A 57,671-nucleotide genomic window follows, 5' to 3' on the forward strand; every position below is an offset into this window, starting at 1 on the left:
CGGATCGTTCACTTGCTCTGGATCGGATGGCGCTTCATGGCATCTTGGCGACCACGGTGCGCCAGATGCTGCTGGAATGGGCGGTATGTCTGCATGATCCGCTTTTGACGCAAAAAGTTCAGCAGCTTCTATCGTGATCTGGGTTGCCCCGGGGCGCCTTGAGACGTCCGGACGCAGGCTCGCGTGAAGCGAGCCCGCGCGGCATCGGCCTTGCGGCGTCGATCCTGACGCAGACATGGTACCTGGGGCTCCCTCAGAACGTCCCTTCAATCGGGATGATCGAAACCAGTTTCGGCAGCTTGCCTCTTAGCGCGCGCTCGATTTCGCCGCGGCCATCGCGTAATTCGGGTTCGATGAAGGGAAGGCCAAGAGCTCGGTAGATGTCCTCCTCCTTGGCGGCGATCACGGTTCGGCCTTTGTGGAGCCCGTGCACCTCAAGCCTCATGCCCTTCGTGTCGGCGAGAGACCGGAGCCCTTCCAAATGATCGGCCGATCCGGTGGCCTGGAGGAGCAGAGCGCCCAAGTGCTTGCGGTCGGCCACGTAAACCTTCAGGCCCGACGAATCCCGGATGGTCGGTTCTTTCCGAAACCGGCGTTTCTGCCACCAGGGCGAGCTCTCCGACGAGCTCGCAGCTCCGTCTCAAGTCGCCGGCTATAGTCACGTGCTTCAGTTCGGGTTGTGTCTTCTCGAGAGTTTTCTTCGAATGCTCGAGCAGGGCGGCGGCGCGATGCAGATGAAGCAGCCCCGCGCTGCCCTTTGCAGTTTCGAGATTGTGCAGGATCTTCGTCTGCACTGCCTCACCGAGCCCCTTGGCCTTCTTGATCCGGTCTTGCTTGGTAGTTGCTTTCAGTTCGTCAAGCGAGGTGATGCCAAGATCCTTGTAGAGGCGCAGGACCTTGTCCGGGCGCAGCCCCGCCATGGTAGCAATTCCAGGACCCCTGCGGGAATCTCCTCCCGGACCTTTCCCGCGCTGGTTTCTGTGCCCAGAGGGAGGACCTGCAATGAAGTGGTGTGCCCGCTGCGACAACTGTCATTGGGTGTGCGAGGAGCATCCGGACCAGCCGTGGTTAGGCGCGCGCGCCTGTACCTGTGGCGCTGCCGGAGCGGCATGCCCGGTCTGCAATCAATCCGATGAGTCCACCGCGCCGGATCTTCCCGAGGGATTTCAGGCGGATGTCGAAAGCTCTCAGCAGTTGCCGCGCTACACCGGCGTCGACATGGAGGATCCGAACCGGCCGGAGATCGAGCATTTCGGCAACTGCCCGGTTTGCGGCGCCCTGGTTGACATGCGCGACCTCGGCCAGGTGATGGCGCATATGCACGGCGAGCAGCCGCTCGATCTAACGGGTAAGCCAAAGTCAGATGAACAATAGATCGCGCGAAGCGCTGGTGGAAACTCAGCGCATCTCTCGTATGAGAGCGAAGGCGACCGCGGCAAGTACGACCAGGGCGGCAAAACCGGCGATCCAGTAGATGATATCCATGGCCCGAAACGCGCCGCCCTCGCCGAACGTTCCTCGTCAGACCGTCGATACGCGGACCTTTGCGGGTAGACAACATTGACCCAGGCGTGCTGGACTGCATGCGAGGCGGCCTGGCCTCTATGCCCCCAAAGCCCCGAAGGCAGGTCATCCTCCTTCCGTCGCCGGTCGCTCGCGCTGGGCGGCCGGCGCGGACTGGAGCTTCTGTCAGCGCGAAGCGCTCGCTACCCACAAACGGAATGGCCGCAGCTTGCTCTGTGGCTTACCGGTCAGATTATGCTTGTCCGTGCTGAAATGCTTCACCTCGGCTGCTGGCACCAGCAATAGCAAGCGGGCACTATTTCTGCTCCGGGAAATTACGGAGCGGCAGCGTCACAGGACCACAAGATCATGAACGCTGAAACGACGGCGAGCCACATCACCGCGGTGATGAAAATGGCGGCAACCCAACCAGGGCCTCGGCGCCGATACGTCATGCAAATGGCCAATCAAAAAGAGGCCAAGCGTGACTCGGAGTTTGCGTTTGTCAACCGAGCGACCTGACAGCCGGCGGGGCGGCGTCTCGGTTTGCTGCCCATGCCGAAACGATTATGTCGGGTATGTTGCAGACCCGACAAACAAACCAGATTAATTGTTGTGGCGGGAAAGGGGGCTTTCACCGGAGTCGCTCCCAGCCCCCTTCGGGGTTGGATATGCGTATGTTCCCGGAATCGATAAAACGTCCCGCTTGTAAGCGGTGCGGCACTCGAACCGCGCTCGTAACGCATCGAACCAGAGGGCACAGGGCTCGAAAGCCGGATATTTACGTGCCCGAACTGTGAGTCCACACCGGGCACGTTGTTGTTGACCCTATCGGGTTGGTGACATGGTGCACATCTCGCTATGTCATTGACAATCGAAGCTTCGTTGCCGCGGATCTTGTGATACTGCGCGACCATTCGTCACCGCATGACCGACTTCCTGCCGATTCAGGTCAATCTCCCGGATCACATACGGTGCGCCCACGCAACTCTGTTTTGCCGGCAAGACACCATCGTACCACAGTCATCTTGCTGAGGCCCAAACGGCTTGCTGCCTCATGCAGGATCAGATCCCCACGTTCGGCGCGTTCGCCATCTCGGTAAACAGGAATGTTGTGGTCGTTGCGGAAGACACAAACGCGCTGCTGGGTCCACGTGTTGCCTTTAGCCGTGCGTGTGCCAAGCCGATTGAGAACGGAGGCAATGCTCCCGTCCGGCAGCAAACGAGCCAGATCACGGATCAGCTGCTCAGTTGAAGCATTGGTCTTCCACCGATGCTGTTCGGCCCGGTTCTTCACAACTTCGAGCATAGTATGGTCGCCGCCCTTCCAGTGCAATTTGAGGTGCAATACTACTGGCTCGACGGTGACGATGATCTCTTCAAGAACCGCTCTCAATATCCGCTTTCGTGTCGCAACCGAGGCTGCCGGATGGCTCCACAGGCGCTCCACGTCTGTCCCTAGTCCAAAAATCTCAGCGCGTTCTGCGTCGGTTAGAGCGGGCGGCTGTTTGGCGTGGGCGATGCGAAGATCATCCTCGAGGCGCGCCACTTCCGCAAGCCGTTCATTCCACCGCCGTTCGAGATCTCCAGCGACCTGGCGGTTTTCTGGATCAACCGCATCATATTGTCGGTGCGCGCGAGCCGCTTCATAGCGTGCCTGCCCCAGCTCCAGCTCTATGTGCTGCAGCCGCTCCCCGCCGGCTCGCTCGCGGTCCGCGATTGCTTGCAGGGCAGCGTCAAGGCCGAGAGGTGCAAACGCCGATAATACCTCGGCCGACACAACTGCATCGATTCGCACATTGCCAAACTCAATGCACTTCGTCCGCCGTCCGTGATTAACGGTGGCGCCGTTGCAAAGGTAACGCGCAACACCCGCAGCCCATTATGGTGCACCTTGAGCTTGCGACCGCAACGTCCACAACGCAACAGGCCGACGAGCAATCCGCCACCATTGCGCACCGATCACGGCACCATCGCGCCCTTCATGTTCGCGTTCCCGTTGATGGTCCGTTGGTTGCTCTCGTAGTCCTGCCAGGAGATGTAGCCGTCGTGGTGATCACGAATCAGAACCTCCCAGTCCTTCTGCGATCGGCGCACATTACGGGTGACCAGCTTGCGGCCGGCTTCGATTCGCACCTGCGAACCGGTGCGACCAAATACGTACGCGCCAGCATAGGTCGGATTGGTCAGCAGCCGGTGAATCGTATTGTAGCGTGGCAGCCGCCACTCCACCATTCGGCCACGTGGACCATACACGACAATCGGCATCTTGATGCCGTTATCGCACAACCAAATCGCGACTTGGCGCACGCTGCCAAATTCCGCAAACTTGCGGAACGCTAGATGGAGCGACTTGCGCACCCGCCTGTCCGGATCCAACTCCAGCCTGTCGTCGCTGGTGCGCACGTAGCCGACGGCCACGGAGGTGTGGAGATCGCCACGCGCCGCCTTGAGGCGCAATGCTTCCTGTGAGCGCTGGCGCAAGATCGATAGTTCGAGCTCGCTGAACGTTCCCTTCATCCCTAGCAGAAGCCGGTCATTGGTGAGCTTTGGATCGCAAACGCCATCCTCGTCAATGATCAGGCTATTCACCAGCGTGCAGAACTCCAGAAGCGTGTGCCAGTCGCGGCCATTCCGGGCCAGGCGGGAAGCCTCAATGGCCAGCACAGCGCCGGCGCTTCCGGTGCAGATCGCGGCTAGCAAGCGCTCAAAGCCTGGACGCGCTGTGCCGCCCCCCCGAGCGACCAAGGTCGTCGTCGATGACGCTTTCCCAGCCAAGCAGCCGTGCGCGAGTTGCGAGCGCGTACTGACGCGGACGGCTCTCAGGATTATTGACGAGTTGGTCCGGGGTCGATTGCCGCACATAGACATAGGCGCTGCGTGACAAATGATCAGGCGTTATCTTATTCATTGTCCGCCTCCGGCACCTTTGGGCGGGCGGTGCTGCATGCGTCGAGAAGAAGTTTGAGCAGACTTGTGACTTCCAAACGAACCAGCGGATCGAGCCGCTGGTGCTGGACTGTGCCTGCCGTGATCGCCAGCAGATCGAGCTGTCGCCATCGTTGTTCCATCATCACCTCCAACCGTCCGACTCGCTCCAGACGACGGTGACGACGATACGCGCTGTGCATCAATGAGGCCGCGAAGTTCGCGTAACGAATCCAAGGAAAGCCGAGGGACTTCAACCGTCGGCAGTATCGCGGCGGAGTTCTCAGTCATCCAGGCCGGGAGCAAGGCGCGAGAGCCGTCGGGCTGTTCACTCACGAAGTGAAGGCGAGCCCCGTGAATGACTCGCCTCAAAGCGATGACGCGCTCACCGGCGCGTGGATGATGTCGATATTGAATGACAACTTCGAACGGACGTTCTTGGGTGCTATGTCGTGTGCTCGTCGGAAGCGTGCAAGGGCTGGCTCTCAAGCGAACTCAAGCCTCCGGTCTAAGCCGCGTCGGAACGATTGTCGGGGAAACGCATTGCCGTGGCAACGCTCCAGAGACCCCTCGCATGGACCACGCCTTCCTCGCCCTCACCGCCACCGGATTCGCCCTGCTAATCGTGTCGTGTGCCGCTGCGCTGGCGCTGCACTGAAAGCAAAACGGCCGCAGATTGCTCTGCGGCCCACCGACTAAAATAATTCTGCCGTGTTGAAATCGCCGTCCTCGGTGCTGTAGATACTAAAGCTCAGCTCTGTTTCAGTTTCATTTCGTCGCTACCCCGTATGACTACGGGAATTATGCGCCGGCTCGCCGGGAACGATCGCCGGCGGTGCGCACTCGCTCCACCGCGTGTCCGTGGAAGTAGCGGCACGCGTTCGGACGGCCCCAATCGAACTTGCCTGGCGCAGGCTGGGGCTATCTTCCAACCGCCGTTGGACCTCGAGGGCAGCGAGGCCTTGGACCGAACCGTGCCAGCCCGATTGGTGATTGGCGGCCTGATGTAATAAGTTCGGGTCAATTGCACCCGGTAAGGTGGACAACAAAGGTTCATGCAACGCGCGCGTTCCGTTCCTCCGTGAATTTTAGCCATTCCGTATTTCTGATTAGGCCACTGAGCCCGGAAACAGGCAGTACTAGCAGTCCGCTGAAAAACCATGAAATGGAGAGTTTTTTTATTCTGGCCGGTCGTTGTTGGGGCGACGCGGCGGAGTTGGATGTAAATTTCTAGCCTGGTGTTGGGTGCACCTGACGCGGGGTGGCTAAGCGGCAAGCAGTTTTGGAATGCGGATCAGGTTATAGGCGATCAGATTGAGCAGGAAGTCGGCGGCGACGCGAGCGATGCCACGATGCTTGGTCTTGCGCATGGTGCCATGCTGCTTGCCCCATCCGAAGATGCACTCGACCATCGCCCGGCGCGATTGCGACATGCCGTACCCCGGATGCCGCGTGGTTCGTTCGTCGATGGCGCTGTTGCGGTTCTTGCCGGTTTTGGTGACGGCCTGGTTCTGTGTCACATGTGGCGTCACGCCGATGGCGCGAAGATTGGCGACATGATCGGCGGTATCGTACGCCTTGTCCTCGCCGGCCGTGATGCGGCGGCCTGCGGCTTTGCGTCTCGCCTTCAGCATGGTCTCCGAAGCCCGGCGTTCGGCGGTGCCATTGGCATGCGTGACCCTGCCGGCCACCGCCAGCCCATGCCGGTTCTCCATGGTGGCGTGGCCCATATAGCAAAGCTTGGCCTCCCGTCCGGCCGCCTTGCGATAAAGCCGGCTGTCCGGGTCGCTGGTACTCGCATGAGTGTCGTTCTTGCGCTTCTGGCCGTGGAAGTTGGCGCCGTCATCATCGTCGCCGCTGCCGTCTTTGGGGCGAAAACTCTTCTGTGAAGCCCAGGCCTCGATCAGCGTTCCATCCACCGAGAAGTGCTCGTCCGACAGCAGCGGCTTGACCTGCGGATGGTTCAGAAGCCTGGTCATGAACTTCGTGAACACATCGCCGTTCTGCAGCCGCTCCCGGTTCTTGGTGAAGGTGGTCGGGTCCCAGACCGGATCGTCCGGCGACAGTCCCACGAACCAGCGATACAAAAGATTGTAGTCCAGTTGCTCCATCAACTGGCGTTCCGAGCGGATGCCGTAGAACACCTGCAGCAGCAAGGCGCTCAGCAATTGCTCCGGAGGGATCGAAGGACGTCCCTCGCTGGCGTAGAGCCTCCCAAGGCTGCGGTTCAAATCACTCAAAACATCCCGGACGAGTTCCCGGACCTTCCGCAGCGGATGGTTCGCTGGCACCCGCTTATCCGGCGCAATGTACGAAAACAGTCCGCCCTGATCCGTAAACCTGCCCCGCATGATCATCTCCGCCGATTCGAGATGATCAAGTGAATCATCAAGCCCCCTCCGTGGCGAGGGGGTTCTTCAGCAGACTGCTAGATCCCGGCGCACCACCGCGTGGGCATCATCCAAGCAGCCGCACGAGCACCGCCGCCCTCATCGCGATTGTGAGCCTGCAGACCGCAGCTGCTGGATAAGCGAGTCAAAAGCGGTCACGGTCTATACATCAGTATCATTGAAGGGCCGAGCGCGATCGGCTTTATGGTGCCGCAAGGATCCTTGACGGGCCACCGGGCCTTAGGGCTCGCGCGCTTGTCATCCACCTCGTTTGCTTGCCCCTGCCGACTTCACCGGCAGGGGTTCGCGTTTGTGGTCTCTGCATCCAAACCCACGGATAAGCCCGCTGGTGACCCATGTTTAGCCTACGTCGTGGGTCACGGGGATGATTCGCCATGCCGGCGTGAGCCAGCTGGCTTGAATTCACCCGATTCTTAGATTTTCCGCGGACGTTTTGCCTCGGTTGCTCATTTCTTCATAGCTCACCTTGGCACCCTCATTGAGGCTGCTCAGGCCGGCTTTCTCAACAGCTGAAATGTGCACGAAAACATCCTTGCCGCCGCTGTCGGGCTGGATAAATCCATATCCCTTAGTTACGTTGAACCACTTTACCGTACCTGTCGCCACTGTCCGCACTCCCTTTTGAACCAGTGGGCGACAGCTTAGGTCTCCTGGGCAGTACACCGCAAGAGAAACCCGCCGCCGTGAATCGGGGTACGCCACGATGTAGAACACCGCAGCGGAACGTTGGCACCGAGAAATCTCATACCGGTTACTAACTTCCCCCAACAAACCGAGACAGCCCCCTTCGATGCAAGGGCTGTCTGGCGCTAAGCTTGCGCACGCCTCCGAAATAGGTCTCGAAAGGCGGGATTGCGGACCAGCAGCTCAGTAGTGGTATCGACATTGAGCGATGTCGAGTTGCTGGGTCTCGCTCTTTCCATTGAGGCGGTAAACGAGTCGATGCTCTCCGGTAATGCGCCGCGACCACCAACCCTTCAAATCATGCTTAAGGGGCTCCGGTTTCCCGAGCCCCTTATGTGGATTGCGCTTGATGTCCTTGACTAGATCGTTAATTGCTTGGAGAATTTTTGGGTCTTCCTTCTGCGATTGAACATAGTCTTGCCAAGCAAGCTCAGTCCAAGCAGTGATCATTCCCCCCGCCTAGCCTGCCTTCGCTGACTCGATCAGTTCGCGCTCGATGAGTTTGCCCTCATCTGCCTCCTTGATGGCTACAGCGCTTTGCTTCATCCCATGGCGCCGGCATCCAGACGTCACGCTCCTCAGCGGTCGCCAGGATCACGTGCATGGCCTTTGGGTGAATAGGCTCGACAACCGCGTTCGGGGCCGTCGTCAGAAAGCGTAGACGAGGTGAGGCCCGGGACCGGCTTGGATTTGTGCCGCGGTCGCCCTTGAACTCGGTCCCGATGCCGGCGCAGGCACAGAGCGGCCGATCCGCGTTTAGCGCGAACCAGACGACATCCCTCTTCGTTTCGGGGTTCGCTTCGGGGCGCATTCGGCAAAGCCGTTGAAGGGCACGAGGCATCGGTTGTCCAGCTTGAGCCACACGCGCCAGTGTGGCGACGACGTGTTCCGGATGTTGCTCGCTGGCGGGCCGCCGGTCTGGGCGACTCAAGCCGCAACGGGTCGGAGATGTGGACGAAAGAGCGCTAACGCCTGAAAACTGCGTACGCACGCGTCAAATGAAGGCTTTTCGAATTGCGTCTTGTGGCATGCTCCCTTTTTTTGCACGTCGTCCCCTGCATACGATCGGCAGCATCGATTCCAAGCGCCGCCCACACACAAAAGGACCAAAAATGAAGAATGAGAAGAAGCCAGGAAGTGATCAGGGCACGGATTTCGTCGAAATCACGATGGTCGTGAACGGTCAGCCTGTCGTCATTAAGGCCGTAGAGCAGCAGCCGCTGCATGTGGCCCGCCAAAAAGCGCTGGAGGAGACAAAGAACCTGGCTCAACCGCCCGAGAATTGGGAGATCAAGAACGAAGGGGGCGAGCTGTTGGATCCGGACAAGAAGCTAGGCGAGTTTGGATTCGGCAAGGAAGTGACGCTGTTCCTGGGTCTCAAGGCTGGCGTGGCCGGTGGCTGACCTCCAAACTGTCGATCCCGAGGTCTCGCGCGTAAAGTTCGAGCGAGAGCTTGCCAACTATCGGAGCATGGAATCGGCCTATCGCAAGAGGGGCTGGATCCTGCTTGACGCAGAGTTTCCGGAAATCTTCGTGGTTTTCGCGGCGACTAAGCCGAGACCGCCTCCGATCGTCGCTGCCATCGTGCTGAATTTTACGGATCACGATCTGCGGCCGCCCTCCGTCAGGTTCGTGGACCCCTTCACGCGCGAACCGATACCCGCCAAATTGCTCCAGGTGCAAATGCTTCGCCGTGCGGCAATCCCCGGCGCAACTCCCGAAACCATTCGGGCGCTGGCCCAGCAGGGCGGGGTGCAACTGACAAACATGATTCAGTACAACAGCCCTGATGATCGGCCATCTATTTGTCTTCCCGGCATTCGCGAATACCACGACAATCCCGCTCACACCGGTGATTCATGGCTGATGCATCGAAGCTCTGGCGAAGGATCCTTAGTTTTTATCCTCGAAAAGATCTGGCACCACGGGGTATCTCCGATCGAGCATTACCAGGTGCAGGTCCAGATTCCGGCGGTGAACGTGCTGCCCTCATTACTCGCCGTACCGGAATGAATCAGATCGCGGAGGTTACGGTCCTCTCGGTACCGCGTGGCTGCGTAGACGAACTCCATGCCCATTTGCGGAAAGTGGGGCGTGAAGGGCATGAAGGTCTCGGCCTTTGGGTAGGCCGTCAGACGGGGCACCATTTTCAGGTACATAGGACTCTCATTCCCGCCCAGCGCCATATACGTACTGCCGACGGGGTGTGTGTCGTAACAGGACCTGAAGAGCTGCATCGCATAAATGTATGGCTGTACCGGGAGAAGCTTGCGCTCATTGCCCAGATACACAGTCATCCCGGCCGAGCCTATCATTCCAGCACGGACGACGAATACGCGATCGCCACCACGGTGGGGTCCTTGTCTTTGGTCGTGCCGAACTTCGCGCGAGTGCCCTTCGATCTCAGGAACGTCGCATCGTACCGGCTTGACGCGGCTGGAGTGTGGCGCCCCTTGTCGGTTGGCCAGGTTACGCGGATGATTTTAATCAAGGATTGAACGATGGCCATGGCCAACTTCATGGACCGTGCGGCGTCGGCGGCGTCGCGGGTGCTAACCAATTTCAAGATCTCAGCGTTCGAGGACAGGCTTGCCGCGCAAGTGATCGGAGTGTCTTTCGACGGCGCAGCCGTGCAGTCGCCGGAAGGCAGGGCCAGTCTGGATTTGATCATCAGGCTGTTGTCGCGTCTTTATCCGACGATCGCGCTGCGGCCGCTCGATGCAAAGGCGAAGGATCATGGTCCAATCCTGGAGTTCTTGGCGAAGTCCATCAATCCCGAAATCGAGCTCGCCAAGACCAGGAAGGCCGTCACGGTTTCCGTGGTCGTTGGAAGCAGTCCGTCGCGCACTAAGTGTCCGACCTTCTTCATCGGCTCGGACGGATGGAGAGCCAAGCTTTCGAGCCGCGGTCTGGTTGGCTCCGGCAAGTCGATGAATCCGTTTGGCGCGGGAGCTGCGTCATGCTTCGCCGCAGCCAACGTCTTTCGGACGGTATTTGCCGATCAGCTGGATCAGGGCGACGCTGACGAACTTATCGACCTGTCAATGCTGACCTACGCCCAGGGCACCCCTGACTCCGCTCCGGGCTTTGAGGGAACGGATATCGGCGAGACTCACCTCGTCGGGCTCGGCGCGATCGGCAATGGCGCTATATGGGCCTTGGCTCGAGCAGTGGGCCTTAAGGGATCGCTCCGTCTGGTGGACCATGAGGAGGTCGATCTTTCGAATCTGCAGCGCTACGTGCTGGCCGGTCAATGTGATGTTGGTTCACCAAAAGTGGATCTGGCGCGTGCCGCGCTCGCGGACACGGCGCTGCAAGTGTCGGCGCATTGTGCCAAATGGGACGTCTATGTGAGCGACCGGAACGATTGGATGTTCGAAAGAGTCGCTGTCGCATTGGACAACGCTCCGGACCGCATTGCCGTGCAGGGGGCGTTGCCGAAATGGATCGTAAACGCCTGGACACAGGAGCTTGATCTCGGAGTGTCGCGCCACGGCTTTGATGACGGCCGGGCATGTCTGGCCTGCCTTTACTTGCCTCACGGGAAGGTAAAGGATGACGACGAGAAGATGGCTGAGGAGCTGAAGATGCCGGAGGCCCAACAAGAGATCCGGGATCTCCTTCAGACGAACAGGCCGGTGGATGTAGGTTTCGTCGAGCGTGTCGCCAAGACCTTCGACATCCCGTCCGAAGCCCTTAAAGAGTTTGTCGGCCAGTCCGTCCGATCGTTTCACCAGCGGGCAATCTGCGGGGGGATTGTCATGCGCCTGACGGACGGAGCGCAGCCTGTGAGAGCCGTTGTGCCGATGTCATTTCAGTCGGCTCTCGCTGGCATAATGTTGGCGGCAGATCTCGTGAAGCACGCTTCCGGGCTTCTGAACCTGCAGACCACAAGCACACGGATTAACCTGCTTCGTCCACTCGCGTCGCATCTTCACGATCCCAAGGCGAAAGATAGGTCGGGACGGTGCATCTGCGCCGACGAAGACTTCTTAGCTGCATACCGACGAAAATACCCAAGCTGCAGAGCTCGTTAACTTCGATCTGATCACTATGGAAGGCCTCGCCTCACGGTAGGCGCGGCGAACGTGCGCTCCAACCGGACGCGCTGTTTTCACTTGGAACGGCTGCCAAGCTATTGAAATTGCTGAGGGGGCGCCTTTTTCCAAATGCGCCTTGAAGTTGTTGGATTATCAACCGCATTTGAATTCCAGAACACCCTCGACAAGAGCGCGGAGGGGGTGGATCACTCCACCCCCTGGGTCACGCCCATGCCGGCCGCCTCGATCGCAACCGCAACTGACTGCACGATTGCGGCAAAGCGGACCGCGGTTTGGATGGCCGCCGAGCTGACGCCGGCTTCCCGCAGCACCTTCTCATGGGCGTCCATGCAGGCGCCGCAGCCGTTGATGGCGCTTACCGCCAGCGACCACAGCTCGAAATCGTCCCTGTCCACGCCGGGATTGCCGATCACGTTCATGCGTAGCCGCGCCGGCATCGTCTTGTATTCCGGATTGGAGGCGAGGTGAACGAAGCGGTAGTAGACGTTGTTCATCGCCATCATGGAGGCCGCGGATTTCGCCGCCGCGACCGCGGCCGGCGTCATCACGACGGCCGCCGCCGATTCCATAGCTGCGATCACCACGGGATTGCGGGCCGCAATCGCGGTGGCGAGCAACAGCCCGTATTTGCTCTGCGGCGATATCGTCTCATCCGACATCATCGACGCCAAGTTGAGTCTCACGTCCTTGGCGAAATCGGGAATTTGGTCCTTTAGCTGTTCAATCGACATCATGCCTCAAGCAACTTTCAGGGTTTCGCCGCCTATCTCGCGGTTACAGGCGCAGAGCTCGTCGGTCTGCAGGGCATCCAGCACGCGCAGCGTGTCCTTCGGGCTGCGGCCGACATTGAGATTGGTCGCGTAGACGTGCTGGATCGTATTGTCGGGGTCGACGACGAATGTGTAGCGATAGGCGACGCCGTCGGGCGAACGGACGTCAAGGCCATCGACCAACCCGCCCTTCGTGTCGGCAAACTGCCAGATCGGCAGATGGTGCAGGTCCTTGTGCGAGCGCCGCCAAGCGAGCTTGCAGAACTCGTTGTCGGTCGATCCGCCTAGCACGACCGCATCGCGGTCGGCAAAATCCTTCGACAGGCGGGCAAACTCCGCGATCTCGGTTGGGCAGACGAAGGTGAAATCCTTGGGGTAGAAGAAGATGACTTTCCATTTCCCAGGGAAGCTGTTCTCCGTCAGCGTCTCGAACGCGCTCTGCCCGTTCTCCTCGTGCAGGTGAAAACCGGGCTTCACGCCAGTGATTTCGAACGACGGTAACTTACTTCCAATTCCAAGCATATTGTCCTCACAAGATTGCTTCGCGTGGAAACCGATGATTCCAGCCTCAGGCGAAGCAAGCGATATGCCAGGTGATCTCGCGATTCAACTGGCGGAAATGCAACAAACGGATGCTCGTCGTGGAGGCATCTTAACAGCATGGTTTCGATTGAATGGTCCTGCCGTCCTGCATCAAACTGAGCATGTTGCCGTGCTCGACCGGTTGCGCGCCTTTGAACGATTAGCCCAACTCAACTGTTCGGGTTATGATGCCGAAGGAATGCGCTTGATTAAGATGAAACCCAGCGCGCGCGGCAATGTTCCGCCAAGCCACTGGTCGCTCCCACGACGCGCACGAGGACAGCTGATGTGAGGTGGCGCGGGAACCGGCACTGACGGTGTTTTGATCGAGCCAATGACGCGGCGGACATTCTCGGGGTCAAAATTGTGGATGCCCTCCCGCCCGTGATCAAGCTGTCGGATCTGATGATCGGTAAATAGCCGCTGACGGGATGGAATGCGCGCGGATGCGCGGCAGGCGCTGGGCGATGTCGCGCCACCATTCCTTCACGACCTGGCGCCCGCACAGCAGCGTCGTGCCGACATTTCCGGTGAAAGTCCGCCAGGCGGCATGGCATTTTCAGGGACGGCAGTGAGGACCGGCACGCCAGCAATGATCGCATCAGCAAAATTCGTCGCGCAGGCCCCGGCCGGACGCCTCCTGCTTGGAGAATTTGTTGATCACGAGGAGATCGACGTGAAGCTTGATCGCGCGAGACGCGACAACTGCGGCATCGGCAAGCCCATTAGCATCGAGCTTGCAGGAAATGGCGCCGCTGCCGAGTGGCTGACAGCTCGGAATCTCGCGCCCCGTCGCAACGTCGCGCGCGAGCATGGTTTTCATGCCGTTTGCGCCCTTGAGGTTTCGCTGGACGATGCCGCCGACGCGCACTCCTTGCCGCGCGAGATCCTGGGTGAAGTCGGCGAGCAGCGTATCCGGCGTCTTGTTCGGGCCTATAGAGGATTGCCGCGACGCGCTTGGGATAGATCTCGGCGTGGTTGGCGATCATGGGCTTGATCCTCTTGGCTCGTTTCAAACCGCGGCGCTTGCCCGTCCAGCATCTACTGCTGGCGTAGATGGCGCGATGCCCTAGCGTTCAGAGGTCGTGAACCAATGAGACGACCCCTGACCAGGGCGAACACGTCCATTCCATGGTTGAGCCTTAGCGCATAGGCAGCGGCGCGTCATGCGCGCTGTGCTGAGATCGCCGCCACACCTTTGGCCCGTTCACTGAACTGCGCATCGATCGCAAAGCTAGCGAGCCTACCGCTGAAGGCGATTTCGATTCGCTCTGGTGTGGCTGTCCTCACGTGCTCTCCTTGCGCTGCACTTCTAGAACAACGTTGCGGCGAGGATTACCGCAAGGCCGAGCATCACCATGCCCATGGCAAGCCAGCTTGGCCACGGAGGCGTTGGGAAGCGGCTGCACCACGGAAGAGAGCGCGTACAAAACCCATCCGACCACAAGCCCGAAGGTGAAGGCGAGGGCGCGCCCGCCCCAGAGAGAGGCGAGAATCCCGCGACCAGCTTCGGCTGCGTCGACTCATAGGCGCCGAGCGCTTTAATAGCGTGCTCTGCGGCTGCGCCATAAAGCGCCGCGGCCGGATTGTAGATCGACCGTTTTGCGAAAGTCTCCGCGTCGTTCACGAACTTTTGAGTCGAACTCCAGAGCACGAGGTTGCCGATCGCATCGGTGAAGCGGCTTTCCGGAACCGCGAGACGTTTCTCGAGCAGTTTGCTCGGGCGGGCGTTGTCGGCCGAAAGAAACACCTCAAACGGCGCCCCTTGCGTGATCTGGCTGTAAAACTGTCCGCTCGCGCCAAAGCTCAACAGGGCCTCGCCCAGTCTTCTGCTTAAACGACGCTGCATCTCCTTGGACGGTATGGTGAAGTTAGCGGCGACCGCCACATCGATCTCCGCCGCTTCCGCATTTCCGAACATAAGCAGCGTCAGAATTGAGTTGATCAGGATCAGTCGGGTAAGCGTCATTGGGCATTCCAGGGATGGGCCGCTGCGATGGCTCTGGCCGCGGCGGCTCTTTGCTTCTCATCCCAGCAATCGGCGTGCCGTTCGGGAACATGGTGCGCGCCTTGGTTGACGACACTGAAACGCGCATAGCTGCCAGCGTGCCCGTGGAATGCTGGGTCGCTCTGCCAGCTTCCGATATCGCCGTCAAGTGACATGCGTGGCACGACAAGAGTGGAGGCTTAAGAAGATGCCGCTCGCCTCTCGTGCCGAGCTTCTCGTTTCACGCCGCGGCGTCGCTTGCCTGTCCCCAGGATCTGCTGTTGGCGTGGAAGCTGGTATGGTTTGCAGTGGCGGTTCAGAGGCCGAGAGCAGCGAAACGTGCTTGAGCTGGGCGAATACGTCCACTCCATCCTTGAGCCCTAGCGAATCAAAGGAGAAACGCGTTATGCGCGCCAAAATCTCCGTGCCCGAGCCCCCGGTGCCGAGCGCAAGTACCAGCGTGATCTCAGCCGCGCCGAGCGGCAAACAGGCTCTGATGCGCGCCGGAAAGACATTGAGGATGGACCCTGCGCGCGGTGCTTCGCGCGCGACGCTGACGTCGTAGGCAGCGATGCGCAGCCGTTGGTGCACGCCGGGTGCAAGCGGCGGCGCCGGCACCAACAGGCGCGCACCTTTGAGGCGGAGAATAAGAAGCCCATAGCGCCCATCATAGCCGCTCACCACGGCATCAAGGCTGATGGCGGCTTCGCGGCTCGCCGCAAGCGGCAGCGCAGGATCGGTCTGCAAGACATGCAGCGGCCCAGCCGCGGTTACCATGCCGCGCTCCATCATAACGAGATGATCGGCAAAGCGTTCGATCTCCGCCATGTCATGGCCGATGTAGATCATCGGCAGCGCGAGCTTCTCGGGCAGGCGCTCGACGAACGGCAGAATCTCACGTTTGGCGCAGCTGTCGAGCGCGCCAAGCGGCTCGTCCATCACAAGCAGTCTGGGCTGAGACAACAGCGCGCGACCCATGGCAACGCGCTGCCGCTCGCCGCCGGAGAGATGCGAGGGAGAGCGATCGAGCAGCGGCGCCAGGTCGAGAAGTTCGAGCACCTCATCAAACGCGATCGGCGTCGGTTTGGGTTTGGGCGCACCGTAAAGCAAGTTGCGCCTGACCGACAAATGGGGAAAGAGACTCGCCTCCTGAGACACATAGCCGATGGGACGCAGATGCGGTGGGCGGAAGGTAGTCTTGTCCTGCCATACCTCGCCATCGATGGCGCAGAAGCCGGCCGGCAGACGCTCAAGGCCGGCGATGCAGCGCGCCACCGCAGTCTTGCCGCAGCCTGGCGGGCCGAAAATCGCCGCCACGCCTTTGGCCGGTACGCTGAATCGCGTATCGAGTGGAAAGCTAGCGATACTGCCACTCAAGGCAATTTCAATCCGGCCCGGTGTGGCTGTCCTCACGTGCTCCTCCTTCTGCTGTATTTGTCGATCAAGGTTAAGGCGAGGACTACCGCAACGGCGAACATCAGCATGGCGCCGGCAAGCCAGCTTGCTTCGCGCCAGCGCGACTCTTGGACAAAGTCGAAGAGAAAGGCCGACAGCACCTTGGTGCGCCCAGGAATGTTGCCGCCGATCATCAGCACGACGCCGAACGTGCCGATCGTATGCGCAAAGCCAAGCACGGCGGCTGTCAAAAGACCCGGTCGCGCCAGAGGCAGGGCGACCGTGAAGAAGGCATATAACGGTGAGGCGCGCAGAGTGGCCGCGATCTCCAGCGGGCGGTCACCCATGGCAGCGAAGGTGTTGCGGATGGGCTGCACCACCAAAGGCAGCGCGGACAAAACCGATCCGACCACGAGCCCCGCAAAGGTGAAGGCCAGCGTGCGCCCGCCCCACAGAGAGGCGAGAAGGCCGACCGGGCCGTTCGGGCCGAGCAGGACGAGCAGGTAAAAACTGAGTACTGTTGGCGGCAGCACCAGCGGCAGCGCGATCATCGTGGCCACCGCCTCAGTCCAAAGGCTCTTCGAGCGTGCTAGCCACCACGCGAGCGGCGTGCCAACGATCAGCAGGATCACGGTCGTCACGCTCGCGAGCTCGATCGTGAGCCCGAGCGACTGCCAGATTTCTGGCGAAAAGCTATCCATGTGCGTCAACTTAAGCGTTCGAGCACAGAGCACATGGTCATGCTCGCGCAATGATTGCGTAGGCTAACGGGCCCCTTACGGAAGGCGCGCGTCGCTCGGTTATTGGCGTCATTCTCCAACCGCACCAAGATTTCTGTTTGAGGGGTGCGATGTCCCCGGCCGGCTCGGTGAACTTGGCGGCAACCGCGAGATTGATGTCCGCCGGTTCTTCACTGAGTATAAGCGCCATCAGTGCTTTAATCGGGATCAATCGAGCGCGGCTCATCGGGCACTCCTGAGACGGGGCCGCTGCGAGCGCTTTGGCTGCGGCGGGTTTGCGCCTGATCCCAGCAATCGCCGTGCCGCTCGAAGGATTCTGGCGAGCGCCTTGCTTGGCGAGAGAAAAAGCGCGTAACTGCCTGCTTTTGGATGACGTTGCCGATTGTCGGACTTCCGACATCGTCGTCTTGGAGCGGACAAGCTGGCCGCTCGTGTGATGTCGGCCGCCTCTCAACGCGCGGCGGCCAGATATTCGAGTTCGTATTGGGGCAGGAAAATCATGACAAGATCGGAACTGCGGCGGCCGCGCGGGCGTCTCGACCCTGGTGAAACCTCCTTTATGTCCAGGCGCTGATCGCGATCCTGATCGGTGTCCTCGTCCGCTGCTGTCGCCGTCTCTCGCGACCAATAACTGGGTCAAGGCGCTCGGCGACGGCTTGATCAAGCCGATCAAGATGGTGATCGCGCCGATCATCTTCTGTAAGGCTGTTTCCGGCATCGCTCGCATCCGTCATGCGAAAAAGGTCGGCTGGGTCGGCGTCAAGGCGCTGGTCTAATTCGAGATCGTTCCACCTTTGCCCTCATTCTCGGCCCGACCATGGGCAGTTCCAGATCGGCATGGGCTTGCCGCCAAGCCCGACAGCGCGGCGGTGGCCAATTGCGTCAAGCAGGCGGAAGCCTCCAACGCCGTCCATTTCAACGCTGATAAGCTCACCAAACTGACGAACATGCCAAAGTAGTGCTAATCACCGACGATTCTGTAGGCTCTGCACTGGCGGCGCGGTGTTGGGCTCGAGAAAAGGCTTTCCGCTGGCGGCGAGCCAATCAGTTCGGCTTCACTCGGTAACCGTGAAGCCAAGCGGCAAGGCGGCACGGCGCCTTGCATACGCTCCGCGTCGACATCCTCTTTCAGCATCGAGCGAATTCGGGAGAGCCGGGCTGGCGAGACATCGACGATTTCAAGCTGGGCAGTTCGTAGGCTTTGCGCGAAGAAGGGCTGGCCCGCGAGCATTAAGGCGTCGCAAGAATGAGCAATTTCAGCGCAGTTCTCATGGACTAGCCCTGCCTACCGCAGCTTTCGCTGTGCGAGAAATTGGCAATAGGATAGTCGCTGTGCGCAGAGCAGTCATTGATTTGGGTCAGCCGGGGATGCCGGCAGGCGCATTCCTGTTCGCAGCATCAAGTCATTCGCAGAAAGTGGAGTTTCAGGTGCGGATATCCGCAAGAAATACCCGACTGTGACGGAAAACGCCATCCGCGCGGCGATCGCTCACAAAGACGTTGCAGCTTGAGCGTCGGCGTCCATATCCGAGAGACTTTTTGGATGCTGGAGTTCTGGCTTTCCGTAGGAAGCATACCCATCAAGCATGGTCACGAAAGCAATTTTCTACCGCGATCTCTTACACGAAAATGGCGCGGATGACGTGGTGTGCGATACGCCATTAGCTTAACAATGCTATCCTCATCGCAATGGACGGCGATATGAAGTAGTTTCCGAAACGCTTCGGCATCCAGCCACGCCAGTACCAGTTGACCGACTTAGTCTGATATGGCTGTGCTGTAATGAAGTGCTTGCAGCAAAACGGCCTGATCGGACAATCAGTCCCATTGAGCATGAATGAACGTTCCGCGGAGATAAATTCTCTCGCCGCCTCTGGATCGAACTCGGCGCGCACCAACTTCGGACGAACAGGTGAAAGCAATCGATTCCGGCTGGACGCAAGCTTACGTCGCTAAAGGCGCGGCGCCCATCCTCCGGCATCGTCCCGTCGCCCTCGTCTGGCAGGCCGGCTCCGCAAAGAGCGGAAGCCGATGCAACGCATCATGAGATTGGGAACCTGGCTGGAGCCGTAACCCGTTATCGCATTGTCCAAAGCTGTTACGGGCTCCGCGCGTTCGCGGCTCGAATTTTCGACGGTGCCGTCTCGGGCATCATCAGCATGGCGCAGAGCCCGGCCGCGGTAGCGACAAGCATGTACCAAGCCGGCGCCAGCGCGTTCCCAGTAACGTGGGTCAGCCAAGCGACAACGAGTTGAGCTGTGCCTCCGAAGGTCGCTATCGCAACCGCGTAGATCGTCGCGAAGGCGCCGCCGCGGATGCTCTTGGGCATGCCTTCGACCATACCAACATAGAAGGCGCTATACGGAATCGTTCCGACGAGGGTGAGCGCGCCGAGACCTCCGAGAAGCGCCATGGGACTGCGGCTCTCTACGATCCACAAGAACACCGGATAGGTCATCAGCAGCGCGGCGATCTGCGGCCATATCATGATGGGCCGGCGTCCGGCCCGATCTGCCAGCCAACCGCCCAAGAGTGCGGCAGCAATGCCTACTGCATTGCTGACGACCGTGGTCGCAAAGGCGAGAGGCGCGGCAACTTGCAGGGTGTTCAGTGCATAAGTCGTCATATATTCCGTGACATAGGTGATAATCGTGCAACTGGCCAAAATGATCAATCCCAAGCTCATCATGCGGCGGCTGGCACGCAATTTCCTTGCGGGCTCGACGGAGAGGGCCGGCGCTTCAGGTCGGTGCAGCGTTTCGGGCAGGGCCCTGCGCAACCAAAATCCGACCGGTAACGTACAGGCACCGAGCAGAAACGCGATCCGCCATCCGTACGCATCCAGCGACTCGCTTGTCATGGTGAGGGAGAGTATTTCTCCGACCAGCGCTCCGGCCGTTGCAGCTATTTGTTGGCTAGCAGGCTGAAACGAGACGGCAAGGCCCCGGCGTCCGGCCGGGGCCACTTCCATCAGATAGGCGGTCGTCGGACCGACTTCGCCTCCCAGGGCGAAGCCCTGCACCAAACGCGCGAGAATAACCAATAACGGAGCGGCGATACCTATCGTGTCGTACGAAGGCGTCACAGCCAACACGAGTATAGCGGCACTCATCATGACAAAACTGGCGGTCATTGCGGGCCGGCGTCCAACTCGATCCGAGTATGAGCCGATCACAATGGCCCCGATGGGTCTGGTGACGAAACCCGCTCCGAAGGTCATGAGCGACAGCATAAGGCTGGCGAACTGATCCTGCGCCGGGAAGAACGCGTGACCGATCTGGATGGCGAAAAAGCTATAGGTCCCGAAATCGTAGAATTCGAGCATACTGCCGATCGTCGCGCCCAACACGGCATGGCTAGTCAAGCCTTCATCTGCCGCAAGGAGGGTCGGCTTCGAGCTTCGCTGAGTGAATTGTTTAGCCATGCATGCTGATCCGTCTCGAATGCGGTCCTAAAACAATTCGACCAACTATGTGGAGCACCTTGAGCTCTCATGAGCAAGAAGCGGGTTCGCGCGACTCACCATCGGCGCTGAAATCAGGAATATCAATCTCTCGGGCGATTTGCCGGACCCGACGATTGCTGCGATCAAAAGGGTTCTACTCGAGCACAAAGTCATCTTCTTCCGCGGCCAATGTCATCTCGATGACGCCTAGCAGGAGCGATTCGATTCCGTTAAAGCTGGTGTCGCATCCGACCTCGGTGTCACCAAGGGAACGGCCTCGATCCTCGAGCTTGATTCCGCCCGCGGAGGTGGCCAGGCCGATGGGGCACGTCGATGAACCTTTGCCGATGCCTATCATAAGATTTTGGTGCTGCGAGCCGTTGTAATCCCACCATTTGGCGGCGATACGGTCCGGTCAAACACCGCGGCCGCTTATCTCGACCTGCCGCCGCCGCTGCAACGGCTTGCAGACGAGCTCTGGGCGGTTCACAGCAACGTCTTCGACTACGCCGGAATGGCCCGTGTCCACGAGGTCGACAAAAAGCATTTTGACGACGTCTTCACCAAACCATCTTCGAGACCGAGCATCCCGTGACAATGCATTGGGCCCCGATGATGTCCGTTGTCAGGTCAACCCGCGTGCTCGATCGCTCTTGAAGTTACGGTGCCGGAGCGCTCGTCTGAGCTCAGCGAACTGGTGGAACATGACGAACAGCGCGATCATTCCGGCGCCCAGTTCAGCGATTGCTTGACTGGCCAACAGGCCGCTGAAACCCCATACGACCGGGAATAACAGTACGGCCGGTATGAAGAGAAAGCCCTGCCTCGCCAAGGACACAACCGCACTGAGGCGTGCCCTCCCGAACGACTGAAGCATCGTCGTCACGAAACTCTCAATACCAAAAAGTCCAAAAAAGAGATGGAAGACGATGCAGGTCGAGACGGCAATTTCCGTGACCTTATCGCTATCGCTGAACAGCCTGACCAAAGGCCGGGCAAAAATCACAACAGCCGCAGAATACGCAACGGCAAGAGCAATAGTCATGGAGAGTATGAACTTCGCAGCCTTCAATACACGAGCAAAGTCGCGCGCGCCCCAACCGAAACCCAGGACAGCTTGAGAGCCTATACAGAAGCCGGTGATAGGCAGTGCGCCGATCGTCAAGATTCGCACAGCTATTCCCACGGCCGCGATGGAATCGTCGCCGAACGGCGCAGCAGTCCAGTACAAGAGCATAACGGCAATAGCAGATAAAATACTGGTCATAGTCGCCGGCGCCCCTATGAGCGCGAGCTGTCTGATGCGATCTGCTCGCAATGAGATGTGAGATATCCTGACGAGGACTATCCCGCGAAGCTTCGTAAAATACGCGATATACAGGCTAATAGCGGCGATCTGAGATACCAGCGTTGCGAGGGCTGCGCCTCGCACACCGAGGTCCAGTAAGAATATGAAGACGGGATCAAGCACAGCGTTGAGTACGAAGGCGGTAATCATCGTCCACATGCTGAATCGTGTGTTGCCTTCGGCTCTGACGATGAAGCCGTTGACGATGTTTAGAAGCATCAGGGTGTACCCGAACAAAAGCGTCTCCGCGTAGTCGAGCGCCACGGGCATGATGGTTGGAGTGGCCCCGAGCGTTACGAAGATCCCTCGCAGATTTAGAAGCAGAGCGACGGTAAAGGTGATACCGATCGGAGCGGCGAGCGCAAGTGCAGTACTCGCGCCTCGACTCGCCTCCAGGTGCTCACCAGCGCCAAGGTGACGAGATATCAACGACGCTGTTCCAACACCGATCCCCTGTCCGGCTGCCGCGAGCAGGACCACGATCGGCAAGGTCATGCTGACAGCTGCGATCGCCTGCGCGCCAAGTGCGCCAACAAAGACCGCGTTGACGGCCTGCTGTAACGCGTTGATCGATAAGCCAACAACAGACGGAATGGCGAGCCGCAGGATAAGGCTCGAGAGATTAGGGTCCGATAGATCGATGTGCTGCTTTTTCTTCGGCAAGACATCGCGATCGCCCTCGACGGCGAATTCCGCATCCGGCTCATTCATGGATGAAAGTGTCGCGAGCTCTTCCGAATTCGCTGATCGTCTGCAACAGCTCCTGCTGCAATACCGTGCAAAGATTGCGGGTCACCTCATAACCGACCTGGGTTGGATTATACGTCGTTTCGATCTGGAGATGGCCGGCTTGATATCCGACATCGAACCAGAAGAGGTGAATCACGGCCGCTTCATCCATGTCTGCGCCGATCCAGAGTGGAGAAGGTTCCTTGGCTAAGAGACGGCGCGGAAAATGGCGCTGCAAACCCGCTCGATAATTCAATCCAATTCTGGGTAAGGGCAGGCGATCGATCCGGCTCCGCACGGCTGGATCTCGGTTTAGGAATTTCATGGCCCGAAAGCCTATTCCCCTGCGCGGCAGGGCATTGCGCTGGCGGTATATTGAACGAGCACGATCGGGACGGGGCTCCGTTCCGGTGAGACTCAAGGGAAGCGGAACGAGCTCGCTGATATGGCCGATGATCTGAGATGGATCGAGATCGTCAAACAGCCGACCTCGGATTGAGGTAAGGCTATCAATCCAGAGCGAATAGTTGCCGAAAACGCGTCCAAAGGCGCCAGATATTGCGGCAAGAAACACATCAAAGTCCTGACAATGTGCCGATCTGGCTGCAATATTGAGGAGATCAGCTGTCGCTTCTTTGTCAATCTCGAGACGGTACTTGGCCTGATCTTCCCAAAGGGATCGGCAATTCGCTTCATCGATGCGACCTTCAAGGCGTGCATAGTGAAGCTCTCTCGCGGTCACTTTCGAAAAACTCGCGCCGCCCGATGAAGTGTCGCTGACGTGCAAATTGAACTGATGGTAGTCAATCCTCTCCCAGTATTTGAGTTCGGCTGGCGCTTCGCTGTTGGCGTAGCGCTCAAGGCGCTTCAACCATGGAGAGAGCATTTGTATGTTCTCGGGACCACTCACGGCGTGGCCTGAGGCAAGGGCGTTGTACGCCCTATCCAATGCTTCCAGGAACAGTCGATAGCCTATCCCGTCCGCTACAAAATGATGCATCAGGACCAGCAGGTAGTAATCGCCACTTTGCGATGTGCGGAACACCGTGACGTTAACGAGAGGCGTCTGGCCGTCAAACCGAAAGGTATGTTGACGTCTTGCTGAGACGCTCTCGATTGCCTTACGCTGCTGTAGGTCGGTCATTCCGACAAGATCGATCTCCTCCACGAGGCGCTCGGCCACGGAAGGTCCGATTGTCAGACGTAGACCATCGTCAGTTCGGGCAATACGGAGTCTGAGACCTTCGTGCCTATCCATGACATGGGCAAGGGCGCGCTCCAGGATTCGGATATTCAGGACGCCGCCGGGCAAGAAGAACAGATCGCCGATGTTGAAATGCTCATCGAACCCGACAAGACGGTTCCAAGATGAGATTGCCGGGATAACTGGCAATGAGGCATCCGCGGAAGGGAAGGTATGGAGTGTAACCGCCGCTCCGTCTGCCGCCAATTCCCTGACGGTCGGTGTTCGATAGAGTTGGTCGACAGTGAGAGTCAGTCCGGCTTTGCGCGCCAGCGTGACGCAGCGCACGCTCAGAAGAGAGTCTCCGCCGATATCAAAAAAGCTCTGATCGATTCCGACCCACTTGGCGCCTAATAGATCCTGCCAGATCCCAGCAAGAATACGCTCCTTCCTCGTGCGTGGCTCAGCAGATGGAACAGGCCCGACCTCGCGGTAAGGAACGGACGACAGGCGAGCACGATCGATCTTTCCGCTCGCCGTAAGGGGGATAGTGTCAACCAAACGGAAGGCGGCGGGAATCATGTAGGACGGCAATGTGTGGCGCAGGTGGGTGACAATATCTCCAGAGCTTAGACTGTCGCGAGCCGGAACCACGCTAGCCGTCAAGCGACGATGGTCATTCATGCCTTCTGCGACGACCGCGGCCTTTGCGATTGCCGGATGAGACTCAAGGGCCGTTTCGACCTCCTCCAGCTCGATGCGAAAGCCCCGTACTTTGATCTGGTTGTCCGATCGGCCGCAAATCTCGAGAAGGCCGCTGGTTGAGATACGGGCGATATCGCCACTTCGATAAAGAACGCTGTATTGTCCGTCATCATACGGATTCGGCACGAAACAGCGGTTGGTCCGATCTTGATCCCGCCAGTACCCAGCGCTCACGCAGCGTCCCGCGATGCAGAGTTCGCCGGCGACTCCGACAGGGACTCTCTTCAACTGTGCATCGAGCACGTAGAGTTTGACGTTATCGATTGGGCGCCCAACAGGGATGAGCGACGAGCCGTCGTAGGCATCCGATGTTTCGTAGATTGCTGCATTGGATGCACATTCCGTAGCACCATAGAAGTTCCACAACGGCACGTCCGGGAAATGCGCGTGCCAGCGACCCGGGAGCGAGGAAGGCATCGGTTCCGCGCTGCTCGTGACCAACCGCAAGGCGGTCGGTCGCGGGTGCCGTTCTTGGGAAGCAATGAGGCCGGATAGGAGCGGCGGCGAGGCAAATAAGTGTGTCACGCGACGTCTCGCGAACGTGCACAACAACAGATCTGGATCCAGCAACTGCTCTTGGGTCAAGATCAGCGCGGGCACACCTCTCAGAAGTCCCCCAAAGTACTCCCATGCCGACGCAACAAGTGATGCGGACTTCTGGACAACCATCACGTCGGTACTGTCGAAGGGAAAGCGTCGCCACATCCAGTTCAGTCGATTGAGAATTGCCGATTCCGGTATAAGAACCCCCTTCGCCTTCCCAGTTGAGGACGACGTGTATATGAGGCTCGCAATTCCCTGATCTGATGGTTTGTCGCTGCGCTCAAAATCGTGCACGGGCGCGCCGCACCCTTCAAGGGTCGATAGACGGATCGACGGCACGTCAAAACCAGGATCAGAGGTATTTGCGTGAACCAAAAGCTTTGCCTGACTATCTCGCAGGATATGTTCGATCCGATCACGCGGATAATCCGGCGATATGGGGACAACAATGGACTGCAAGGCTCGTGCTGCAAGAATAACAGCGGCCACGTCAGGCGACCGGTCGACCAGCATGGCGACCATATCGCCAGCCCCCACGTCAGAAGCCCGCAGTAACAACCTGATAGCTGTTACGCGCTCACGCAGGTGGTCGAATGTGATCTCACCGAAATCACCAAAATATGCCACCTGGCTGCTATTGGAGACGCTGATTTGCTCGAACGCTTCGATAAGCGGACATTCAGTCTCATATGGCTGCGCCGAGCCATTCAGCGAGTCCAGCACAGTCACGTCTGACGCGCTGAGGCAGCTCAGATCTTTAATGTGCGCAAGCGGCCTCTCAACGCAGGCTGCAATCAGACAGCGCAGATTGTCGGCCATGCGGACAATCAGATCGCTGGAAAATATGCCTTCCGCATACGCTAGCTGGAGGGCAATTTCATCGCCGTGATCTTGTGCGTACAATGTCAGATCGAATTTTACATAGCCGGTCTCATATTCGCGGAATGTCAGATCCAACTCATGTTGGCCAAATGGCTCCGCGGCCTCGGAGTACATGTTGAACATGACCTGGAAGAGCGGTGATCGTTCAGCTTCGCGATATAGCCGGGTATCCCTTACCATCCAGCCGAACGGATATGCCGAATTTGCGATGGCATCGCTGACCAGGCCCTGGATGCGCATGGCATGAACCGCAAAGGACTGGCCGACATCGATCGCGGTGCGGATTGGCAGCATATTCAGGAAAAAGCCAACAATTTCGGCGCTGCCAGGTTGATCCCGTACGACGTGCGGTATGCCAACGATAATATCGTCTTGGCCGCTATACATCCGCAGCAGCAGCTTGAAGCACGCGAGGAGTGTTGTCGACGTGGTGCACCTATGTCGGCGCGCAAACTCCCGTACCTGATTGGAGAGCTCGCTGCCAAGCAGCACCGCATGCGAGGCGCCGCGGTAGGAATTTGTCTGCGGCCGCGCTCGTCCCGCTCCAAGCGAAAGCACCGGCGGATCATCGCCAATCTGACGACGCCAATAGCTACGCTGGTTGGCCAGCGCCTCTGAAGTAGCGTGTTGTGTTTCCCAGACCGCGTAGGTCGAGAGTGACGCGCGTTTCTCTGGCAAAAACGCCGCGGCATCTACGTACCTTTGTCGAAGGTCCCTGAGTAGAACAGAGATCGACCAGGCATCGATGATAATTTCGTGAGCGGTGATCAGTATGAGATGGTTGTCAGGGCCAAAACGGATCATGCGCGCGCGAAAAAGATGGCCTTGGCTGAGATCAAAGCTGCCGTTCAGCTCTGTTCGCCGTAACTCTGCGACCAGCTCCTCAGCTTCCTGCGCCGTGAGATGAGATGCATCAGCCAATTCAAGACTTGCGTATTGAGGAGCATCAAAAAGCTGAACCGGACCGTCCTCGTCGATAAAGCGTGCCGAAAGTGCCTGATGGGAATGAACGACATCGGTCCAGGCGCGATTGAACGCCGCCAGATCGATCATGCCCCTTATCCGCAGGCCGCCTTGAATGATGTAGTTCCTGGCAGACGGATCGAGCTGCGAGAGAAACCATAGGTGCTCCTGAACTCGCGTCAGAGGCGATCGCATAAGCTTTCCGTACGTCGGGGCTGTGCGCGGTTTGGAGCCGACCCCGGCCGAGATCGAAGCCGCAAGAGATCGGATCGTTCCATTGAGGACTAGCCTGAAATCCGTTCTCACTCCGAGCTGGGTCTGCAACTGGCCCAATATGAGCATTGCCCGGAGCGAGTCTCCGCCGAGGCTTATGAACTGGTCCTTCACGCCAATGTTCTCAATACGCAGAACGCCGGCCCAAATTTGACACAGCTGGGCTTCGAGCTCTGTTTGCGGCTCCTCGAATGGAGTCGACAATGGAGGGCGAACACTGGTCGGGTCCGGCAATGCCCCAAAATCGACCTTTCCGTTTCTGGTCAGTGGAATACTGGCGAGGTGGATAATCCTTTCTGGCAGCATGTAGGTGGGAAGCGCTTCGGCAAGAAAATTCTGAAGCTCGCCTTCCGTTACTTCAGCCGGAGTTGACACATACGCGATGAGTCGTCTCGATCCAGTTTCCTCCTCGGCCCTGGTTATATCTCTCGCCATAAGCTTTACGCCTGCGCAGACGGAGGCGACCGCGACGGCGCCACGTACCAAATGATGAGCGGAGAGGCGGGCCTCGATTTCTCCCAGCTCAATTCTGTGCCCGCGGATTTTGACCTGACGGTCCCGTCGACCGAGACATTCCAAAAGGCCATCGGAACGAATGCGCGCGAGATCACCTGTCCTGTATAGGCGCTGGAACGACGGGTCGTTTGAGAACGGGTTTGGCCCAAAGGCATCCTTGGTGCGGACATCGTCATTGACGTAACCAGCAGCGACACCAACGCCGCTAACACAGATTTCGCCGACCTCTCCCTTGTTGCACAGCCGCGGTCCGTCGGCGACATAAACCTCAAGGTTAGAAATCGGTTTGCCGATCGGCACATAAGGGTCAGCCAGCGCAGGCGCTACGGAAACCAGATGATGCGTAACGCCGTCCGCGCACTCGGTCGGCCCGTAATGATTGAGAATGGGCACCCGGGGATATAAGGCAAGCCACGCGCGCGCCAGTCCGGGTGTTAGAGGTTCTCCGACCGTTGAAATAATCCGCAAACTGTCCAGAGCTCGCTCAGCCGCCGCAAGCGACTGCAGATATTCAACAAATATTGCAAGCATCGACGGAACGAATTGAACAACCGTCACGCCGTATCCTTGAATTGCTTTGAGAAGGGATACTGGCGATTTCAGTGTCGCATCATCAATGATCGCGATACAGCCTCCGACGCAAAGCCCTGCCAGAAGCTGCCACAGCGAGATGTCAAAGCAGTGCGATGCCGTCTGCGCGATGCAATCCGTCCGAGTGAGGGTTAGGGCATCAATCTTTGCCACCAAATGATTGTTTAGGGCTGCGCGCTCGATCATTGCGCCTTTAGGCTTGCCCGTCGAACCCGACGTAAACAGAATGTAGGCGAGTCCATCCTCGCGCGATGGTGGCACAACAGGCGAAGTCTGGCCCTCGCGCAGCGCCGCCTCTATCGCCATGAATTGCGTGGTGCCTTTGCTGCTCGCCTGAAATAGGCTGAGCGAATCCGGCTGGTCTGGGCCAATAATCAGCGCGCAGCGACTCTGCTCGATCATGAATGATGTGCGCGAAGCCGGTAACGATGGATCGAGCGGCAGGTACGTTGCTCCAGCCCTCAAAATTGCAACTACCGCCGTCGCCCAGTCGAGGTCCCGCTCACCCCAATAGCCAACGACTAAGCGGTCAGCGCCCCGCTCTCGTAACGTCCTTGCGAGGGCATCCGATCTTAATCGCAGCGCTTTGTAGGTGAGTTCGTCTGCGCCGTACCTCAGCGCAACCCTCTCCGGATCCGATCTCGCAACGCGATCGATCGCCGAGATCGCGTCCGTCGGTTGACGTTCTACAAGCGGATTTTTGCCTGATCGAGTTTCCGCAGGCAACGCGTCCCGCCATTCGTCGCCTTCTGCGGCACTTAAAGTAGAATACCGAGGATCCTCGGTTGAGGGTGTCCATTGCGTAACCACCCTGGTGCTGCCAGTCATGGTGTGCCGTTTTGTCCGTTTCTTAGCTTCTCGTCCTTTGCGTTCACTACTGTTTCCTCGATGATCGGCAGGGGAACACGGCCGGACGCTAGGGCCTCAAGCTGGCGTTGGCATCTACCGGATCTGGTAGTAGACACGCGGGTAGTCTGCATGGCGCCCGTAACCAAACGCGTCCAGAGACTCGCTCCGGCTTGTGATTTCTTGCATTTGTAGGCGCCGGGACAATGGTTTTGTGCGCTCCTCATGAAAGCGGATTTGGCGCTCGCCGGGCTGCAGGTCGTCTGCGACTCGAATGTGCAAGAACCAACACGGAGGCGTGTTACCGTTTTCCACGAGGCCGGCGTTGTTTGTATAGCCGCCGAAGGGCAGTCGTTAAGCGCTCAAACGTGTTGACGCTCTTGGCTATAACGAGAGCTATGGGCGGCGTAACGAGTCGTGGGCGTGCAGAACCATCCACCGGGAGGTCCTTGATCTGCTGATGTTCGCAGTCGTCCGCCTTGGTGCACACGAAAACGCGCTCAGAAGCGTTTGCTGTGAACGGCAGGCGACGTCCAGTCTACCCGAAAGGGCGTACCGATACGGTTTCCGAACCGGAATTGAATTGCGGATGGCGCCTTCGCTTAGCCTCCACGAGACGCATGCTCGGCAACTCCCTTTCCTAGAGCAGAACCGATGCGAATGATGTTGCAGCAAAGCCACTTAGCACTACGGCGAAGCCGGAGCCGGACTGTTATTATCACGCGGATATTCGTGCTAAACTGGAAGACGCTGATGATGAGCCTTTCCTGCGCGTGTCGCGTTGCGTGATTGATCGCTCGTGGCGATTTTCCCACGAGCGGACTTCGACAACGCGCGGCATAGCAGGTGCGATCCCTGTGCGGGTAGACGGGTCTAGCGTCCAGGCCGGCTCCGCTCGTCGGTAATATCCATTGGCGTTCACCGTTTCGCATGAGCCTCGATAGGTGAGATCGAAATTCTGTCCAGGCGAACAAAAGTCTCCTTCTACTGCTGCAGCGAAAAAGGCGGCTTCCTGCTGCGCAGCATACTGTCGGACGCTACAGCGAGATTGTCAGCTTCAAGACCATTGTCCACAACCTGACGCATGCACCCGGTACGAAGTAACTGGAGACCCCCCCAATTTCCAAGCGGCACGCTGCTTGCTTCAGTCGCGGTGCTATCACCGATGCCAGCTTGAAGGCGCTCGGTTGTGGATCGGGAAAGCGCCACGGAGTGTTTGATGCGATCTGGAGTTCGTTTTTGGGGAGCGACAACGACTGCGCTGGCGGCAAGCGGTGCAGCCAATTCGGCGGACCTTGAGCCAGCAGTACAACTGCCATCGGCCCTGTGGAGCTGGTCCGGAGGATATATTGGCGGGCACGTAGGCGTTGGTTACGGCCAAAAATCCTTCAATAATCCCTACGGTCCGTCAGTCTATGGCGGCGGCGTCGATACTCCTGTGTTCCTGGCAGGCGGCCAGATCGGCTACAACTGGCAGAAGAATAGCTGGGTGTTTGGCCTCAAACTCGATGCCAGCGGTGCTGTCTCCAACGGCACAGATACCTGCCTCGCAGCCTCCGGCACAGTAATGAGCGCAAACTGCAAGGCAAGTCCAAACGTCTTTGTCCCCGGGGCCGGTCGCCTCGGTTACGCTTTTGGCGCGGAGGGCCACACGCTGGCCTACCTCAAGGGAGGCGTGGCTTGGCAAAGCAATCAAGGCGACGGCATCAATAACAACGAGTTTGGCCGATGTCGGCGACGGCGCGCTCGACGTCTACAAGGCGCTCGACTTTCCCGGCACACGCCACCAGCGATGCTGGGTGCACAAGACTGTGAACGTCCTGGAGAAGATCCACTCTCTGTGCAGGCCACCATGAAGAAGGATTTGCGCAAGGTCTATTGGGCGCGAACCGAGCGTCCGCCGAAGCGGCGATTGACGTCTTCGCCGAGAAGTATTGGGCCAAGTACGGCCGGGCGATCGAATGCCTGGTCAACGACCGCGACGCACTGCTGGCCTTCTACGATTTTCTTGCCGAACATTGGGATCACTTGCATACCACCACCAATCTCATCGAGAGCGTATTCGCCACGGGGCGATACAGGACCGTGCGGGCGAAGGGCTCCTTGTCGCCAACCAACGCCAGGCCGATCGTGTTCAAGCTGGTGATCGCCGCATCAAGGACTTTGGCGGCGGCTCAACGGCACAAATCAGTCGCCGAAGGTCGTCGCAGTTGTCAGTTTCAAGGACGGCATTGCGGGCATCCAAGTGCCGGCAAACCGAGCGCCTGATCACCTCGTCGCCTAAATCCCTAATAGCTCAGCTATTGGGCCGATAATTCAATGGAGATTTCTTAATGACTATTGATAATGAGAGGGAAGCCCCACCGGCTCTGTCCACCGGTGCGACGCATATGCTCATCGAGCTATGGGGAGCGAAGAACCTCGACGATCCGGCCATTGCGGAAGACGCAATCCGAAAAGCCGTCCGCGCGGCGAGTGCGACATTACTCCACCTTCACGTTCATAAGTTTTGTCCGGGTCACGGCGTCTCCGCAATAGCCTTGTTGGCTGAATCGCACATTACCTTACATACTTGGCCTGAGAGGTCCTACGCGGCCGCTGATGTTTTCGTATGTGGCAACAGCGATCCTGCGAGCGCCGTGCCAGTTCTAGTTGAGGCGTTTCAGCCCGAACAGTCTGACGTTCGCAGCTTCCGGAGAGGTGTGTCAATCAAGCCGACGCGTTGAAGCAGATGATCGATCTCATTGGAATAGCCGATCATGTTTCCGACCGCCCGGGTGAGGTTATCGAGCTCACTGCCGCAATCGAAAAACATCTTGGGCTAACCTCTAGCATGAAGGCTTCACCGCGAGGCTTTCGGGTGTGAAAGCTTCACGCAACTTGTTTATGATAACATCTTTGGTGCTCATGGCGGTGGCGGGCATAATTTGGCATCCGCTTTCCGTCAATGGCGTAGTCGAAGGAGAGGTATTCGCAATGTCAGGACTCGAAGCGTTTAGTATTGCGTAGTCAAAGTCAGCCATGCCGATCGATTCATCAAAATTCTTCGACTCCATTCGCATCAAGCCTACCAAGGTGAGTGCGAAGCGCAAGGCGCAGGCGGGTCAGGAGGCCGTCACCTGCGAATGGGCGGGCTGCCAGAACAAGGGCTCGCACAGCGTGCGGAAGGGGGACGAGAACGCGCGCGAGTACTGGCACTTCTGTCTCGACCATGTCCGTGAGTACAACCAGTCCTACAATTTCTTCCAGGGCATGAATCCGGAAGCGGTTGCGCGCTACCAGAAGGATGCGCTGACCGGCCATCGCCCGACCTGGAAGATGGGCGCCAACACCAGCGCCAAGCGCGGCAAGGGCAACGTCGAGGAAGACCTCGGCGGAGCCGCCGATCCCTTCAACGTGTTTGCCGAACTCAACGGCCGCGCCGGCTGGCGGCCTGGCCCCGGCGCGCAGGGCAAGCGCGAGACCCGCACGGTGATGAACGCCGAGCGCAAGGCGCTGCAGGTGATGGGGCTCACCGCCGAAGCCACGCTCGGGGACGTCAAGGCCAAGTACAAGGCGCTGGTGAAGCAGCACCATCCCGACGCCAATGGCGGCGACCGCTCCAGCGAAGACCGCCTGATCGAGATCATCAATGCGTACAACTATCTGAAGACCGTGGTGCGCGAGGCGTAGCGCCCCGCGCGTCAGACCCGTAGATGGGGTAACGGGCCCCGCCTTCCAACCCAGCCGCGCTCGCTCCGGCGCTGTTTGATGCGCGCGTCGCGCGGCTTGGTTGGAAGGCGGTCGTCCCTCACATTGATGGTGTAGCGGAGTCGAGGCCAGGCCTCGCTCCAAGCATCGAGGAGAGACGACCATGGACCATTATGCCGGAATCGACGTGTCATTGGAATGCTCGAGCGTGTGCGTTGTCGATGCGAACGGGAAGATCGTGCGGGAGGCCAAGGTGGCCAGCGAACCGGAGGCGCTGATCGACTGGTTCCGTTCGCTCGGGTTCGATCTCGCCAGGATCGGCCTCGAGGCCGGGCCGCTGTCACAGTGGCTTTACGCGGCAATGAAGCAGGCTGGCCTTGCGGTCGAGCTTTTGGAGACACGCCACGTGAGCGATGCCTTCAAGGCGATGCCGGTGAAGTCGGACCGCAACGACGCCCGCAATATCGCGCAATTGATGCGGCTCGGCTGGTTCCGGCCGGTGCATTGCAAGTCGATGAGTGCGCAGGAGATCCGCGCCATGCTGACGGCGCGCAAGCTGGTCCAGAGCAAGCTTCAGGACGTCGAGAACAGCTTGCGCGGGATCTTGCGTGGCTTCGGCTTGAAGGTCGGCAAGACGACGAAGCGCAGCTTTGCGGCACGGATCAGCGAGCTGGTGACCGGTCACCCAGCCCTCGAGGCGGTCGCTGCGGCGATGCTTGCGGTTCACATGGTGCTGGTGCGCGAGTTCAACAGCTTACAGAAGCGGGTGCGGGCGATGTCGCTCCTGGATGCCAGGGCCAAGCTCTTGATGTCGACGCCGGCCGTGGGACCGGTCATCTCGCTGACCTATGCCAGCGCCATTGATGATCCCTCCCGCTTGGCGTCGTCGAAGCGGGCGGGGCCGTTGTTCGGACTGACGCCGAAGAAGTATCAGTCGGGCGAGACCGACTACACCGGTCGCATCAGCAAAAACGGCGACGCTGCCGTGCGCGAGGCGCTCTATGAGGCCGCCCACATCATAGTGACCAAGCCGATCAAGGGCTGTGCGCAGCTCAAGAACTGGGCGATGCGGATCGCCCGCCGCGGCGGCATGAACAAGGCTAAGGTGGCGCTGGCGCGCAAGCTCGCCGTCATCATGCTCCGCATGCTGAAGGACAACGTTCCCTTCAATCCGGCTGCCAAGGTGACCGCCATGGCGGCCTAAACAGGAGCAAAATAAGTTTTCGGGCGGGTCACGACACCAGCCTTCCCGAAGCGAAGTCCCTTCGCCGGGACGATGGATCAGGCCAGGCCGTCATCCGGGTTGTCGACGCATCCAACGATGTGATCACGCTTCCGTAGATTGGCCGGCCTGCTCCTCGCTAGCACCCCATCAGGCGACGGCCACCGCGCCGATCCCGTACAGAAGCACGTTCCCGGCGAGTGGATGACGCAAAAAGGGATTGACTAACGAAGGCCCGTTACAGAAGCCCGGATGAAGCGCAAGCGTAATCCGGGCGTCTCTCTCGCAGATAGATTAACCGTTCCCGGACTACGCTTCGCTCCATCCGGGCTACGATGTCATCCGTTAAGAAGCCGATTCAAGAGGTGACCGGTCGCTGGGCGGCTGCGATGAGGGCGGTCAGGAAAGGCACCAAAGAGCCCTCAGCCAAGCGAGGATGCGGCGGAAGTTGTGGCCGATGGCGGAGAGGATGTTCTTCACGGACGACTCAATAAATGAGTCGACTAGAAAATGCACTTATTCAATGTGCTTCCTCAGTCGGATGAGCGAGTATCGCATCAAGATCACCCATCTTGCCATCCTCAAATCGGAGCGTTGCACGCAAAGCAGACTGCTTGCGCGCACTGAACGCAGCACGACTGGAAGTACGCACCTGTTAAGTGGGACAATGACGAATTGATACTCTTTGAGATAATCGAATCCATTGCAGATGCGCATAACTCCACTGGAACGAACCAGTCAGACGCATGAGAAATCCCCAACTTGCCAAGAATGAGGGAACCAATCCGTCCGAAGCTGGCGCGATTTGCCCGCGGCGTATAGCGCCGACTCTCACTCGTTCGGCGTTGCGGGGCCTCTCGCAGATCGGTCGAACCCTAAAGTAGAGGCAGACCTTCCCCCGATTTAGATTAATGAAGGTTATCGTAGTCTGACTGCGACCTGGACATCCAATTCAAGAAAAAGAGATCCAGCTCCGGTCGCAGGATTACTGCATGGAGCCGGCCCCAATCGTCATTGGTAAGTTCGTCGGGCCACATCTGCGCGCCGTGAAGCACGCAATAGATGCGAACAGTATCACCGTCGACCAGGTAGGCCGCGACATAAGTGTGCGCGGGATGACCAACTCGCGCGTGCCAGCGACGCGCCCCGGGCCGGCCACTGTCAGGAAAGTCGAGCAGGCGCCGCGCGGCATCGGCAATCTGTTCATCAACATGAACCGCTGCACGGGGATTCTCGGCTTCGATGTAGCTGAAAATGCCATCGAGATCGGACAGCGCGAATCGCGACCAGACGAGTTCCACCGTTCATGCTCCGCCACTTTTTCGAAGCGCAGCGGTACGGCGTTGCGCGAAATGTGCTTCGACCTCGGAATCATCGAGATCGGGCCGGGTATCCGCCAGTGCCTGGCGCACCTCCGCACGGATACCGTGCCATCGTCGCCTTCGAAGAGGTTGGCGTAGATGGGCGCGGTGAGGGACGGATCGTCGAGCCTAACCGAGTAGTAGGTGCGGTTGTCCTTCGAGGTCCGGCGCCAGGCGGCACCGATCTCGACGCCGGAGACGATCACGCGCAGGTCTGGCGCCTTGTCGCTGGTGGAGGCGGGATCGCTGGGGACGAGGCGCGCCTTGGCGTTGATCGCAAGCGTCTTGATGATGCCGGTGTAGGTGCGATCGTTGCTGCGGGTGAACGAACCGATCTGGGCCGTGGTTGTCATTCGGCCTGCAATATTGACCCCTAGAACGGCTGATCGCATAACCAACCACACGGCGCAACCACGCGTCGAGAATGACGGCTACATAGACGAAGCCGACTGCGTTCGCGACGTAGGTAATGTCGACGACCCGCAGTTGGTCGGGCCCATTAACGGTCATGTCCTTCGCACGATTGGGATACATCGGCTGGTCGTGATCGCTATCGGTCGTTGCGACATGGTGGCGACAGACCTCGGCTGGAGACCATGCTCGCGCATGAGGTGCTTGATTTTCTTGCGATTGACGATCATCCACCGCTGCCGCAAGGCCGCTCGCACGCGCCGCCACCCGAAGCATTCGAACTCCTCGCAAATCGCCGCCATCGCTGCGACGATCGCGGTGTCATCGGTCGTCGCCGGCAAGGCCTCGTAATACGTCGAGCCGGCAATCCCCATCAGCTGGCATCCTTCCGCGATGGAAGGCCCGACGGGCCGACAATCACGGATGTAGGCGCACTTTTCGGCCGCGGTCTGCTGTTCATAGCGGCAGCTATCCGCGCCTCGTACTGCCCGACCAGGTCGGCCGCGACGGCGGCCTCATCGAGGGCGCCGGCCTCGAACTTCTGGACCCAAATGCGGATCAGATTACGCGACAGATCGTAGCGGTTCGCCAGACCGTGCAAGGTCTCGCCGGCGAGAAACTCTTGCGCGACCTGACGTTTGAACTCCAGGCTGTGAATTCGATGCTTGGCAATGGGCTTCCGTCCTTCAAAAGCCCGGCATAGCGGTCAAACCTTAAATTCAACCCTGTCCGGGTCCAGGGGCCTACTCCAATGAGGGGGCAAGTTTGGGAGCGGATTAACGGCCTGATATCTCCAGGACTGCGCATTCAACTCGTAAAGCCCTGGTTCAAGCTTGACGCGTGTTGCAGTGAGCATCATCCATTGGTCGTACCCAAAAATGGGATCATCCTTTCAAGAATTTCGGCTCCGTGAAGTTTGATTTTCCAGGTGAGCGCGTCGTCGAAGCTGGGCCATGTCGGTGAACGGTGTCCTGGTCGACCGCAATCCTGATCGGAGACCCGTTGATCGAAACCCAGCCGACCAATACGTTTCCGTCCCACTCCACGCCACTAATTTTCTCGCTCGTCATCGTTCAATCTATCTCCAGGTCGGAGTTTCATCGAAAAAACGCTCCGTCAAGTGACTGTCGACGGCCAGAGTCATTGAGCATGTGAGTAGCGCCGAACTCGTCCGTGGGCGTGTTCCAACACAGCACTGCCGCTGGCCTCTCAGGACAGTGTTTAAAGCCGGCCACTTGTCGACCCAGGATCGATACGAGGCGGTGTGCGTAGAATTTGGGACAAAGAACGTGTGGCATAAACCGCGAATTCGCGTAAGAAAAAACATTTTTGAGTTCAGGCGAATTGCTTGCGCAAAGTATCGCGCCCGCCAGCACCTTTCGATTTCCAGTGGCATGGAGAAATCCCGCTAGCGCCAAGGCGCTGGAGCGAGCTTCCGTTTCCCACTTGCGGACGTTTGCCGACGCGTAGACAGTCTTCAGGTCGTCGTCCGTGAAATATCCCGAAGCGATTGAATGGCAATAGAAATGGCAGGAATTCCTGCGATTGGATTTGCCGGAAATTGGGGCTCCGGGGTCGATTTTCTTGCGAATTGAGGTTGGGGATTGAACGAAGCCGCTGGCGCGGCATTTGAGGAGAGGTAGCAACGGTCGTCGCCTCCTGTCTGAGAGGATCGAGGGTTTTCAGAGCCCAACCCTTCAGACAGGAGGTTTCCGATGGCCCAGGTGAGCCCTCTCCGCCGACGCATGATCGAGGACATGACGGTCCGCAATTTGTCGCCGGCGACGCAGGGATCGTATCTCAACGCGGTATCGAAGTTCAGCCGGTATTTTGGTCGATCCCCCGATCATCTGGGCTTGGGGGATGTTCATGCGTTCCAGGTTCATCTGGTGGCGACGGGGATATCATGGCCGGCACTTAACCAGATCGTCTGTGCGTTGCGGTTTTTCTACGGCGTGACGTTAGGCCACAGCACGATCCCAGAGCGCATCGCCTATGCGCGGGAGCCTCGCAAACTGCCGGTCGTACTGAAAGTGCCGACGAGGTGGTGAGCTTTCTGGAGGCGGTCCCGAGCCTAAAGAGCCGCATAGCGTTGACGACAGTATATGCCACCGGACTACGCGTGTCGGAGGTGGTTTTCCTCGCGGATATCGACAGCCAGCGGATGGTGATCCGGGTCGAACAAGGCAAAGGCGGCCGGGACCATTACTTGATGCTCTCGCCGCAGCTTCTGAAGATTCTAAGGGCCTATTGGCGGCTAACCCGACCGACACGCTGGCTATTTCCCGGCCGCGACAGTGAGCGGCCGCTTGATGCGACCGTGCTGCACGCGGCGTGCCGCTCGGCTCACATTGCAGCCGGTCTGAACAAGCGCGTTTGCACACACTACGGCACAGTTTTGCGACCCATCTTCTGGAGAACGGCGCCGACATTCGTGTCATCCAGGTTCTGCTTGGCCATGCCAGCCTGCAGAGCACGGCGCGCTACGCCCAGGTTGCCACCAAAACCATCAGCCAGACCTCGAGTCCGCTTGACCGGCTGCGATTGGAGATCCACGTCCACTGCGTCGTGCCGGGCGGCGGCCTCTCGCCCGATGGCGCGCGCTGGATCGCCAGCCGACCGAACTTCTTCCTGGCCGTCAAACCATTGTCCAGACTATTTCGCACACTTTTCTCAAACGTCTGTCCGCAGCCTTCAACTCCGGTGCCTTTCTTCGGCGATCTCGGAGCTCTGGCCGAGCCGGATGCCTTGCGGCCCACCTCGACGCCATGCGACGCATCAACTGGGTTGTGTACGCCAAGCGGCCCTTCGGCGGACCCGCCCAGGTCCTGGCCTATCTCGGCCGCTACACCCATCGCGTCGAGTTGGGCCGGTTCTGTTGAAAAAGACTGCTGTTGCAACGCAGGGGTATCAATGATTCAGTCTGTCCAATTGCAGGACTGAAGATCATGATGGGACATCGGCAAGTCGAACAGGCTGTGTTGTTCTCTGAGTTCTCGCTCGAGACATATCCCCGCCGACCACCTGCTGCGGTCGATCGACCGGTTTGTCGACCTTGAACAGGTCAGGCGGGACTTGGCGCCCTTCTACAGCGGCATCGGTCGACCTTCGATCGATCCCGAACTGATGATCCGGATGCTCTTGATCGGTTACTGCTTCGGCATCCGATTGGAGCGGCGGCTGTGCGATGAGGTCCACCTCAATCTGGCTTACCGGTGGTTCTGCCGGCTCGGTTTGGATGGCGCGGTGCCGGATCACTCGACGTTCTCCAGAACCGGCATGGCCGCTTCCGGCAGAGGCGGAATCCCGTCGCCAGGCCGCGGGCGCACGCCGAACCTTTCGGCGCAGAAGATGCGTGGAAGAAAGCGGCGATCGATGCCGCTAGGTTCGAGGCTGAGGAAAGCTCTCGATATGGGTGTCAGTTCGAAGATCATGGCCCGACTCAGTTCAGGCGGCGGCCAATGGTTAGGTAGTCCGCGGGGGCCACATCGGCTGGATTGATCAGTCGACGCGCGTCGAACACCGTTTTGCCGGCGACTCGCAACGAGGTGAGTTCGCCGTATTCCTGTGTCCGAGTCGCGATGATGACGATCTCGGCCCATTCGACTTCGCGCCGCCAGTCAGACGAGAACTGAATACGGTTCGCGGCGATTCCGATGGCGAGCTTGAAGTTCTCCGTCGCGAGCGGATCGTAACACCTGACATCCGCTTCGGCCCGCAGAAGATCGCGAGCGATCTTGATCGAGGCGGATTCTCGCACGTCGTCGGTATTCGGTTTGAAGGAGAGGCCGAGAACGAGGGTTCGTCGGCCGGACAACGCTCCGAGCTTCCGCTCGAGGGTAGAGACGATCTGGCCCGGCTGCGCGGCGTTCACGTCGAGAACGGCATTCAGCATATTCATCGGGAGGCCAAGGCTCTCGCCTTGGCTGCGCAGCGCCTGTACGTCCTTTGGAAAGCAGGACCCGCCGAATCCGCAGCCCGGAACGAGATAAGTCAGGATCTGTGGAGCAAGGCGGCCCAGGGGAGTGATCGGCGACCACCGTTTGTCGAGATAGACGCCGCGCATGACGTCGAGGACGTCGACACCTCCCACCGCAGTGCAGAGGTTTGCCATCTCGTTCGCGATGGAGATCTGGGTGGCCAGAATTGCATTGTTGGCGTACTTGATCATTTCGGCCGTGCGGGTGTTCACCCGCACTTTGTCGCAGTTCCACGGAGCGTAGAGTTCCTCGAGCCGCGCCAGCGTCCTCTCATCCTCCTGACCGATCACGATGCGATCGGGCTCCATAAAATCCTCGATCGCCTCTCCTTCGCGAAGAAACTCCGGGTTCATACCCAAGCCGAATGCCCCGAGCTTCTTCCCGGACGAGTGCTCAAGCTCTTCCCGCACTATCGTGTCCGTTGTTCCTGGGATGACGGTGCTCTTCACGACGACTGATAGGTGATGAGGAGTAGTCGCGAGATAAGCGCCAATCTGGCGAGCGCACTGCCGGACGGCGCTGAGGTCGATCGCGCCGTTCTTCGACGGCGTGCCGACAGCGATCAGGGCGATTTCCGCTGTCTCGATCGGGGCGTGTAGATCGGTGGTCGCCCGAAAGCGGGCCGATGCAAGCACTGACTTGAGCAGTTCAGGGAGACCGCGCTCATGGATATGCGGCACGCCGTCGTTAAGCTGAGCGACGACATCCTTCCGCAGATCGACGCACGTCACGTCGTGTCCCTTCACCGCGAGGCACACGCCCGAGACGAGACCCACATAACCGGACCCGACAACTGTGACGCGCATCACGCCCTCAACTCGTCGCGTAGAAAGGACAGGTAGCGGCGCACGCCCTCATTTACGAGGACCTTGGGAGCGTACCCGAGAATGTGCCGCGCCTTCTTGATCACGGGGCGGCGTCGGTTTGGATTATCGACAAGATACTCTGAGTCGGAACTCCTCTCGAAGACGACCGCGCCGCGGCGCCCGAAAACCTCCAGCGAGGCCTGCTGATAGATCTCGGCAAGGTTGTGGACGGAGATCTCCGGCCCGTCGATCCCGATGTTGAAGTAATCGTATTTCCCATGCAGGAGGCAGAGGATATAGCCTGTGATCGCGTCGGAGACGTAGCAAAAAGTCCGGGTCGGGCTGCCGTCGGAAAAAATGACAATGTCTTCTCGATTGATCACGCATCGCGCGAAATCGGCCGGGAGCCGACGGTCGTGGATGCGCATACCAGGCCCATAGTTATTGAAGGGGCGGGCGACGGTGACAGGCATGCCATACGTCTTCGAGAAGACGTAGCACATCGTCTCGCCGAAACGCTTCGATTCGTCGTAGCAGGCCCGCGGGCCCAGGCACGCGACATTGCCGCGGTATTCCTCGTCAGTCGGGATCGCCGTCTCAGCCGGATCGCCGTAGATTTCGCTGCTCGAAAAGAACAACAGCCCTTTGAGCCGATCCGAACTCCGATAGGATTCGAGCAGCCGCCGCAATCCCCAGATGTTAGCGTCAATGGTCTCGACCGGATACTGACGATAGAACGTCGGCGAAGCGATCGAGGCCATATGGATGACGTAGTCCGCTGCGTCAGCGCCGTCGACCATTCGAAGGTCATCACTGGCGATGTTGAACGTATGCGTTTTGAGCACGTCCGGAAACTCCGCACTCAGATCGGTCAGCCAGCGCGGCCGATGCAGCAGCAAACTGTCGAGCGCGATGATCCGCTTCAGACCGAGTTCGGACGCCTTTCGCGTGAAGTACTGGAGGAAGTAATATCCAAGGAAGCCCGCGCAGCCTGTGACCAGGACCGTTGCCCCCGCGAAGCATCCTCGCGGCAAGGCCGCATGGATTTGCTCGATATCTTCTTTGACGATGAGGCTGATTGTCACGTAGCGCCCCGAACGAAAGGCTGGGCGTTGTTGGCGTGAACCCAAGGGCCTCGACCGGAGACCCAGAGTTCTTCGAGCTGATCCGTGTCATGTTGCGTATCCATACAAGCCCAGAAGCCGGCGTGACGACATACGCGCAAGCCAGTGGCCCGGCGCGATCGGTGAAGGGCGCATTCTCCGGCACGAGATCGGCGTGATTTAAAAGGTAGTTCAAGAGTGACCGACGGAACAAAAAAGTACCCGCCGTTGAACCGGCTGGAGCCCTGCTTGGGCTTTTCGGAGTGCTCTCTCCGTGGTCCAAAAACGTCCATTGTGGTTGCTCCTGCGATGTGAGGTTTCCGGGCTTGTTGAAAAGCGGACCTTGCGTTTGACCGGCCGTTTCATCCGACCGGCCGACGTTTATCATCGACAGGCAACATGCTTCCGTCATCTAGATCAATTACCGGCTCTGGTAGTTGACCGGAGCACAGCATTTGGCATGCCCACCATGGAAGAGAAGACAGGCGCCGATTTTGCTGCAAACCACGTCGGCGCAAACCAGCCCGCCAACCTGATTAGAGGCGCAAAACTCTAGTTCTGAGTGGTCCAAACTTCGGTCTCGCTGCACGCCAATGATAGACTCTACCAATTTTGGGAGGAGATTGCGGAGCTCAGGCCAGTTAGAAGGATCTCGAGGCCCGTTGGAATGAGGCTCGTCGACGAAGCTGGCAAGAAGAGACCTATGGCAGGAGACGACCACTTTGCAAACGGAACGTCAGTCTTCCTGGATCGGACCTTGCTCGCTCTGTCCGCCGTAACCACCGCAGTCTCGCTTGGCTGCAATACTACAGCAGTTTCGGTTTCAATCCCGGCAGGTAGCGATATCGCAGTGCTTCGCATGGCGAACGTCACGTTCACCATAGCGCTGAGCTGGATTTGCAGCTTCCTCGTGGTCCGGGGGCCCCTGGACGGCGGGCTGGCTGCATGCCGCGGTGCTATCGGCAGGAATCGGCAGGCTCGCATTGGTCAACCCTTACCTCTAGCTGCTCGCCCCAGCTACTCCGCGCTAACGTCTCAATCACTCATGAGGCTACTGGCCGACCGGCCGGGGCGCATCCGCCGGGTGTTGGGGCGGGTCGCGGCTGGTGCTGCTTCACGGTCAGGCCGACACCGCGGCGGCCATTGCCCTCGTCGTTACGCTCTATGTCGTCCTTTGTGCCGAAAATCGCTGCAGTACCACATTCAATCCGTCGCCCCACGAGGAGCTGTTTATTTCGATGATCCGATGGCGGACTTTTCATGGCCTTTTCCATCAACGGATTTGTCCACACGCGACTCGACGCATCCGCATCTTGATGCGGACGTCAAGGGACTAGACTTATGAAGTGCCGGAATTGCCAGACGCAATTGCAACACGTGGTCCTTGATCTGGGACACGCGCCGCCATCGAACGCCTATCTTTCGGAAGCGCAGCTCCACGAACCGGAGAGAACCTTTCCGCTCAAGATCTTTGTCTGTCACGCGTGCTGGCTCGTACAGACTGAAGATCACACCGCCGCCGACGAATTGTTCTCCAGCGACTACGCATACTTCTCCTCGACGTCGCAGAGCTGGCTGAAACATGCCAGGACCTATTGCGAAAAGATCGCCGAGATGCTGCATCTGACCCGAGACAGTTTTGTCGTCGAGGTCGCCTCCAATGACGGATATCTCCTCAAAAATTTTGTAACGATGGGCGTACCATGCCTGGGCATCGAGCCGACCGCCGGCACGGCCGATGCTGCCGAGCAGATTGGCGTGCCGGTGCTTCGTGAATTCTTTGGCGCAGCCACCGCTACGAGGCTGGCGGCAGGCGGGCAGCAAGCAGACCTGATCTGCGGCAACAACGTCTATGCCCATGTGCCTGACATCAATGACTTCACGTTGGGCCTGCGTATTCTACTCAAGCAGGGAGGTACGGTGAACCTGGAGTTCCAGCATCTCAAGAACATGATTGTACAGAACCAGTTCGACACGGCTTATCATGAGCACTTCTCGTACCTGTCGCTGACGGCGGTTATCCAACTCTTCGAAAAGGCCGGTCTGCGGGTCTTCGACCTTGAGGAGCTCCCGACGCATGGCGGTTCCTTGCGCATCTATGGCTGCAACAAGGATGATCCGCGCAAAACAACGGCAGCGGTCACGGCCATGTTGGCGGAGGAGACAAGGCTGGGGCTGCAAGACCTCGGTTTGTACCTTGCATTCCAGCAAAAGGCGGACCAGGTAAAGAACAACTTCCTAGCTTTCCTGATCGAGCAGAAGCTCGCCGGCAGATCGGTCGCCGCGTATGGCGCGGCTGCCAAAGGCAATACATTGATGAACTATGCCGGCTTGAAACACGACCTGATTAGCTTTGTCTGCGACGCGGCAGCCTCGAAACAGAACAAGTTCATGCCCGGCAGCCACATTCCGATCCTTCACCCAGCAGAACTCGCGAAGCGAAAGCCAGATTGGGTGGTGATCCTGCCCTGGAACATCGCTGCCGAGGTGATGCAGCAGCATGAGCAGACTAGGAGGTGGGGCGGCAATTTTGTCATTGCGGTTCCCGAACTGAAGGTTCTGACATGAAGGTCTTGCTGACCGGCGCGATCGGTTTCATCGGGCGGCAGACGAACATGATGGTCATGTACCCCCTTCCCGCTTGGCACTTTGTGGGACGTCTGATGATATCGAATACGTCGAAGGTTTGTCGGGTGGCTTCCGCTTCGACGATCCGATGTTTTCTATGACTCGGCCTGAACCGGTGACAATGTTTTCGCCCAAAGATGCGGCCCGACCATCGCTCGCAGATCGCGAGCTGTAGTGACCCCGGCAGAAACGAGATGCCAATGAAGCTCGACGTAAGGGAAATTGAGAGGAAGCCTGCGATTGACCTGTATCAACTGGTCTGCGAGCTGTTTCCAATCAACCGCAGTCAAACCGGCTCAGGAGTTCGCAAGACCCTGAGCATCATCGCCCGCCATATTGATCTCGAAATCAATGAAGTCCGAACGGGAACTTCTGTTTTCGACTGGCACGTTCCGATGGAATGGAATATTCGCCACGGGTCGATCTCCACGGTGGGCGGAAAATGCTTGGTCGACTTCGCCAGCAACAATCTTCATGTTCTTGGATATAGCAGGCCGGTGCAGGGCGTGTTCACGCGTGCCGAACTCGCGCGGCACATCCACACGCTGCCTGATCAGCCAGATCTTATTCCATACAGGACTGGCTATTACGCCGACGATTGGGGCTTCTGCCTGCCTCATAATCTCTGGCAGACCATGAATGATGACGTCTATCATGTCGAGATTGACAGCGATATCTCGGCTGGTTCACTGACGTTTGGTGAGTGTTTCGTTCCCGGCGAGACGCCGAACGAAGTTTTGCTCAGCACCCATGTCTGTCACCCCAGCCTCGCAAATGACAATCTTTCGGGAATCGCAGTCATGACCGCTCTGGCCATGCGGCAGGCGCGCCAAAAACGACGGCTAGGATATCGATTTCTTTTCCTTCCAGCGACGATCGGCGCCATCACCTGGCTCGCCCGCAACGAGCCGGTATTGGCTAACATCAAGTATGGCCTCGTGCTGACGTGTTTGGGTGATGGCGGGCAATTTCACTATAAGCAGAGCCGCAAGGGGGCGACGATCGATCGGGCCGTGGCACATGTCCTCAGGCATTCCAGCCTCCGCCATGAAATACTGCCGTTCGCCCCCTACGGATATGATGAGCGGCAGTTTTGTTCGCCTGCATTCGATCTGCCGGTAGGCTGCCTTATGCGCGGTGTACATGGTGCTTTCCCCGAATACCATACGTCGGCAGACAATCTGGATTTCGTGAAGCCGGAGGCCCTCGATCAATCTTACTCGGTAATAGAGACGGTCTTGGACTTACTTGATGCGGACTGCACGTATGAGCGCGTCGACGGTCGATGCGAGCCTCAGCTTGGAAGACGCGATCTCTATAGAACGATCGCTGGGCAACGCGAGGCGGGCGGCGCCACGCAGATGGACCTGTTATGGTTGCTCAACCTCGCGGATGGCGACCATAGCCTGTTGGACATGGCGATGCGGGCCGACGTACCCTTTGCTCGGCTTGAGTCCGCCGCGCGGGTCGCACTGGACGCAGGGCTTGTCCACGCACGTTCCGAGTGATCGAAGCGGGTCGAATGATACACCATCACGCCGCGAGTTCATCTTGCCGGTGATCGGCTCGGTGGCGTTGTGGATAGGTGTCCGGGCCGCCGACGTAGCGCCGTCTCGGAGTTTTTCCGCCTGGATGGCGACGAAGACATTCTTTGTCGACTTGGCCGACGGCCTATGCTTTGCCTGTGCAGATTCTACGCAATACCTGATCGAGCATGCTCGAAACCCGATGTCGAAGCCTATCTGGGCCCGGCGGCCCCCTATGCAAGTCCTGTTCGAGCTGTCGCGATTGCGGAACCTGAACCCGGCGTTTTGCGAGGTTTCCTCTTATGATGATGCGCTTGGAAACGCGCGCCGCGTGGCGACACGCAAGCCGCAGCCCGCGATCATTATCGGCACGAGGCCCACAGGAACCACGCGTTCGTGGTAACCGAGCAAAGGGTGACGGCCCGGCGGTCATGCCGCGGGTCGGGATCGATACCATTCCACTGTACGGCGCAGGCCCGCGTACAGCGTTGTCGACGGGTTCCAGCCGATCAATTTGCGGGAAGTGGCAACATCGGCTTTCAGTACCCGCTCGAGCGGTCGATCGGGAACTGCCCCGAACAGCGGTTCGGGCGCACCGGGAATCAATGCTCTTAGCTGCTGTACAATCTCCCGGATCGTGCACACCTCGCCCCATCCAAGATCTATCACACGGCCCTCGGCGCCAGATGCGTGGGCGCACACTATAAGGCCATCGACCACGTCATCGACGTAGATCCAATCAACCGGCCGGACGCCGCTGCTCAGCTTGGCACGCTCGCCGCGCAAAAAGGTGGTGATAACGTAGGGGACCAGCTTCGTGAGGTCCGCCTGCGCCGGGCCGTAAACCATGGCGATCTTCGCGATGACGACCTCGGTCTGATACAGCGCCTCGAACATCCGAGCATACGCCGACGTAGCCCCTTTTGCCGCGGCATAGGGCGAGGAAGGTATGTGATCGGGGTTATCCGGCTCTTCAACGGAGCCCGCGAACACGATCCGGCCGGCGCCGCTTTCAGCGGTGACCAGGAGCAGATTGAATGCGGTGAGGAAGTTGTTTTGCAGGATCGGCAGCACCATTTCGAAACTGCGCGAACCCGTCACCAGACCAGCGAGGTGATAGGTCGTGTCAGGCCGGACAGTCCGGATCAGTTCTCGCGTTGCCTGCAGATCGACCAGATTGACGTTCCACCAACAGATAGCGGTGGCGCGTCGGGCATTGCTGACATCTCCGCCAATCGATTTCCACCAGGCCGGTACGTCGGCCGGTGGCTGGCGCGAGACCGCGTGTAATTCGACGCCCAAGCCCGTGAGCCTCTTGCAAAGCTGGGATCCAATGAAGCCTCGTGCGCCAGTCACCAATACCTTTTCCATAGCCGCATCCTAATGGCAGAAATTGCTATGGCGCATCAGGTCGGACGATGAACACGGCGAATTGCCGTAGACACCCCGGCGGCCGATCGCCACAAGTCAAAGAGCTCGGCACGAAGCTCGGACGGATCCTGGAGATCGGCCTCGATCTGCATCACGGCGTCGCCACGGGCATGCTTATCGTCGACGAGAACCGATCGCTGAACCCCGACATTCTTGCTAAGGCGGATGGCGCTTACGCAGGACTCCATGCCCGCGAATTCTGTCCAAGTCAGACCACTTGAACCGTCAGCGCTGAACACGGACTCAATTGTGCCGAGCCCCGCCTTCGTTTCGCTCAGACGGCAAATCCGACCGTTCTCTCGATCGCACCGGATCCATTCACGGTTCTCGTAGCACTTGTCGTAGGTGACGGTGAGTACCGCGCGGACCGAATCCATCTGCCGACCGGCCTGCAACAGATGCGCCGTTCCCATAACATTTGCGCGATAGGTCTCGGATGGATTGGCATAGGAATAGGGTAGCAATGGTTGTGCCGCGATGTGGGTAACGATATCGGGCGCAGCGCTACGAAGCGTGCCGACCAAATGATTGCAGTTGGTCACGTCGCCCAGAATCGGCCCCATGCCGGCCAGGCGAGCGATTTCAAAAAGGCTGGGCGTCGCGGATGGCGGCGTCAGCGCGTACCCGGTCACCGTGACGTCGAGACGTTGCAGCCAAAGCGCGAGCCTTGAGCCTTTGAAATCCGCGTACCCTATGAGAAAGATGCGCATGCTCGCCTGGAAGCTGCTCATTTTTCCCACACCTTCCACGGAGCGTTGCCCTCAATCCAGAGCGCTTCGAGGAACGTCTTGTCACGCAGAGTATCCATGGGCTGCCAGAAGCCGTGGTGCTGGTAAGCCGAAAGCTGTTGCTGCTCGGCCAAGGTCGTGAGCGGCTCGTGCTCCCAAACAGTGGAGTCATCCACCAGCAGGTCAAATACTTTCGGGGAGAGCACGAAGAAGCCACCATTGATCATTTCCCCATCACCCCAAGGTTTTTCCTTGAAGCTGGCAACACGGTGATCACTACAAATTTTGAAGGCGCCGAAACGGCTAGGCGGATAGGTCGCGGTTAGAGTGGCGAGCGTACCCTGGCGACGGTGGAAGGCGATCGATGCGGATATGTCGATGTCTCCCACACCATCGCCATAGGTCAAGCAGAAGGCGTCCTCATCCGTCAGGTAATTAGCAACTCGCTTGAGCCGACCACCCGTCATGGTCTTCTCGCCGGTATCGACGAGCGTCACCTTCCAAGGTTCGGCATGATGCTGGTGGACTTGCATACGGTTTTTCGTCATGTCGACGGTGACATCCGACACGTGCAGGAAGTAGTTGGCGATGTATTCCTTGATCAGATAACCCTTATAGCCACAGCAGATCACGAAATCGTTGATGCCATAGTGCGAGTAGATTTTGAGGATGTGCCACAGAATCGGCTTGCCGCCGATCTCGATCATGGGCTTGGGCCGAAGGTGGGTTTCCTCGGAGATTCGGGATCCGAGGCCGCCCGCGAGGATCACAGCTTTCACTACTGGCTCCACTTCCGGCCATCCGGCCGTTGTCGCCCGAGTTCACGGCAGGATTGCTCCGCCAGCGCGACGGGGCGTACGGGCTTGAACAGAAACTGCCGAGCATGTGGAGACCTCCCGTCGAGGACGGGGAGATCGAACGTAGCGGCGGCGACGTAGTTCGCCTGCCCAGCTCCAAAGGAAGCCATGACATCGTTGTCCAACTCGTTGATGAGGTCTCGAAACGGAAGAAGGCCAGCATCGGGGGCTGAGGTGTCGTTCATGTATGGCTCCTGCCTGTTTCCTTCATTCCAATTCGCAGGCCCGGGGATAAATGCGCTGCGCAGGCCGACAACGCGTCCAGTCGGTAGCCGCCCTCCTGTACGATGCAGATCGGCTTGCCGATCGCGGCCAATGCCAAGCCGATTTCTCGGTAGACGTCTGGCGGAAGCGTCCAGCCGCCATGCGGATCACCGATTGCTCAAAGCTTGTCTCGCTTGCTGCCATCTTCATTCCCTGCTGCGAACGATCTAATCCAATCTAAGAGAGGACTAAGTGCGCCTAAATGCGGCGGCGTGACAGAATACTGACGTGGATGCTCTGCTTCCGTTGAATCTTCTTTGGCCAAGCTCTGCCTCATTCGGGCGGCTCACGAGTTGATCTGGCTGAGACCTGCCACGATTGAGTCCACGATGTGCTCGCCTACGTCGGCGAATTGGAATCATGAGGTGCTCAGCCCAGAGGGCGGACGATTGACAGGCCAATGCGCGAGGCCTTTGGGCCTGCGGCTGCGATCACACTGAACAGTCCATCATGCTATCTCCAAGAGAAATTATACTGGATCGAGCCTGCGCGCGCGGCATTTCTGCGACCGGCGAATCGGCGCATCAAGTTCGTTTGCGAGAGCGGACCCTTGGTTGATGTTATATGCCGAAGTCTTTGCATGTGATGCTCGCGCCACGTGGTGTTCGATCGGCCCAACGTTCACCAATAATTGCCGTGTCTTTCATTTGGATCAATCACTAGCGTTGGTAGTTGACGGCAGCGACGCATTAATCGCGTCGCTGATGGCCGACATGCGCACTGTGCCGACCTGACGCTGTGAAGAGGACCAGAGGTCATCATGCCATGCGAGCCCGACGGGAGCGGGTGGTTCTCCAGGCATGCCGTGATGCTCTACGACCGACGGGCCTTGCTGGGCGGACCCGAGATGTGGTCTGCGACCCGGCCTGTTCCCCGCAATAACGTGCCGGCGATCTTCTTCCCCGCGGCTGCGCCGCTCCTCGCGCAGCAACAAGATAGCCGCACGCCATCTCCGCATGCGCGGCAGCCTGACGGTGCGGGTCGGCCGTCCCGGGGCTCAAGATCGCCACAAGGCCGCGATGGTCGCAGGCTTTCACAGCACAGGAGATCCACCATGTCCCAGATCGGTTCGTTCACCCGCAGCAACGATGGCACCTACACCGGCATCATCAAGACGCTTGCGATCAAGCCCAAGGCGCGCCTCGTCCCCAGCGAGCCCGCCTCCACCAGCGACAAGGCGCCAGACCTGCGCGTGATCGTCTCCGGGGTCGAGATCGGTGCCGCCTGGCGCCGGACCTCGAAGGACAACCGCACCTACTACTCGGTTAACCTCGACGATCCGTCCCTCACCGCGCCCGTCTACGCCAACCTCTTCGAAGGCGACGATGGCGAGTTTGCGCTGATCTGGTCGCGCTGACCGACACCGCGGACCGCAGGCCGTTATTATGCGGAGCGGCACAGCGACAAAAGACCTGGAAAACCGGGACTAACAGCCAACGACTTCGCATAATCCCACGCTACGCATAATCGGCATTAGCCCCCAAGATGCGGAAGTGCGGCCCTTCAGAGGGTTCTCGACGCGGACCAGCTTGGCCTTGGCATTGAGAGCGAGGTGCGAATCGAGCCGGAAAAGCCATTGCCGTTCAAGGTGAAGGTGCCGATGGTCGCCATTATCGTGTCTTTGTTTTCACTTTCCCGGGCCGCGCCCATCGCGGCCTCGATGGCTGGCGACAGACCGGAGGCGGTCGACTCGCACCCGAGGGGGCCGGCCGCTGTAGAGGGCGTCCAGGGTGCGACTTTCTTGTCCTGCGCGAGGAATTGATACGCGGCGTGGATGCTTACCATCCAAAAAATCAATTTTACCAATGTTGCGGAATGTTGCATTGGCAACAGCACCTGACGCCCACCGATCACGTCACTGCTTCTATCGGCGACGCGGCTCGGCTGAGGAACGGCGTCGCGTTCGCGTCGAGGCGCCTGATGGAAGCCACAGGATGGCAGATCAAACTCGCGAAGGAACATCGCCAAAACCAAGGAATACCCGCGGGCGGCGGCGAGACAACGATCGCCACGGAACTTACCTTGCGTGGCATCCAGTCGCCGGAGTTGACGGACCTCATCTACGACCTGGAACAGTCCAACGGCATGCAGATCGAGATGAACACGGATGATGCCTGGTCGAACCTCAAGCATATCGGCGACACGGTTGAAGCTGTCCACGGCTTCCTCGCTAAGAAGGCCTGAATGGAGAGGAGCGTCGTCATTACCGGAATGGGCGGGCTGTGCGGCCTAGACACCTGCGCCGCCTCCATCTGGAAAGAGATGCGCGAAGGCCGCACCGCCATCGGCCCGATCGTCGATTCCGAGCTTTACGAGCTGAAGGTCAGGATCGGCGCCGACCTCAAAGCGCTATCGGAGCATGACATCGACTGCAAGCAGCTCGTCGATCTCGACGCCACGTCCAATGTGCTGCGCCAGCGCAAGGTGCGCGTGGCGCTGAACAACGCCTCTGCCTTCGGCGGCACGAACGGTTCCGGCGTTCGGCCAAGCTAGTCAGGAGAGTGTCGGTTCACCGTCTGGCGGGTTGACGGCCGCATGGCTTCGCGCGTGGTGCGCGTCTTGCTTATCGAGAGAAAATACACGTAACAGCCAGCCTGCCTTTGGAATCACGCTGCAGGCTGTCGGGTTTCCGACATCGTCGTCTTCAATCGGACACGGCTGGCATGAAAAGCTCGTCTGATGCCGTCGCCTCTCAACGCGCGACGGCTCGGTGTTCGAGTTCGTATGGGAAGGAGCGTCATGACCACCATCGCAACTGCGGCGTCCGCGCGGGCGTCGCGAACTTGGTACAAAATCCTCTACGTTCAGGTGCTGATCGCGATTCTGATTGGCGTCCTCGTCGGTTGGCTATGGCCGTCGCTCGCGACCAACGACTGGGTCAAGGCGCTCGGTGACGGCTTCATTAAGCTAATCAAGATGCTGATCGCGCCGATCATCTTCTGCACCGTAGTCTCGGGCATCGCGCACATCCAGGATGCGAAAAAGGTCGGCCGGGTCGGCCTCAAGGCGCTTGTCTATTTCGAGGTCGTCTCCACCTTTGCCTTGGTGCTCGGCCTGGTGATGGGCAATCTTTTTCAGATCGGCCACGGCCTTGCGGCCAAGCCCGATGCCGCAGCCGTCGCCAACTACGTGAAGCAGGCGGAAGCCTCGAAAAGCGTCGATTTCATCCTCAATATCATTCCCGACACCGTGGTCGGCGCGCTGGCGCGCGGCGATATCCTGCAGGTGCTCTTGTTTGCGATTCTGTTCGGCTTCTCGCTGATGGCGCTGGGTGAGCGCGGCGCAAAGTTGCGTGGCATGATCGACGACGCGGCGCACGCGGTGTTCGGCGTCATCGCCATTGTCATGAAGGTAGCGCCGATCGGCGCGTTCGGGGCCATGGCCTTCACGATCGGTAAGTTCGGACCATCGGCGCTCGGCAATCTGATCGGTCTCGTCGCGCTGTTCTATGCTACGGCCGCGCTGTTCGTGGTGGTCGTGCTCGGTCTGATCTCGCGCTTCGTCGGGTTTTCGATCTTCAAGTTTATCGCCTATATCAAGGATGAGCTCTTGCTCGTGCTCGGCACCTCGTCCTCGGAAAGTGCGCTGCCGCAGTTGATGACGAAGCTCGAGCGGCTGGGCTGCTCCAAGCCGGTGGTCGGCCTCGTGGTGCCTACCGGCTACTCCTTCAACCTCGATGGCACCAACATCTACATGACCTTGGCAACGCTGTTTATCGCTCAGGCGCTCGGGGTCGATCTCAGCTTCGGCCAGCAGCTGACCATTCTCGTTGTGGCGATGCTGACTTCGAAAGGCGCAAGCGGTATCACCGGGGCCGGCTTCATCACGCTCGCGGCGACGCTTTCAGTGGTTAATCCAGTGCTGGTGCCGGGCATGGCAATCGTGTTCTCGATCGACAAATTTATGAGCGAGGTGCGCGCCCTTACTAATATCATCGGCAACGGTATTGCCGCGGTGTTCGTGGCCTGGTGGGAAGGCGAACTCGACCAGGCCACGCTGCATGCGCGGCTTAACCTGAAAATCGATCCCAACGACGGCGAGACTTCGAACACGGCAGGGTAGGCGGCTGCATTTCTAACCGTCATTCCAGGGCAAGTCGAACTCGGGTGTAACCGGATTCGCGGGTCTTAGTGGTGCAAGTCGGTAGCAGCCGATTTGGATTGCGCACCCGGAAACCTCTCGCCGCGATCTCTGGATTGCCGGTTCGCTCGCTTCGTGAGCGCCCCGGAACGACGTCTAAAAGGCTGCCCGTGACTCAAGGGGAAGAAACCCCCGGTTTGCCGGGCGGTTTCTCAGGAGTGCCGAGTATGAACGGCTGCTTGAAAGTGGAAGTCTTCTATCCAACCGCATGAGGGCAAAGGGTTAGCGAAGTGCAACGAGCCATCGCGAAGGGGGTCTGAAGAAGCCGTGGAGCAAAGCCGCGGAGGGACTAATCTAAAGCGTGATGAGGTTAGCTTAAATCGATTCGGGGTTCCCAATCAGGAGAATTCTGATTTACCATGAGGGCTCGGCGTGAAGGCCAGCATGGATGGGAAAGCCTTACTCTGAGGATCTTCGGAAGCGGGTCGTTGTAGGTTCTTACCGGCGGATTGTCCCGGAGCGAGGCGGCTAAACAGTTCGGTGTTGCGGTCAGCACCGCCGTAGGATGGGTACGACGGCATCGGGAGACCGGCAGCGTGGCGCCCGGCAGGATGGGCGTCCACAGGCCCAAGGGATTTCCGGCGAACATCGTGTCGGGGTTTTAGGACGAATCAAGGGGACTTCACCTTGCGCGGCTTGGTCGCCGAGCTCGCTGATCGCGGGCTGAAGGCTGATTACCGTTGAGTGGGAGTTCGTCCACGCCGAGAAGCTCAGCTTCAAAGAGCAAGGTGGTGGCTGGCGAACGCGACCGTCCGGACGTCGCCAGACGGCGAACGCAGTGGATCAAATTCAAGATCGCCTCGAACCTGAGCGCTTGGTCTTCAGCGACGAGATCTGGAACAGATTGATATGGCGGCCTTGCGGGGGTGGGCGCCCGGTAGCGAGAGGAGTCCCAGCAAGATTCCGCACGGCCGCTGGAAGACTTCCTGGCCGCATTGCACCTGCCCGGATGAGGGTGTCAGAAAGAATGTGTAAGCAGGTTTCTGTGAGTTTACCTTACCGAGGAGACTCACATGACGACCGAGACGACGATTACACCTGAACTACTGGATCAACTGCTTGCTAACTATGAGAAGCCGGAAGACCTCACGGGTGCGGACGGGCTTTTCAAGCAACTGAAGAAGGCGCTGATTGAGCGGGCGCTTGGTGCGGAGCTGAGCAATCATCTTGGCTACGAGAAGGGGGATCCGGCCGGCCGCGGCAGCGGCAATAGCCGTAACGGGACCAGCGCGAAGACGATCCTGACCGAGGACGGCGAGATCGACATAGCTGTGCCACGCGACCGGGCCGGCAGCTTCGAGCCGCTATTGATCGCCAAGGGTCAGACCCGTTTCGACGGCTTCGACGACAAAATCCTGAGCCTCTACGCGCGCGGCATGACGGTGCGCGAGATCCAGGGGCATTTATCTGAACTTTATGGGGCCGAGGTCTCGCCGGATTTGATCAGTCGGGTGACCGACGCGGTTCTCGACGAAGTCCGGGAATGGCAAACCCGTCCGCTCGACCCGGTCTATCCGGTGGTGTTTTTCGACGCGCTGCGGGTCAAGATTCGCGATGAAGGCATGGTCAAGAACAAGGCCGTCTATGTCGCGCTGGCGCTCAATCCGGACGGCGAGAAGGAGGTTCTGGGCCTGTGGATTGAGCAGACCGAAGGCGCCAAATTCTGGCTCAAGGTCGTCAACGACCTGAAGACGCGTGGCGTCAACGATATCCTGATCGCGGTGGTCGATGGGCTCAAGGGCTTTCCCGAGGCGATCGCCTCGGTCTATCCGCAGACCGTGGTGCAGACTTGCATCGTTGCACCTGATCCGCAACAGCCTGGCGTTTGTCGCCTGGAAGGATCGCAAGGCGATCCTGCCGGCCATCAAGGCAATCTACCGGGCCGAGAATGCCGACATGGCGCTGGTCCGGCTCGAGGAGTTCGAGGACGAATGGGGCAAGCGCTATCCGGCGATCGGCCAGGCCTGGCGCCGCGCCTGGGAACAGGTCGTGCCGTTCTTCGCGTTCGCTCCTGGCGTCCGCAAGATGATCTACACCACCAACGCGGTCGAGGCGCTGCACCGCAGCTTGCGCAAGATCATCAAGACCCGCGGCAGCTTTCCCAACGATGACGCGGCGTTGAAGCTGCTTTATCTCGCCATCAAGAACGCCGGATTGAGGTGGCGGCGAGGCGTCGAGTGGACTGCCGCCATGGGCCAGTTCGCCATTCAATTCGGCTCGCGCTTTCCGGGATCAACGCGATGACCAAAATGTCGATCAGCCGTCTTATCCGGCGGCCCGAGTTTGGCCGATCAGCAAGCTCTGTAAAGGCGGGCCTGCGGCCCCCGCCTGCGGCGGCTGCGGCCTTGACAGAGCTTGCTGCCCGGCCACTGTTAGCCACCATGGTATCGATGACAATGTCCGGCTGATGCAAGAAACGACTGCAATTCACCCTTCACAGAGGCCTCTTACACAAAATATCTGACATTCCCGCCCGGATCGAGGCTCCATGGTTTCTCGAGGGGCCGAACGATCGCGAGAGTTTCCGCCTCTTGTCGAGAAAGTCCTCCTTCCGACGCTTCGTCCCGGCGACACCTAATCAACAATCGCGGCAACCACAGAGGCAAAATCGTGCTCAGCTTACCCGCCTCGTCAAATTTCACATAAGTCCCACTCTCGTGAACCCAGAGCCGATCCTTAAGCACGAGCGACTGTGTTTATAGCTCCGTCTCCGTGGTGGAGACTTTCGCAGATATGGCGGGCTCGACCTAGGACGCCACGACACTCAAGTGATCCGCAAGCCTTGCGAACAGCTCTCGCTTTTCCTGGTCAGTGCCAGGTCGCTGATCAATTTGCATTCGGCTGCATCAATGCGGAGCTTTTTCAAGTGCTTCTGCAGGTCTTTCATCGGTATGCAGTGGAGCGGCCTATTCAGACCAATTAATCGGGATGTACTTCAGCTCCCGCCGGTCCATTTCCGAACGAAGCAATTCAGCATAGGTGCGCAGATTGTTACCACCAAAGCGGCAACGTCCGGCGTTCGCGCAACCGGCCAACACTTGCCGGCGCACACCTCCCAAAGAGACAATAAGCTCTCATCCTTCGAGCTTGAAAAGTCATCCGCCCCAATTCTTGCGCGCAGATGCTACAGGCGTCTCAAGGGCCGGAGCGTTCGTTTTGGGCATTCCCGCGCAGAAACCAAGTATCCGTTGCACATTAGCCACACGCGTTTTTCGGTCATCCGCACTAGACCTATCACGCCGGTTCGAACAGAACAGCTGGGTTTTACAGCTTCTGCCTTTGATCGTTCCACATGTTGCCAGCTAGCCGCTGTGGCCCAGACTCATCAGTTGGCTGCGATCCCATTTCGTGCTCAAGGAATAATTTGACTGTGTAAGCGGTCGCGCAGTTCAAAGGAAGTGAGCTATGGAGGTGGCATATGTATTCGGCTCTTGTCGGGACACTCATTTTTCTGAGCATCGGCATACTATTGGCCCATGCGATGGATGCTTTTCGCTCGGGTTCGTGAGAGCAATGCTCGATACGGACGATCCGCTCATGCAAACAGTGCTGCGCCTGCCTCAGTTTTGACGACGGATCGCGCCCGGTGAAGCGATCGAGTGCTTCTCTCAGAGCGCCGTCATGCGTGCGGAGGTCCCCTCCCGTAAGCCTAGGCATGTCGGCGGCGTCGCCCTTAGCCGCTCCGGAGATCCGGCGGCGACTTCGGCGATCCGAAGGTGATCCGGAACTTCGGCGAACTGACCAGGATCTGATCGCGCGCGGGGATCGTATTCCTTCTCGCAAGTTTGCGCGAGGCTGAGAGCAGACCTAATCAGGAAGTCGCCTATATAGGTGCCGTCTAGCTTCTAGTTGAACCGCCTCAGCCAATCCTTTCAAGATCGAGTAAGCACCTTTCAAGGTTGTCATACGCTTCGGCTGAGAACCTTCTTGTTCGTCTTGCCGCTTGAAATGCGGCTTGACTGGTTTTGCACTCACCGCGCTCAAGTGCCTGCAGACCCTCGTGAGATCGCTCGACGCATCCTCTGGGATAAAGTTATGTTTTCGAGCGGCATCATTTCGGAAAAGAACACCTTTGACGCTGTCTCCTCGGACCCGGCAGCCCCTCGAAGTTGAGCTCCACGAGTGGGCCCATGCCTTCGCTTCCGTCCTTGCAACACCCTTCCCATGTTCGTGATCAGCGAGCTGAACATCCTGTACTCGTCTCGACCGAAGACCCATCTAGGCTACCTTCGCGCCGCTTCGGACCTGGCCTTGATTGCCTAGTTGACAAGCGCGTCGTTCTTCCATGTGTGCAAATGGACGCCGTGCAGCGAACCGGGCTGGTGATCGGTGGCAGAGCTCAAGGAGACCAGGCAGGCGCATATCACCGTTTGGTGGAA

General features: G+C 59.0%; 45 protein-coding genes and 11 pseudogenes (1 of these 56 running past the window's edge). 26 read left to right on the forward strand and 30 right to left on the reverse strand.

The genetic code is table 11. The annotated features are described in order from the left end of the window. Positions 1-253: 253 nt before the first annotated feature. Complete coding sequence (locus KJQ96_RS40520) at positions 254-541, reverse strand: hypothetical protein (protein ID WP_308163740.1); 288 nt, start codon at positions 539-541, stop codon at positions 254-256. Continuing rightward, positions 435-920, reverse strand: a complete 486-nt coding sequence (locus KJQ96_RS40525; RefSeq protein ID WP_249734716.1) for a hypothetical protein — start codon at positions 918-920, stop codon at positions 435-437. The genes KJQ96_RS40520 and KJQ96_RS40525 overlap by 107 nt, the downstream gene beginning before the upstream one ends. Before the next feature lie 82 nt (positions 921-1,002). On the opposite strand from KJQ96_RS40525, the gene KJQ96_RS30310 reads away from it, so the two are divergent. Beyond that, the gene (locus KJQ96_RS30310; RefSeq protein ID WP_213290086.1) at positions 1,003-1,374 is read left to right on the forward strand and encodes a hypothetical protein; all 372 of its coding nucleotides are present in this window, start codon (positions 1,003-1,005) and stop codon (positions 1,372-1,374) included. A gap of 498 nt (positions 1,375-1,872) precedes the next feature. Further along, positions 1,873-2,025: a hypothetical protein gene (locus KJQ96_RS30315; protein WP_213290030.1), complete on the forward strand. Its 153-nt coding sequence runs from the start codon at positions 1,873-1,875 to the stop codon at positions 2,023-2,025. Between the two features lie 430 nt (positions 2,026-2,455). On the opposite strand, the gene KJQ96_RS30320 is transcribed toward KJQ96_RS30315, so the two are convergent. The 8 genes and pseudogenes from KJQ96_RS30320 to KJQ96_RS40540 form a co-directional block, all read right to left on the reverse strand. Continuing rightward, complete coding sequence (locus tag KJQ96_RS30320; protein WP_213290031.1) at positions 2,456-3,301, reverse strand: hypothetical protein; 846 nt, start codon at positions 3,299-3,301, stop codon at positions 2,456-2,458. Between the two features lie 164 nt (positions 3,302-3,465). Then, positions 3,466-4,281 carry a recombinase family protein gene (locus KJQ96_RS40530; protein WP_249734699.1) on the reverse strand — a complete coding sequence of 272 codons (816 nt, stop codon included), beginning with the start codon at positions 4,279-4,281 and terminating at the stop codon, positions 3,466-3,468. Next, positions 4,211-4,414 carry a hypothetical protein gene (locus KJQ96_RS40535; protein WP_249734718.1) on the reverse strand — a complete coding sequence of 68 codons (204 nt, stop codon included), beginning with the start codon at positions 4,412-4,414 and terminating at the stop codon, positions 4,211-4,213. Before KJQ96_RS40535 ends, KJQ96_RS40530 begins: the two co-directional genes overlap by 71 nt. Continuing rightward, on the reverse strand, positions 4,407-4,688 hold the full coding sequence (locus tag KJQ96_RS30335; RefSeq protein WP_213290032.1) for a hypothetical protein: 282 nt from the start codon (positions 4,686-4,688) through the stop codon (positions 4,407-4,409). The genes KJQ96_RS40535 and KJQ96_RS30335 overlap by 8 nt, the downstream gene beginning before the upstream one ends. A gap of 1,008 nt (positions 4,689-5,696) precedes the next feature. Further along, complete coding sequence (locus tag KJQ96_RS30340) at positions 5,697-6,782, reverse strand: IS5 family transposase (RefSeq protein WP_040425825.1); 1,086 nt, start codon at positions 6,780-6,782, stop codon at positions 5,697-5,699. A gap of 462 nt (positions 6,783-7,244) precedes the next feature. Further along, positions 7,245-7,448 (reverse strand): cold-shock protein, encoded by a 204-nt coding sequence (locus KJQ96_RS30345; protein WP_082645986.1) that lies wholly within the window; start codon positions 7,446-7,448, stop codon positions 7,245-7,247. A 261-nt stretch (positions 7,449-7,709) separates the two neighbouring features. Further along, positions 7,710-7,976 (reverse strand): Txe/YoeB family addiction module toxin, encoded by a 267-nt coding sequence (locus KJQ96_RS30350; protein ID WP_213290034.1) that lies wholly within the window; start codon positions 7,974-7,976, stop codon positions 7,710-7,712. 85 nt (positions 7,977-8,061) lie between these two features. Further along, positions 8,062-8,447, reverse strand: a pseudogene (locus KJQ96_RS40540) (SOS response-associated peptidase family protein); the annotation flags it as partial. Positions 8,448-8,638: 191 nt separating this feature from the next. Between KJQ96_RS40540 and KJQ96_RS30355 the strand changes: the two are divergent. The 3 genes and pseudogenes from KJQ96_RS30355 to KJQ96_RS40545 all read left to right on the forward strand — a co-directional run. Beyond that, positions 8,639-8,929, forward strand: coding sequence for a DUF2604 domain-containing protein (locus tag KJQ96_RS30355; RefSeq protein WP_213290035.1), 291 nt, complete (start codon positions 8,639-8,641; stop codon positions 8,927-8,929). Beyond that, on the forward strand, positions 8,922-9,539 hold the full coding sequence (locus KJQ96_RS30360) for a putative metal-binding protein (RefSeq protein WP_213290036.1): 618 nt from the start codon (positions 8,922-8,924) through the stop codon (positions 9,537-9,539). Before KJQ96_RS30355 ends, KJQ96_RS30360 begins: the two co-directional genes overlap by 8 nt. After that, positions 9,536-9,838 (forward strand): annotated as a pseudogene (locus KJQ96_RS40545) (hypothetical protein); the annotation flags it as partial. The gene KJQ96_RS30360 and the pseudogene KJQ96_RS40545, both read left to right, overlap by 4 nt. Here the strand turns inward: KJQ96_RS40545 and KJQ96_RS40550 are convergent. After that, positions 9,838-10,035, reverse strand: a complete 198-nt coding sequence (locus KJQ96_RS40550) for a hypothetical protein (RefSeq protein ID WP_249734720.1) — start codon at positions 10,033-10,035, stop codon at positions 9,838-9,840. The pseudogene KJQ96_RS40545 and the gene KJQ96_RS40550 overlap by 1 nt on opposite strands. On the opposite strand from KJQ96_RS40550, the gene KJQ96_RS30370 reads away from it, so the two are divergent. Continuing rightward, positions 10,028-11,563, forward strand: a complete 1,536-nt coding sequence (locus KJQ96_RS30370; RefSeq protein ID WP_213290038.1) for an E2 ligase fold family C protein — start codon at positions 10,028-10,030, stop codon at positions 11,561-11,563. The two genes, KJQ96_RS40550 and KJQ96_RS30370, sit on opposite strands and share 8 nt — an antisense overlap. A gap of 209 nt (positions 11,564-11,772) precedes the next feature. Here KJQ96_RS30370 and KJQ96_RS30375 read toward each other — a convergent pair whose 3' ends face one another. Together KJQ96_RS30375 and KJQ96_RS30380 are read right to left on the reverse strand one after the other, a co-directional pair. Next, positions 11,773-12,321 (reverse strand): carboxymuconolactone decarboxylase family protein, encoded by a 549-nt coding sequence (locus tag KJQ96_RS30375; protein WP_213290039.1) that lies wholly within the window; start codon positions 12,319-12,321, stop codon positions 11,773-11,775. A 3-nt stretch (positions 12,322-12,324) separates the two neighbouring features. Further along, complete coding sequence (locus KJQ96_RS30380; RefSeq protein WP_057847949.1) at positions 12,325-12,879, reverse strand: peroxiredoxin; 555 nt, start codon at positions 12,877-12,879, stop codon at positions 12,325-12,327. Positions 12,880-12,913: 34 nt separating this feature from the next. Between KJQ96_RS30380 and KJQ96_RS30385 the strand changes: the two genes are divergently transcribed. Further along, positions 12,914-13,231: a hypothetical protein gene (locus tag KJQ96_RS30385; protein WP_213290041.1), complete on the forward strand. Its 318-nt coding sequence runs from the start codon at positions 12,914-12,916 to the stop codon at positions 13,229-13,231. A gap of 309 nt (positions 13,232-13,540) precedes the next feature. Here the strand turns inward: KJQ96_RS30385 and KJQ96_RS41825 are convergent, their stop codons facing one another. The 4 genes from KJQ96_RS41825 to modB all read right to left on the reverse strand — a co-directional run bounded on the left by KJQ96_RS41825 (position 13,541) and on the right by modB (position 17,022). Continuing rightward, positions 13,541-13,810: a DUF2478 domain-containing protein gene (locus tag KJQ96_RS41825; RefSeq protein ID WP_309142486.1), complete on the reverse strand. Its 270-nt coding sequence runs from the start codon at positions 13,808-13,810 to the stop codon at positions 13,541-13,543. Positions 13,811-14,251: 441 nt separating this feature from the next. Beyond that, the gene (gene modA / locus KJQ96_RS42175) at positions 14,252-14,827 is read right to left on the reverse strand and encodes a molybdate ABC transporter substrate-binding protein (protein ID WP_375293221.1); all 576 of its coding nucleotides are present in this window, start codon (positions 14,825-14,827) and stop codon (positions 14,252-14,254) included. Positions 14,828-15,091: 264 nt separating this feature from the next. Next, positions 15,092-16,339, reverse strand: coding sequence for a molybdenum ABC transporter ATP-binding protein (gene modC, locus KJQ96_RS30400; RefSeq protein ID WP_213290043.1), 1,248 nt, complete (start codon positions 16,337-16,339; stop codon positions 15,092-15,094). Beyond that, the gene (gene modB, locus KJQ96_RS30405; RefSeq protein ID WP_213290046.1) at positions 16,336-17,022 is read right to left on the reverse strand and encodes a molybdate ABC transporter permease subunit; all 687 of its coding nucleotides are present in this window, start codon (positions 17,020-17,022) and stop codon (positions 16,336-16,338) included. Before modB ends, modC begins: the two co-directional genes overlap by 4 nt. A 546-nt stretch (positions 17,023-17,568) precedes the next feature. Here modB and KJQ96_RS30410 point away from each other — a divergent pair. Together KJQ96_RS30410 and KJQ96_RS42180 are read left to right on the forward strand one after the other, a co-directional pair. Beyond that, positions 17,569-17,978: pseudogene (locus tag KJQ96_RS30410) on the forward strand (cation:dicarboxylate symporter family transporter); the annotation flags it as partial. 465 nt (positions 17,979-18,443) lie between these two features. Further along, positions 18,444-18,572, forward strand: coding sequence for a DUF433 domain-containing protein (locus KJQ96_RS42180; protein ID WP_213290081.1), 129 nt, complete (start codon positions 18,444-18,446; stop codon positions 18,570-18,572). A 587-nt stretch (positions 18,573-19,159) separates the two neighbouring features. Here the strand turns inward: KJQ96_RS42180 and KJQ96_RS30420 are convergent. Beyond that, positions 19,160-20,485: an MFS transporter gene (locus KJQ96_RS30420; RefSeq protein ID WP_213290047.1), complete on the reverse strand. Its 1,326-nt coding sequence runs from the start codon at positions 20,483-20,485 to the stop codon at positions 19,160-19,162. 100 nt (positions 20,486-20,585) lie between these two features. On the opposite strand from KJQ96_RS30420, the pseudogene KJQ96_RS30425 reads away from it, so the two are divergent. Further along, positions 20,586-21,100 (forward strand): annotated as a pseudogene (locus KJQ96_RS30425) (TauD/TfdA dioxygenase family protein); the annotation flags it as partial. A gap of 31 nt (positions 21,101-21,131) precedes the next feature. Here the strand turns inward: KJQ96_RS30425 and KJQ96_RS30430 are convergent. Further along, positions 21,132-22,565, reverse strand: a complete 1,434-nt coding sequence (locus tag KJQ96_RS30430; protein WP_213290048.1) for an MATE family efflux transporter — start codon at positions 22,563-22,565, stop codon at positions 21,132-21,134. Then, positions 22,558-29,127, reverse strand: a complete 6,570-nt coding sequence (locus KJQ96_RS30435) for a non-ribosomal peptide synthetase (protein ID WP_249734701.1) — start codon at positions 29,125-29,127, stop codon at positions 22,558-22,560. Before KJQ96_RS30435 ends, KJQ96_RS30430 begins: the two co-directional genes overlap by 8 nt. A gap of 1,724 nt (positions 29,128-30,851) precedes the next feature. Here KJQ96_RS30435 and KJQ96_RS30445 point away from each other — a divergent pair. The 4 genes and pseudogenes from KJQ96_RS30445 to KJQ96_RS30460 all read left to right on the forward strand — a co-directional run. Next, positions 30,852-31,429 (forward strand): annotated as a pseudogene (locus KJQ96_RS30445) (transposase); the annotation flags it as partial. Between the two features lie 106 nt (positions 31,430-31,535). Then, entirely contained in the window at positions 31,536-31,871 is a 336-nt protein-coding gene (gene speD, locus KJQ96_RS30450) for an adenosylmethionine decarboxylase (protein WP_249734712.1), read from the forward strand. A 295-nt stretch (positions 31,872-32,166) separates the two neighbouring features. Continuing rightward, positions 32,167-32,817 carry a J domain-containing protein gene (locus KJQ96_RS30455; RefSeq protein WP_213253672.1) on the forward strand — a complete coding sequence of 217 codons (651 nt, stop codon included), beginning with the start codon at positions 32,167-32,169 and terminating at the stop codon, positions 32,815-32,817. A 181-nt stretch (positions 32,818-32,998) separates the two neighbouring features. After that, on the forward strand, positions 32,999-34,039 hold the full coding sequence (locus KJQ96_RS30460; protein ID WP_213290050.1) for an IS110 family transposase: 1,041 nt from the start codon (positions 32,999-33,001) through the stop codon (positions 34,037-34,039). Between the two features lie 1,109 nt (positions 34,040-35,148). Here KJQ96_RS30460 and KJQ96_RS42185 read toward each other — a convergent pair. The 3 genes and pseudogenes from KJQ96_RS42185 to KJQ96_RS42190 form a co-directional block, all read right to left on the reverse strand. Beyond that, positions 35,149-35,358, reverse strand: a pseudogene (locus tag KJQ96_RS42185) (type II toxin-antitoxin system RelE/ParE family toxin); the annotation flags it as partial. A 125-nt stretch (positions 35,359-35,483) separates the two neighbouring features. Beyond that, a pseudogene (locus KJQ96_RS30470) lies at positions 35,484-35,771 on the reverse strand (DUF736 domain-containing protein); the annotation flags it as partial. 153 nt (positions 35,772-35,924) lie between these two features. Then, positions 35,925-36,203, reverse strand: a complete 279-nt coding sequence (locus KJQ96_RS42190; RefSeq protein WP_213290051.1) for an IS3 family transposase — start codon at positions 36,201-36,203, stop codon at positions 35,925-35,927. A 1,341-nt stretch (positions 36,204-37,544) separates the two neighbouring features. Here KJQ96_RS42190 and KJQ96_RS42195 point away from each other — a divergent pair. From KJQ96_RS42195 to KJQ96_RS30485, 3 genes and pseudogenes are all read left to right on the forward strand, one after another. After that, positions 37,545-37,880: a site-specific integrase gene (locus KJQ96_RS42195; RefSeq protein WP_249727267.1), complete on the forward strand. Its 336-nt coding sequence runs from the start codon at positions 37,545-37,547 to the stop codon at positions 37,878-37,880. Then, a pseudogene (locus KJQ96_RS42200) lies at positions 37,877-38,711 on the forward strand (tyrosine-type recombinase/integrase). Before KJQ96_RS42195 ends, KJQ96_RS42200 begins: the two are co-directional and overlap by 4 nt. 66 nt (positions 38,712-38,777) lie before the next feature. Next, a pseudogene (locus tag KJQ96_RS30485) lies at positions 38,778-39,122 on the forward strand (transposase); the annotation flags it as partial. 149 nt (positions 39,123-39,271) lie between these two features. On the opposite strand, the gene KJQ96_RS30490 reads toward KJQ96_RS30485, so the two are convergent. Next, positions 39,272-40,615, reverse strand: a complete 1,344-nt coding sequence (locus KJQ96_RS30490) for a UDP-glucose/GDP-mannose dehydrogenase family protein (protein WP_108522689.1) — start codon at positions 40,613-40,615, stop codon at positions 39,272-39,274. Continuing rightward, positions 40,615-41,700, reverse strand: a complete 1,086-nt coding sequence (locus KJQ96_RS30495; protein ID WP_213290052.1) for an NAD-dependent epimerase/dehydratase family protein — start codon at positions 41,698-41,700, stop codon at positions 40,615-40,617. Before KJQ96_RS30495 ends, KJQ96_RS30490 begins: the two co-directional genes overlap by 1 nt. Positions 41,701-43,059: 1,359 nt before the next feature. Here KJQ96_RS30495 and KJQ96_RS30500 point away from each other — a divergent pair. From KJQ96_RS30500 to KJQ96_RS30510, 3 genes are all read left to right on the forward strand, one after another. Then, positions 43,060-44,286, forward strand: a complete 1,227-nt coding sequence (locus KJQ96_RS30500; RefSeq protein WP_213256850.1) for a class I SAM-dependent methyltransferase — start codon at positions 43,060-43,062, stop codon at positions 44,284-44,286. A 254-nt stretch (positions 44,287-44,540) separates the two neighbouring features. Continuing rightward, positions 44,541-45,854, forward strand: a complete 1,314-nt coding sequence (locus tag KJQ96_RS30505; protein WP_108522692.1) for a DUF4910 domain-containing protein — start codon at positions 44,541-44,543, stop codon at positions 45,852-45,854. 43 nt (positions 45,855-45,897) lie between these two features. Then, entirely contained in the window at positions 45,898-46,275 is a 378-nt protein-coding gene (locus tag KJQ96_RS30510; RefSeq protein ID WP_213290053.1) for a hypothetical protein, read from the forward strand. A gap of 26 nt (positions 46,276-46,301) precedes the next feature. Here the strand turns inward: KJQ96_RS30510 and KJQ96_RS30515 are convergent, their stop codons facing one another. Genes KJQ96_RS30515 through KJQ96_RS30530 form a run of 4 tightly spaced genes read right to left on the reverse strand, consistent with a single transcriptional unit; the run spans position 46,302 to position 49,073 of the window. Then, positions 46,302-47,243: an NAD(P)-dependent oxidoreductase gene (locus tag KJQ96_RS30515; protein WP_108522694.1), complete on the reverse strand. Its 942-nt coding sequence runs from the start codon at positions 47,241-47,243 to the stop codon at positions 46,302-46,304. Between the two features lie 35 nt (positions 47,244-47,278). Further along, complete coding sequence (locus KJQ96_RS30520) at positions 47,279-48,034, reverse strand: GDP-mannose 4,6-dehydratase (protein ID WP_213290054.1); 756 nt, start codon at positions 48,032-48,034, stop codon at positions 47,279-47,281. Then, positions 48,031-48,810, reverse strand: coding sequence for a glucose-1-phosphate cytidylyltransferase (gene rfbF / locus KJQ96_RS30525; RefSeq protein WP_213256854.1), 780 nt, complete (start codon positions 48,808-48,810; stop codon positions 48,031-48,033). Before rfbF ends, KJQ96_RS30520 begins: the two co-directional genes overlap by 4 nt. Next, a complete protein-coding gene (locus KJQ96_RS30530; protein WP_108522697.1) occupies positions 48,810-49,073 on the reverse strand; it encodes a hypothetical protein in 264 nt (87 codons plus the stop codon). The genes rfbF and KJQ96_RS30530 overlap by 1 nt, the downstream gene beginning before the upstream one ends. 1,133 nt (positions 49,074-50,206) lie before the next feature. Between KJQ96_RS30530 and KJQ96_RS30535 the strand changes: the two genes are divergently transcribed. Further along, positions 50,207-50,509: a DUF736 domain-containing protein gene (locus KJQ96_RS30535; protein WP_213290055.1), complete on the forward strand. Its 303-nt coding sequence runs from the start codon at positions 50,207-50,209 to the stop codon at positions 50,507-50,509. 146 nt (positions 50,510-50,655) lie between these two features. Here the strand turns inward: KJQ96_RS30535 and KJQ96_RS30540 are convergent, their stop codons facing one another. Next, entirely contained in the window at positions 50,656-51,006 is a 351-nt protein-coding gene (locus KJQ96_RS30540; protein ID WP_213290059.1) for a hypothetical protein, read from the reverse strand. A 66-nt stretch (positions 51,007-51,072) separates the two neighbouring features. Here KJQ96_RS30540 and KJQ96_RS30545 point away from each other — a divergent pair, with 66 nt between their 5' ends. From KJQ96_RS30545 to KJQ96_RS30565, 5 genes and pseudogenes are all read left to right on the forward strand, one after another. After that, entirely contained in the window at positions 51,073-51,336 is a 264-nt protein-coding gene (locus KJQ96_RS30545) for a hypothetical protein (protein ID WP_249734705.1), read from the forward strand. Beyond that, positions 51,337-51,541: pseudogene (locus KJQ96_RS30550) on the forward strand (beta-ketoacyl synthase N-terminal-like domain-containing protein); the annotation flags it as partial. Positions 51,542-51,891: 350 nt separating this feature from the next. Continuing rightward, on the forward strand, positions 51,892-53,214 hold the full coding sequence (dctA, locus tag KJQ96_RS30555) for a C4-dicarboxylate transporter DctA (RefSeq protein ID WP_213290061.1): 1,323 nt from the start codon (positions 51,892-51,894) through the stop codon (positions 53,212-53,214). Between the two features lie 1,091 nt (positions 53,215-54,305). Then, positions 54,306-55,536 (forward strand): annotated as a pseudogene (locus KJQ96_RS30560) (IS256 family transposase). A 2,085-nt stretch (positions 55,537-57,621) separates the two neighbouring features. Beyond that, positions 57,622-57,671, forward strand: partial view of a hypothetical protein gene (locus KJQ96_RS30565; RefSeq protein ID WP_213290062.1) — the start only. Its footprint extends 112 nt past the window's final position; 50 of the gene's 162 nt are visible here — the first part of the coding sequence; the start codon lies at positions 57,622-57,624; its stop codon lies off the right edge, out of view.

Source organism: Bradyrhizobium sp. sGM-13 (assembly GCF_018398875.1).
Classification (GTDB): domain Bacteria; phylum Pseudomonadota; class Alphaproteobacteria; order Rhizobiales; family Xanthobacteraceae; genus Bradyrhizobium.

Coding starts and splice junctions, on each gene's coding strand:
- speD (WP_249734712.1), top strand. CDS start 31,536: ATGCTCATCGAGCTATGGGGAGCGAAGAACCTCGACGATCCGGCCATT.
- KJQ96_RS30435 (WP_249734701.1), bottom strand. CDS start 29,127: ATGACTGGCAGCACCAGGGTGGTTACGCAATGGACACCCTCAACCGAG.
- KJQ96_RS40535 (WP_249734718.1), bottom strand. CDS start 4,414: ATGAATAAGATAACGCCTGATCATTTGTCACGCAGCGCCTATGTCTAT.
- KJQ96_RS30350 (WP_213290034.1), bottom strand. CDS start 7,976: ATGATCACTGCTTGGACTGAGCTTGCTTGGCAAGACTATGTTCAATCG.
- KJQ96_RS30370 (WP_213290038.1), top strand. CDS start 10,028: ATGGCCATGGCCAACTTCATGGACCGTGCGGCGTCGGCGGCGTCGCGG.
- KJQ96_RS30460 (WP_213290050.1), top strand. CDS start 32,999: ATGGACCATTATGCCGGAATCGACGTGTCATTGGAATGCTCGAGCGTG.
- KJQ96_RS30430 (WP_213290048.1), bottom strand. CDS start 22,565: ATGAATGAGCCGGATGCGGAATTCGCCGTCGAGGGCGATCGCGATGTC.
- KJQ96_RS30455 (WP_213253672.1), top strand. CDS start 32,167: ATGCCGATCGATTCATCAAAATTCTTCGACTCCATTCGCATCAAGCCT.
- KJQ96_RS30530 (WP_108522697.1), bottom strand. CDS start 49,073: ATGAACGACACCTCAGCCCCCGATGCTGGCCTTCTTCCGTTTCGAGAC.
- modB (WP_213290046.1), bottom strand. CDS start 17,022: ATGGATAGCTTTTCGCCAGAAATCTGGCAGTCGCTCGGGCTCACGATC.
- KJQ96_RS42190 (WP_213290051.1), bottom strand. CDS start 36,203: ATGGGGATTGCCGGCTCGACGTATTACGAGGCCTTGCCGGCGACGACC.
- KJQ96_RS30310 (WP_213290086.1), top strand. CDS start 1,003: ATGAAGTGGTGTGCCCGCTGCGACAACTGTCATTGGGTGTGCGAGGAG.
- KJQ96_RS30375 (WP_213290039.1), bottom strand. CDS start 12,321: ATGATGTCGATTGAACAGCTAAAGGACCAAATTCCCGATTTCGCCAAG.
- KJQ96_RS42195 (WP_249727267.1), top strand. CDS start 37,545: ATGGCCCAGGTGAGCCCTCTCCGCCGACGCATGATCGAGGACATGACG.
- KJQ96_RS30545 (WP_249734705.1), top strand. CDS start 51,073: ATGGAAGCCACAGGATGGCAGATCAAACTCGCGAAGGAACATCGCCAA.
- KJQ96_RS30505 (WP_108522692.1), top strand. CDS start 44,541: ATGCCAATGAAGCTCGACGTAAGGGAAATTGAGAGGAAGCCTGCGATT.
- KJQ96_RS30515 (WP_108522694.1), bottom strand. CDS start 47,243: ATGGAAAAGGTATTGGTGACTGGCGCACGAGGCTTCATTGGATCCCAG.
- KJQ96_RS30340 (WP_040425825.1), bottom strand. CDS start 6,782: ATGCGGGGCAGGTTTACGGATCAGGGCGGACTGTTTTCGTACATTGCG.
- KJQ96_RS30420 (WP_213290047.1), bottom strand. CDS start 20,485: ATGGCTAAACAATTCACTCAGCGAAGCTCGAAGCCGACCCTCCTTGCG.
- KJQ96_RS30500 (WP_213256850.1), top strand. CDS start 43,060: ATGAAGTGCCGGAATTGCCAGACGCAATTGCAACACGTGGTCCTTGAT.
- KJQ96_RS30520 (WP_213290054.1), bottom strand. CDS start 48,034: ATGAGCAGCTTCCAGGCGAGCATGCGCATCTTTCTCATAGGGTACGCG.
- dctA (WP_213290061.1), top strand. CDS start 51,892: ATGACCACCATCGCAACTGCGGCGTCCGCGCGGGCGTCGCGAACTTGG.
- KJQ96_RS30490 (WP_108522689.1), bottom strand. CDS start 40,615: ATGCGCGTCACAGTTGTCGGGTCCGGTTATGTGGGTCTCGTCTCGGGC.
- KJQ96_RS30355 (WP_213290035.1), top strand. CDS start 8,639: ATGAAGAATGAGAAGAAGCCAGGAAGTGATCAGGGCACGGATTTCGTC.
- KJQ96_RS30315 (WP_213290030.1), top strand. CDS start 1,873: ATGAACGCTGAAACGACGGCGAGCCACATCACCGCGGTGATGAAAATG.
- KJQ96_RS40525 (WP_249734716.1), bottom strand. CDS start 920: ATGGCGGGGCTGCGCCCGGACAAGGTCCTGCGCCTCTACAAGGATCTT.
- KJQ96_RS30535 (WP_213290055.1), top strand. CDS start 50,207: ATGTCCCAGATCGGTTCGTTCACCCGCAGCAACGATGGCACCTACACC.
- KJQ96_RS30380 (WP_057847949.1), bottom strand. CDS start 12,879: ATGCTTGGAATTGGAAGTAAGTTACCGTCGTTCGAAATCACTGGCGTG.
- KJQ96_RS30385 (WP_213290041.1), top strand. CDS start 12,914: ATGATTCCAGCCTCAGGCGAAGCAAGCGATATGCCAGGTGATCTCGCG.
- KJQ96_RS40550 (WP_249734720.1), bottom strand. CDS start 10,035: ATGGCCATCGTTCAATCCTTGATTAAAATCATCCGCGTAACCTGGCCA.